The organism is Halalkalibacter hemicellulosilyticusJCM 9152 (assembly GCF_000513115.1).
In the GTDB taxonomy this organism is placed as follows: Bacteria; Bacillota; Bacilli; order Bacillales; family Bacillaceae_D; genus Halalkalibacter; species Halalkalibacter hemicellulosilyticus.
Genome location: NZ_BAUU01000001.1, coordinates 57,672 through 115,342, shown reverse-complemented (window position 1 = coordinate 115,342; position 57,671 = coordinate 57,672). Strand labels below are relative to the sequence as shown.

The window sequence follows — 57,671 nt, the reverse complement described above, 5'->3', positions numbered from 1 at the left end:
TCTTCATCTGCCTCACGTATCGTTTGGTCATAGCTTTTATTCCAGAAATATAAAATAACACCAATTACGCTCACATTCAGTAAATACCAAAGTAAGAGGACCTCATGAACCGTAGACAATATCATACTGACAGGAATAAGTAAAAGGGAATAAAATCGACCTTTCACAATTCCATCAAAAAGCGGCAGAGCGATTCCATAAATGCTCGCACTCCAAATAGGTAAAAAGAGAAGGCAACACACTAAATCAACAAAGGACAACCAAAAAGGTACTTTGAATCTCCAACGTATCCCAGCTAATATGGCAAGGATGAAGATGAGAATAAACCCATTATTCCATTGATCATTCACAACCCACAGTGTACTAAGAAAAAGCAAACACAATATACGTATCAAATAAACAAATGTAATAGGCTCTACCTTTACCTTCATACTTCACCTCATCCATACCAAACTCTAAAATGAATCAATGAATTCGACGCATACTTCCAAGCACTAAGAACAAGAACGTATATAAAACCATTATACCCCCAATAAAGAAGAAATGAGTAATGGATTCATCTCCAATCGCGATCCAACCTAACCCTTCAGCTAACCAATGCACTGGTAAGAGCATAGATAATCGTTGAAGAAAAGGAGGAAGCATTTCCACTGGAACGATTAAGCCACCTATTAATGACATAAGCATAATGACTGCCATATATACTAAAAATGCCGATTCCTTACTTCGATATAGAGAATTCCACGCTAATGCCATTGATAAGGAAACGAAGCTGAACAAAATGAATAATACAAATACATACAACGGTTGATACAGCTCATGACCATAAAGATAACCACCTGCCACGACGATGATACATTGAAGAACAAGTATAAGACTATAAGCCAATAAATTTTGCCAGAGATACTGGAAATGGCTCACAGGTGCTACAGCTAGACGTTTGACGACCCCTTTTTGTCGATCTTCAATCATTAACGATGTTAAGCGAATGCCGACAAATAAAATCAAGATCCCAAAGTATTGATAACCAATTGGAAACTCCATCCAACCATCAGGATTTGGCAAAAATATAGCTACAATCGGAAACAACGTTAAAAACATGAGGTTCGATAGATTTCGAACATTTCTCTTTAATACAAAGAAAAAAATCGTCATGGCATACGTCTCCTTCCTAAAGCGAGCATGATAGCAAATAAAACAACAATATATCCGATTAGAAGCAGCACATGAAAGATTACGTCATTTTCGAACACACCATTATATTCAAAAATCGCTGCATAACTAATTGTTAAAGGATTAACATATTGATTGAACCATTCGATAATGACAAGATCAGGCATCGGAAAGAACAGACCAGCCATGAGAAACGCACCGAGGCCATACACCTCACTTAGCCTTTCAGCTAATTTGTAATTATTCACAGAAAAAACAAGGATCAAACAAACAATACTTGATAATAATGACATCAACGATATAATAACGATACTCCACAGCGGATGACTCCAATTCACTCCTAAAGCGAATTGCGAAAAGACCATTAAAATGATTCCTAGTATAACGGAAAAGATGGTTCCAATCAGCATAATGGTAAATGCATACACGGTATGATTCATAGGCAATGTTTGGATACGATGACGGCGCTCAGTGAAGAAATCAAGATAGATATAAGCCATTGCGATGCATCCCCCAAATAATTGAAAGCCTACAATCATATACATAGCTGTTTCTTCCATAATAGGAAATCCTCTTTCACCAGGTACATCTGGTAAAATGAAAGAAAAGACCGTCAAAATAACCATAGGGAGTAAAAGAAGTAGCAAAATCGTCATAAAATCTCTCGATAATCGCTTAACTGTATAAGGTATCGTACTCCATACTCTCATTATTCATCCTCCCCATCACGCAATTGTTTCCCCGTAAGTGTTAAAAAGACATCCTCCAAATTCGGTTTCTCCGATTGAATACCAAGAACGCTCGTATGTGATTTCACAATCGACAGAACCCGGTCAAGGTTACCTGAACCTGTTGTCGATATAATATGAATATTGCTTCCTTCCTTCGATACTTGCTTAACCCCAGTTAGAGCTTGAAGCCGATCAAGAGGCACTAAGTGAGGATCTGTCACATCAATCACTAGCTTTTCTTCATGCTGAATCGTTCGAATCAATTCCTCTGTTGTTCCTTCCTTAATTAATTGACCTTGATCAACAATGACGACCCGAGAAGCAATGGCTTGAACCTCCTCCATATAATGGGTCGTATAAATAATCGTTGTTCCACGTCTTTGTAGTTCTTTGACTGTTTCTAAAATGTGATTTCTTGATTGTGGATCAATGCCTACGGTCGGCTCATCCATGATGACCAGTTTCGGATTATGCGTAAGAGCACAAGCAATATTCAGTCGTCTTTTCATTCCTCCAGAAAACTTCTTCGGCAACATCTTTGCTTTAGAGGAGAGTCCGACAAAACTTAGAGCTTCCTCTACTCTTTGTTTCTTCTCTTCTCCCTTTAGCCCGTACACACCAGCAAAAAACTCCAAATTCTCCTTAGCCGTTAAATCCTCAAATATCGTCAACTCCTGTGTCACCAAGCCCAATTGTCGCTTATTTTGGTTGTTGAAAGGCTTTTTATAATCACCGAACAACGTAATCGTTCCAGTATCCTTAGGAATAATACCTGTGAGTACTTGTATAAGCGTTGTTTTCCCTGCCCCGTTTGGACCTAATAATCCAATGACCTCTCCTTCTTTAATCGTTAAGTTCACATAATCTAAAGCGACAAACGAGCCATACCGTTTTACTACATCATTCATCGATGCAATAATCATTTCACATCACCCTCCCTCATTAATTTCAACATTAGTATGACATCACCTATCATTTACGATTAGTGACAAATGTCATTTATTATTTGCATTTAAATTATTTTTAAGAAAAGATGTGCCGCACCCTCCCGCATAAAGAGCGTGTTTCTCTCATTTAACGGAATGAGGTTCCTTTTTGCCATAAGAGCAACTTTATATTAATCTTTACTAAGTTGTGACGTATGTAGCGGACGTCTTCCTTAACTTTTAATATAGGATACACTTATAAAAGCTAATTCTGCCATAAAGAAAAGACCCATAGCGATAAACTATGAGTCCTTCAAACTAGGCCTTTAATTATTGTTCAGCTTCCACCTTCTCATTGTCGTAACAGCAACGCCCCCTACGATTAAAGCTAAGCCAAGTGTCAACCAATTATACAAACTTGTAGCTGTATCAGGCAATGTTTCACCTGATCCTTTTTGTTCATCTTGACTACCTTCTTCAGCTTGAGGCTCTCCAGTTCCGTTTCCAGTTCCGTTTCCAGTTCCGTTTCCAGTTCCGTTCTCTTCAAATATACTTGAAGAGAACACGGTGAAAATACTAAAATGGTTCGTTTCCGTTACGATAAAGCCATCCTCTTCGTAACCACCTATTTCTTCCCAAAGACCACTCTGTTCATTCCAATAGTAAACCTTCAAATCAGACGTATCTTGCTCTTTATTAACAGGGAAGTGTAGTTCAATCGCATCCTCAAATTGATGAACACTTTCCCCATTTTGGATAAACTTAAATTGATAGGTCGCACTTTGCGCTTGCTCAATTTTCGGAAGTTCACTATCTCGTTCTACACGTTCCATATGAATAACCGCATCCCCTTGCTTGAATGCGCCCGCAGGAATTTGTAGCTGAACATCGTCTTTAGCTAACACTAAATGTATACCTCGACTGATCAGTTCATTCACTTGATCAGCTGTTAATTGGAGACGGCTCAACTCAGTAGAAACAGAATGAAGCGCGATCCATAATGTGCCATGATCTAATACTGAAGCAATTACATCATCTGAAATAAACGCAACTCCATCTTTTTCTTCTGGCTGAATTAAAACCAACTCAGCTTGTTCTTCTTTAACTGGAGGAGGGATTGAATCTTCTTCCTCTTTTCCCCCACCTTGTCCATCTTCTGAATCCTTTTCTTCCCCTTTGCCTGGATTCTTATCGGTTTCATCGCCATTCTCTTCCTCTGGCGGGGCTACTTCACTCTCTGTATCCTCATCTTCTCGGCCACTTTCCGTTTCTTCTTCCTCTTTGCCTGTATCTTGATCTGTCTCATCGCCATCCTCTTCCTCTGGTGGCGTTGAACCTTCTTCTAATACAGTAATCGTAATGTATAACGGCACTGCTTCATTACCAGCTTCATCAACCGCTGTATATTCCACGACATACGTAGCTGGTATGGTCGTATCAATGTCACTTTGCTTAACCACTTGTTCTTCTTCATTATAAATGGTAACAGTTGCCTCAATATCTTCATCGACATTATCTGTTACAGTGACGGCTGGAACGATAAATTCCGCACCATATTCAACCTCAATCTCTAATTCACCATCATATTCAATAACCGGTGGTTCAATGTCTAGTGGAGCATATTGCACAAGTCCATAACCATACAGACTATCTCGCCCTTCTGGACCGAGATCATTAGCTTTTTTAATAAGTAACTCTCTAATTTCTTCATTTGAACGCTGAGGATATTTTTCCATTAAAATAGCTGCCAAAGCCGTAACATGAGGCGTCGCTTGAGAAGTACCACTCATCGCGACATAGCTACCTCCCGGCGCTAACCCGCCAATAAAACCTCCGGGAGCAGCTACTTCATTTTCTGGTCCAGCTGCTGAGAACGTTGAACGTGACAAATCCTGATCCACTGACGCAACGGCAATCACCTCGTCGTATTTTGCAGGATACTCAATCTGCTCACCTGTTCCATCTTCATTCCCTTCATTTCCACTTGCCGCAATGACTAATATTCCTTGCTCAACCGCCTCTTGAATCGCTTCAAGTACAGCAGGAACCTCACCCGTAAAACCTAAACTCATATTAATGATGTCCATCCCCTCTTGGATCGACCAGTCAATACCAGAGATGAGATCAGTAGTTGTCCCACCAGTACTTTCACTAAAAACTTTCACACCATATAATTCAACGTTTGGAGCAATTCCTTGATGCGTTGTTCCTTTTTGTGCACCAATAATTCCTGCCACATGTGTACCATGGCCATCGTAATCATATGTATACACATCATCCTCAAATACAGAATGACCGCCTGCATATGTAATATCTTGATGCTCATCAAAACCTGTATCTAATACTGCCACTCTAACACCATTACCTGTATAGCCATCATCCCAAGCATCAAAAGCCTTCACCATTTCATTATTCCAATCATATTCACTTAATTCTCTAGATGAATCTACTTCTTCTACCATTAAATGAAGCGGCTGATCAATTGAAACCGAAACAACATTAGAATATCCTTCTAACCGTTCAATCTCCTGTTCAGGTACCGTCATCGTTATAATCGGCAATGCTCCCATAACGACTACATTTTCATAGTTTGCACGATCGAAAGCATCTACTAACTTTGAAGAATCTTCTTCATACGTAACAAGCACATCTACTTTTTCGGCTTCTGCTGTAGCAAATGTCCCAAAAGGAAAGAGTAAATGAGTTAACAAAATAACCATTAAAAATAAGACCGATCCTTTAAAACCAAAGCCTCTTCTCTTCATTCTATTCCCTCCTCGTAATCTATTCATCTATCATTCTATCACTCTCTTATAATATCGGTGTAAAATGATTGAACTTTACTTGTAAAAAATTGCAACTTCCCAACCAAACTTTTCAGTAACCTTAGGAAAAAAGCAAGCTGACGTCCGCTGATGTCAGTTCGTGAGTTCAACGGACTTCGAAGGGTGTACCTCCATCCGAAGAGCGTACTTGAAGAGACTGACCATGGTCATGCCTACTAACTTAAGAAAAACCGCGGTAGCGATCTTTTTTTAGTTGCACAGAAAAGTGACAACGCTTTACTTTTTTATGAAAGTGAGGGCAGCGATTGACCTACACCTTCTTTTCTCTGTCCACTGGAGCGAAAGGAAGGTGCGTACAAAAAACAAAGGGAATCCTCTTGCCCCTAAATCAGAAAAAAACTGCTTCCTGAGAAGAAAAAGGATTCCTCATTCTGCTATTTGAGCTAAACAAGGACAAAAGAAGGAATACAACCCGGAATAGAGGAATGAGGAGACCGTAACGACAATAAAAAGTGAAATACAGAGTGGATAGAGGAACGAGGAGCACATGTCGCACAAGGTCTAATAATCAACAAGCTTCATCTCAACGACTGAAGATAGCCAGACGGACTTAATCTTTGCAACCTGCCTTCGTGCAACTTCAGAGCGTGCAGCCATTGGGGAATCACTCTGTACATAGCTATCTCCCTTCAATGGTGAAATATAGAGATACATTCCTTTTTCCTTAATCGCTTCTTCGTGTGTCGATAAACCGATTTGCCAAGTCGCCTCGTTACAAAAGTTATCATGAATCAACTCCCCGTCGATAAATGCATAACCGATATCTCCCTCATAATCGACATTCAGAAGCAATTCCTTCACACCTTCAAAGGCCACATTAGGGACACGCACCTTCACTTTTGCATCACTCACTTGATCCACTTCGCATTCAACTACCTGCTCACTCAGCGTACATCGATACGTATGAAAGATTCCACTCTGCCCTAAGTGTACAATCTGATGTTCCCGACTTGAAATCGTATCACGGAATGCTGGGAATGCTTTCAATTCAAATGGTGACTGGCCTTGACATTCTAAACGAAACCGATTTTGGTCAACTAAGACGCCTGCGTTGGTTACGATCGCTCTCTCCTGCCCATCGAGGCTAACTTTCCAGAAATCCAATGACTCCTCATGTGTGAGTGTGCATACGTGTACTCTCTTACCACCCTCACATTCCAACACAACTGGATGATTCATGAGCTCTTCTCCCTTAATGACATACGCAGCCTTACCATTCACTACCTTTGCATCCGTATACACCGCGACTATCCCCTTTTTATCAACAGAATACTCAGGTGACATCCCTTTTGGGGTAAAGAAGAAATGATACACTTCTTCTTCATACTCAACCTGTGTCATATATTGAGTAGTTGCATACAGGAGCGTGCAACCTGATAAAGATAAATGAAACGGCAGAATGCATGACTCTCCTTTTTCCAACGACATTGTCCCTTGTTGCGGTACACGAATTCGTTTTTCCTCAAGCTCTAATACTATTGCAAAATTCTCTTGATGTTTCAATTTCACATGATCCTGGTAATTATTAATAAACAGAAAACCACGATGACCATCTGCTCTCACCGCATATCGTAACGTATCGACATCTGTCGGAGTAATCTGCTCTGCATTTTCTGGCAACACGGTTTTCATTTTCGTTAAAGTTTGCTCACATTCCTGATATAAATAATGCTGACGCTTCAGTCGTTTATATGATTCTCGTACTTGACCAAACTCCCCTATTGGTGCTTGATAATCGTACGATATTTTCGGTGTGGCTGTTTCATTTAAGAAGGCTGTTTTCTTACCTTTTGGATGAGACCCACCGTGAAAGACATAATATCCAACGAAATTACAGCCACCTGCAACCTTCATATTCGCCATTGCATCGACACTTTCATAAGGCAATTGAAAACGATATTTATAGAAAACAGTCATTCCACCGCCCATTTCACAGCAAGCATACGGAAGACTGCTAGCAGGATACTTCGGTGTAAACGCCTCATACGTCATCCCGTCCTCATGGAAGCTTCGATAGACATATTCTGAGGTAGCCGGGTGCTCGGTCGCATCCCCATAGAAAATCCATGGCCAAAACGCATATCCCCCCACAACGGCAATACATCATGAGCTGGGGCAGCTGCCCTCCCCAGCCAGTAGCTGTATAGAGCGGCGTCTTAATACCGACCTTTATCGCTAAGTCCTTTAACACCTTAATATGAGTAGCGCCATCTTTCCCTGCTGAAACCCATTCTTGGGCCGTACCTGTCGTGATCTCCCAAGGCGCTCCTGCATGCTCATATTCATTTTCAATTTGCGTACCGATAATCGGACCACCTTGCTCAAATAGAAGTCCATCGATCTGCTCAGCAATTTCGGTATAAAACCGTTCAACAAACGCTACATACTCCTCATCATTTGAGCGTAATTCAAATGGCCTTCCAAATAACCAATCAGGCATTCCACCATTTCTTGCTTCACCATGAGCAAATGGACCAATTCTTAGGATCACATAGAGATCATGCTTCTGACACAATTCCACAAACCGCCTGACATCTTTCTGATCTGACCATTCATACACACCTTGCTCCTCTTCATGATGATTCCAAAACACATATGTCGGAACAATCGTAATCCCAGCCATTTTCATTTTAATTAACTCATCTTCCCACTTTTGGTCATCATAACGACTAAAGTGAAATTCCCCCGAGATACCGAAGAAAGGCTGGCCATTTTTTTCAAGGTAATAATTCGTTAACGACAACCGATCACCATTTGGTGCCGTCCCTTCCACGTCTAACTCTGCTTGATAAATATTTTTCTTCGCCGCTTTTACATCAACCGTATATTCACGCATGCCAGCCCTCCTCTTGACAAATGGTAAGATGCAAAGTCGCTCCTTGATGATTCGGATCTAATACCAATACTTGATGGAACTCTGTTATAGCTGCCTCTTTGTTACTCAAACCTAACAACCCTAGACCGCGTATAAAATGGCAGTGAATTTGATTCCTTTTCACTAAATCTTCATCAAACACAAGAAAATCAGGTAAGGATACAGCAAAGTAATCAATTTTCACATCATCGAAATAATGTCTTTCCGCATAGTCAATTAACGTGTGGAATCTCCTATTGGCCTCATGCTCGTTGTTCAGCTTCTTCCAAGCTAACCCTTGATAAAAAATCATCTCTGGTGGCTGATCATTATAATACATTGCACTTGCTGGCTCTTCTATTCCTTTTGAAGCAGCCTCAAAGCATTGCGTTGCGAGATCGCCTTGCCCATTTCCTTCATAAGCACAACCTAAATAATAAAATATATCATTTTCTTGTGCCCCATGAAGCTTCCCTTCTCCAAGATTTTCTGGATAATACAACGCCTTTTTCAACACGTCGATCGCTTGTGAGTGAGCCCCCTTCTTCAAATACATCTTCCCGATTTCGACATGAGCATAGACATATTGCCCTGTCACTTTCCCTTCACCGCCTTCCCACGGATGAAAGATTCGCGACAATAAACACTTAATCGCTAGCTCGTATTGCTCTGTCATATTTAGTAATGTCACATACTCAATATATAGATCATCTCGTCGTTTAACTAACTCAGCATGCTTGTTCATTAACGATAGTCGTTCTTTCGGATACATTCCGACCTTTTTCTTTAGCTGATCAAGCTCGTAGAACACACGCGCATCACTAGGCTCACACGCAAAAGCCTGCTGTAATGAGGCAAGGGAAAGATTTGGTTCATGACGCTTGTTGTAGTAAGCTAACGCTAAATTCCGATGAGGTGTGGCAAATGATGGTGCAAGATCTCTTGCCTTTTCCCAATGGTTAATCGCTTCATCATAACGCTTCTTATCATAAAGTAAGTTGCCGAAATAATAATGGGCTTTTTCATCTTCAGGATGATCCTTGAGAACATCAGCTAGCACAAGAGCATCTTGCAATGTGTTTGGAAAGCATGTCGATACGTCAAGCTCATAAGCCTTCTTATGCCAACGTTGCGACTCTTCCGTTTGACCTGTCCTCTTAGAAATATAAGCTAACGTATAAGGAATCATAGGCTCGTTTGAGAAGTTCACAATTCTAGCCAAAATCTTTTTTGCTTCTTCATACAGCCCGCATTCCATATAATCATTCGCCGTATAAAGGAATGAGCGCGGTTCTGCTCTCATCAGCTCCACTATTGTATTCCATAAGCTTCGTGCTTCCTCCTGCTCTCTTTGCTCCTCAAGAATGAAGACTTGCTCAAAATACGCGCCAAAATCCATTGCATCTAGCTGAAGCGATTGCCTACATTCATGTAATGCCTGATTCAATTGCCCCGTCTTACGTAACAGAGCTGCTTTTAACATGCGTGCTTTCATATGATACACATTTCTTGAAAGTGAACGATCAATAAGTTCTAATGCTTCCTCATAAGACTGACGTTCTGTCGCAATTTGGGCCAAAGTGAAGTAACTACTATCCTGCCATAACGCCGACCAAACAGCTTTATATAGATTGGCAAAGGCCTCATCAAGCCTCCCTTGTAGCTTTAAACTCAACCCTAACTGATAGTACGCTTCACTATCGTAAGGATTCGTATTTTTCCACGTTAATGATTGAACCGCTTGGCGGAAGTAACGCTCACTTTCTGCGAACAAGCCTCTACGTAGCAACAGCAGCCCATAGGCAATGTTTAGACGAATATCCTTCGCATCACGTTTCAAACCCTCTTTGTAATAAGCCTCAGGTTCAAATGTCGCATGGCGATATTGCTCAAGGTGCAAGCCGGCAAGATAGAGCTCCTCCGTTGTTTTCAATTGATCTGGCACAGGTAACGGTTTAGCAGCTTTAGGAATTTCCTCTAATGCTGGCTTTTGAGGCTGATAGGAAACGAGCTTCTTTCCTTTACCGTCCTTTACTTCAACGAGAATGTCATGAGGCTGCTCATTTCCATTCAATTGAACTTCCAAATGATAGACATCATTTGGAGACAACGCGCATTCCTCTTCACTATATGTCTGCTCCTTACCTATCACCTTCACCGTTGCCTTTTCAACTAGCGATGTCGCGTATACACCAATGATCGCTTTTCCTTTCTGCTCATCGAACTCCATATTTACTGCGGCATCCTTCGTCGCATTTTTCACTAGACCGATTTCTTTGTAAGGCATAAAATATTGCGTAAATGTTTTGGTTTCATACGGGTGAAGCCACGTAAAGTCCGGTTGATTGTCCGTAAAGACACCGGTCATTAATTCAATGTACGGTCCATCCTCGTCAGTTAGCTGTCGATCCCATGCTTGACCAAACTCTCCATTCCCCCACGTCCATTGCTTCTTACCAGGAGAAAGATAATGGTTAGCTACATGTAGCAGTCCTCCACGTACTTGATGATCATAGCCTCCGACAAAATCATACTCTGATTTATATGCCATATATGAGGTAGGAACAGGTATGTTCTTATACTTGGAAATATCAACACCTGCAGAATAATCCATTTTGTAGTATTCACCTGTTGCAATTGGAAACCTCGATACATCTCTCTTCCCATGATCAAAGACAGCATTTACATCTGGTGGAAATACGGATTGTGTATGATCATTAACTGCTACAGCTGGATTCGCCCACCAAAGAAACGTCTGTGGCATCGATGTTCGATTGTATAGCTGCACGTCAATTTGTAAATAGGCTTTATCACGATGTAGCGTAAATCCTGCTGTCATCTTCGTTCCGTACATCCGGTCAATTTCACTCATCCAGACCGTTGCGCTTCCATCCTCATTTTCACTCATTTGATAATCAACTGGACCAAATGTATTCGGTCGATGATGCTGTGGCCAATTAAATTCAATTCCTCCCGAAATCCATGGTCCCGCTAAGCCAACAAGTGCAGGTTTAATGACCCGATTGTAATAGACGAAATCATAGTCGTTTGTTTTATCGAGTGCTCGATAAATTCGCCCACCAATTTCAGGCATAAGCTCAATCCGAATGTACTCATTTTCCAAAATAACGAGTTGATACATTTTTAACTCTTTTTCATCCTCAATTTTATCGATAACTGGATACGGATATACCTTCCCTGAGCTTCCTTGGTACACTCGTTTTTCTAGAAACATTGGATTTTTCTCTGGCTTTCCTGTCTTATAAGTAGGAATCTCTCGGTTTTCGGTCCACACTTTTACATGTTCAACTTTGTCCATTCACTAGCAGCCCCTCTCCCTTGTCTTAACATAAGCGTACATATGTCCATAGGCAGAAGCCATTGAGCAAATGCGGAATGTAATGGAGAATATTCGGTTTTGATCTAGTCTAAGGTTTGCTATACTAGTAGAGATACTATCATTTATTTTTTCAAATATGGAGGATCATATGAAAAAGGCTGATGGATTCGCTGCAGAAAAGCTATACATTTTACCTGAATATATCGAGGACGACTTACATAAGCATGCACTTCTCAAAGAAGGCTATATGAGTGATATCGGTTACTTTCCAGATGCGACTCATCATTATCGGAAACGAGAAAGAGGATGCCCTTCCCATATTATGATCTACTGCTCTGCAGGAGAAGGGTGGATTCAATTAAAACATGACGATATCATTCACATAAAGCCTCACACATTTTTCTTTTTACCGGCTCATACAGCTCATACTTATTTTGCCGATGAACGGAATCCATGGAGCATTTATTGGTTTCATATAAAAGGAGACAGTATTTCTACATTAGCACTTGAATTGAACCTTTCTCGCAAGCCGATTGCCATTTCCTACAAAGAAGGCTCGCTGTTCATTCAATTGTTCAATCAATGCTATGATTTCATCTCACATAAGCCGTATTCAGTCGAGCATCACCTTCATCTCACTCAAACAATTCGTTACTTGCTCAGTACGATAGCTATGAATACGTATCAATCACATGATACCGAACGCAAAACTGCTTATATAGAAGAAGCGATTCTATTCATGGAAAATCATCTTCATACGTCGATATCACTTGAAGAGATAGCAAAAAAGGTGCAGCTCTCAAAGCAACACCTTAATCATATTTTTAAAGAAGCAACAGGCTTTCCGCCGATTGATTATTTCTTAAGATTAAAGATCCAACGCGCCTGTCAGCTACTCGATTTAACCGCGTTAAGCATCAAGGAGGTCGCCTCCGACATTGGCTTTAAGGACCCTTATTATTTTTCACGCATGTTCAAAAAAATCATCGGTCAATCGCCCAGTGACTATAGAATGACGCTAAAAGGCTAAGGCGCAAAACAATAGTTTCCGTCAAAGAAAAGTCCAAGCTTGAGCGAGCACGAAGGGAGCCTCTTTGCGGACTTTCAGAATGCGATGAAGGAACCACATGCAACTGACTCTCGTATTCACCCGTAACTCTGTGTCGTCGTGAAAGAGCGCACGCCCATATGGCATTCTCGTGCCCCTAATTAGAGAAAAAATCGCAGCACAAGACGGAAAGGGAATCCCCCTGCCCCTATTCAAGCAAAAATCGCGTGAAATGAGGCATAAATGCCTAAATAGAGGCATGAAGAAGCCGTAACGTCGTGAAAAACTGAAATACAGAAAGAATAGAGGAATGAGGAACCTCAAGCAGCGTTAGAGAACAGGCTCTCACCCCCGCCCTCAAGTGACCGTCTGTCCATTCACTTTACACATTCGAACGATTTCACCAACCGTCAGCTGCGCATTAGGTTGAAACGATTCGCTTAAGACATAATTTAATATCATTTGGAACAGATAACTATTTTCCGGACGTTTCAAGTCATTCGTTGCATACGTTCGAAAGCTAGAGACAAATAACTTCCCTTTACCGACTTTCGCTTCAAATGCATAGGCTAATCTTTTCATTCGGTGGAAATTATCAACGACCTCAACGATCGGCGCAACTTGCGGAACATTGTCTAGACATAGGGCTGCTGTCTGATCGACAAGATGATACCATTGCCAATTGGACATCCCATCATGTGGAAAATGATTGAATACAGGATGCTCATTCACAATCATCCCCATTGTCGTACTGGCTTGAGTCGGAAACCAAAGAAAGTTCCAAAAGACCGGCAAATATTTCGTATGCACTTCATCATATTGATTACCCGGCTTTGCCATTAACCATACCGAACCACCATCTAATAAAAACTGCAACACATCACGCGACAAATATTCTGTAATCGCCAATCGAGCGTCTTCCTTCTTATAACTACGCTCTTCAATCCCAATTAACTCACCGTACGTTGCCCCATATAATAAGGAATTCAGCTCTTTCATATTCGTCCAAATCTGTTCTGTACCTATAGGTAAAGGCTTTCGTGGGTAGGACCAGAAATCCCACTCATTTTCTAGTTTTATTCCAGCGTATTCAAACGTGACAGATAGTAAATACTGAACTGGTCGATCCTCTACTGCTGTCATACGAACTGTTTCAAATGCATGAATCATACCTGCTTCAAGAGAGGATACGGATTGCTCTCCTTGACTTAAAAGCGTTTCCCCATCATGGATTTCCCACTTAAGAACACCTTGATCAATTCTAGCACCAAAGTTGGAAAGCTCCAATGTAGCCTCTAACTCTTCTCCTCCATAAAACGTTCGGCGATCAGTTCGCATAAGCAGGACACGTGCATCATTAAACTGCTTAAACTCCTTTGGCTCAATTACACCTTTACGATCCCAAAACACATCTAATACTCCTGTTGTTGCATGCCCTTGACCAGGAAAGTCACGAATATCTAATAGCTGAATCCCAGCTAGCTTCGACGTACGTCGTGCCCTTTCCATAATTTCCTTATAGGAACGTACCATATGCACGCCCGTCACCTGCTTAAACTGCTCAACTCGTTGCTCCCACCCTTTTGCCTCGAGAGATTGCTTAAACGAATCAAGCCACGCTGACTTTAAATGTCCAGTGAACTTCTCTTCAATACTTGGATCAATGTACATCGTAAACTGACCGTGCTCATGTCCAATAACAGGCTTCTTAGTTAGCTTGGCAATTCACGATAATCCTCAGTCGTATTCGGTGTACCTGCGTATTCTAATTCATAAGGTGGATGCCAATTTAATGACTGAATATAAAAATCCCCTTGACGATCATGTGCCGGCAGCTGTCCAAACCCTGTATTATCAGTATAAATACGCGAGGAATCGATCGAACGAGCAAGCTCGACTAATTCATTTAGCTCCTCATGACCGCTAGCATCAATTAACTCATTCCCAAGCGATAGCATGACAAACGAAGGGTGCTCATTCAACAATTCCAACATCCGAACGAGCTCTCTTTTGAAAAATGACTGTACATCCTCTGGTGGTTTCACACTCCGATCAAGATAATGAAATGACCAATGAGGAAGCTCGGTTTGCACAAGCATCCCCTCTTCATCTGCTGCCTCCCAAAAAGGCTTTGGTGCTGACCAACCATGCAAGCGAACATGATTAAAGCCATGCTCCTTCGCGATTTTGAATTGCTCCACATAATGAGCTTTGTCCCAAACAGGATACCCCGTTAATGGAAACACACAACAATCGACATATCCACTCAAAAAAACTGGCTGATCGTTTAATAAAAAATGATGCCCCTCCGTCTGAAAGTGGCGTACTCCAATCCTCTTTTTAATGCAATCAATCACTGAGCCCTCTTGATAAAGCGAACATTCAACATCATACAAAGCTGGAGAACGATCTGACCAAAGTGTTAAATCCAATTCGTTCAAGCTCAAGTCGAACTCTACTTCAACCAACGAATGAGATGGTTGAAGTTCGATGTCTGTTTCAACCACTTTCATCACTTCTCCGCTATTCTCCCTAATGACGACCGATAACTGACAATCTCCCGTTTTGGCATTACGAATTTCAGCTCGCATACGCCAAGAACAAACTTCCTTTTCTGGGTAAAAGGAAACACGCTCCAAATGAGTGACAGGTAAGCTCTCAATGACTACTCCACCCGTAATTCCCCCCCAATTCGTTGCTGTGTGATACGAGTGAATATGACTCTCCATTAAAGGAATATGCAGACGATTATCTATTGAAATCACAAGCGTTTGAACTTTGCCATACTCAATAAACGACGTCAGATCAAACCGTTGATCCGTTACAAGACCTTCCCCTTTTCCTACAAACTCCCCATCCAACCATACATCCGTAAACCAATGAACACCAGATAGTACTAGATAGTGGTGCTGATCACTCACGAGCTTAGACGAATCGACCTCAATCCAATACCAAGTCTTGCCGATATATTCTCTTTCTTTTTTCCACGTTCCTAACGGCTCATGCTCACTTACTTCCCCATAGCCTTGCTCCTCCCATGAACCGGGTACTTGAATCGTGTGACCTTGTTCAAAAGGAATATCTTCAATGGATCGATCATCGTTAGGGTCTAAGCAAAACCCCCATGTGCCGTTTAACGAAAGTGACGTTCGAGCAGCTTGTTTCTCAAAGCCCATGAATATAACCCTCCCTATTGTTCTGCTTGTTTGTTGTTATTGTAACGCTTACAAAATAACTTGACCATTCACTATGACAGGAACATGATGGAGGATTTACGGATTTTTACCCTTTTAAAAAAATAAACACGAACCCTTATCTAAATGGTATAATTTACCTAACCTATTCTAACAAGGCGGTGTTTAAATTGAAGCATCTTCTTTTTCATGTGTCTAGAATTCTGTTAGGTGTTATCTTCTTAGGAGCTGGCATCAATGGTTATTTTGTTATTCTACAGTTCGATCCTTTCATCCCTACTAGTCCCGAGGCAATGGCCCTATTTGAATTTCAATATTTACTCGTTGCCGAAAAAACACTTGAGGTTATTTGTGGTGTCTTACTTTTATGTAATCGCTTTGTACCACTTGCTGTAGCCTTATTAGCTCCAATCATAGCAAATATTGTCTTACTTCATGTATTTCTTGATCATTCTCTACTTCCATTAGCCATTGCTCTTCTTTTACTTCATGTTTATTTACTTATTTACTATAAGAACACCTTTATGAAGCTCCTTGAAAAGCAACCTCCTGTTCCTTAATTGAGTCGTGCGTAATTGATTGAGTTGATCTGAATACAAACTTTATGCTCTCTTATTTATTAAAATAAGAACCGAGAAGACATAGTGATAAAGGACACCAAAAAAGGTAATAGCCAAACTTTTTTGGTGCCCCACGATTTTGTCTTTCTCGGTTAAATCGTCTATGCTGTTCACCATTGCACTCATTTCGCAACATTGGAATCCTCACAACCGATCAGGCAGATGATTTCGATACAATTCAATAAGGTTATCGTCATCCTCCAATGCCGCAATCACTCTTGCATGAGGACGTACATAAATAACCGGATCATCCTGTTCACCGTACTCTCGACGAACAGGGAAAGCTAATCTTTCTTCACCAAGAGAAAACTCCGCCTGAACACCTTTTTTATTTCCACGTGCATCAATCCGTACCCAACGATCCAACGATTGCAAATAAACAGCATTAAAGCCATGTAGACTATAGCCTTCCTCTGGTGTATCAAAAAGCATTAACCTTTGATAGCAAAAGCCTGTCGGAATTCCAGCTCCTCTTAATAGCGCAGCTAACAAGTTCGATTTAGCAAAGCACATTCCGTGCTTTTGCTCTAATACTTCTGATGCTCGACATGTCACATCCGTAGCTTGAATGTCCCATGAATGATCAATTTCATCCCTAACAAACTCAAAAGCGACCTTAGCCTTTTCTACATCCGATTTGATACTAGAAAACAGCTCAGCTATTTTCGCTTGAATATCCTCATGTAAATAATTACAGCAATCTAACTCTTGTACATATAGATCGAAATTCGACACTTCCGGATTTACGTTCATCGGGCACCTCACATAGAATAGTTTTATTATAAATATACATTTTAATTTATTTTTATTCAACAAAAAACCACGCTCGATTGAAACGTGGTCCTTCCTATAACTATAAATTCATAAAATGTCTTCCGCATCAGCAGGTAATTCTCGTACTCTTTGTAAATACATCATCATATGATGATCATTTTCTTCTGGATACACATACCCGAAGTGAACCCCAACATCTCGAGCTAACGATCGAAACAAGTCACAGCTTACAAAAACAGATTCCCACATCATTTCATCTTCCGCATTGGAAAATGTCTTTTTATATAATTGCCAATATGATTCTGGTAAGTATCGTTTTATATATTTCCCATACTTCCCTGTTGACAATTGATAACCATAATGAACGCCAATCCACCAATTTACCATACAATCCACTCGATACCTGATCGTTTCTTCAAACATCCCTTTCACATAAGGCAGTTCTTTCCGCCATAGTCCCTTCGCCACATTTTGCAGGCACCACCAAAAATCATTCGTGCAACTATTATATTGACCTTCTGACGGGCGTTGAATGTAATAATCTTCATCAGTCGGCGGTGGAATAGAAGGAAGAATATTATCCTTATCTAACAAAGGTATCGTTAAGCGATCTTGTCCATACACTTGCTTCATCGCCTTAATCGATTGCAAACTTAGATCAATCCGATTCCCATCAGTAAACAGCATTAAATAGGCATACCGACTAGAGAAATCAACGCTTCTCCCTAGCCCTTTATCTAACCAATCAGGCTCTTGCATGATTAAAATCTCCCCAAACACCTTTAACCACCGCTTATCTTCTATAAAAGGCTTCGTCTCCTCTACTACATACACAATATCAAAATCTTGAAATATATCTTTTGGTACATTAGGATTTGTCCGTGAGCCATTCATATACACCGCACGAATACGTGCATCGTTCTTCGCATAACCTGTGATCGTTTCAAGCATTGTTTTTTCTGTACGCATATGGCCTCCTTTTAACATTGATAACAGCGACTCTGTTATTACCAATATGTATTTTTATTTTAACTATTAGAGTGCGACTACACCCTTAGACAGTCCCCCCCTAAACACGCTAGGATTTCAATCCACACGCACTCATAAAGAGTGCGACTACAACACAATCAAAACTCAACATGCTTTAGATAAAATTTCAATCCACGCACTCATAAAGAGTGCGACACTTGCAGAGGGTTCATTAACAACCGTTTATTTTATTTCAATCCACGCACTCATAAAGAGTGCGACGTCGATGTGGTGTATGACCATTCCTTCTTTTAACATTTCAATCCACGCACTCATAAAGAGTGCGACGTCGGAACAGTGGCACCACTTGGTAATCGATCGACATTTCAATCCACGCACTCATAAAGAGTGCGACGCAGAAGGAGCGTTACGATTTAAGTAGGTTCTTATTTCAATCCACGCACTCATAAAGAGTGCGACCTATGATAAGCATATACGGGTCACTAAAGAACAAGATTTCAATCCACGCACTCATAAAGAGTGCGACATAATTCGATCAGCAGTGAGTGACAAATTGATAATGATTTCAATCCACGCACTCATAAAGAGTGCGACAGACGGAGCAAGAAAAACAACAAGAAGCATTGCAATTTCAATCCACGCACTCATAAAGAGTGCGACTAATTGGAGATGCTGACAGCTTTGACAATGCGAGAATTTCAATCCACGCACTCATAAAGAGTGCGACATTATACAAACGAACAAACACACGGACATTTGAAAATTTCAATCCACGCACTCATAAAGAGTGCGACTGAATTAAGTGATGTTGACGGTCTGAGTAATAATATTTCAATCCACGCACTCATAAAGAGTGCGACCTGCAATGTACGTTATTTTCGTCTACAACGTTAGCATTTCAATCCACGCACTCATAAAGAGTGCGACGAATGATGGCGACTGACATCGTACCTGATTTACTGATTTCAATCCACGCACTCATAAAGAGTGCGACCATCGTTCCAGTCTAATTCGCGCTCATCCTTTTTAATTTCAATCCACGCACTCATAAAGAGTGCGACACAGGAACAGCGGACACAGGAACAGCGGACACAGATTTCAATCCACGCACTCATAAAGAGTGCGACGGCGAGATGATAGCCAAGTTGTGTCACTAACGGTATTTCAATCCACGCACTCATAAAGAGTGCGACGTTATCGCCATGTTAGCACAATACAACGTAGAGCAAATTTCAATCCACGCACTCATAAAGAGTGCGACGATGCAAATATTATAAGCAACTTAACCGATGTGGAATTTCAATCCACGCACTCATAAAGAGTGCGACACATTGTGTTATTATGCGCTAATTGCCACGCTGAAATTTCAATCCACGCACTCATAAAGAGTGCGACTGATTCATGGGAAAGTACATCAGCTGTGGAAGATATTTCAATCCACGCACTCATAAAGAGTGCGACAGTGACGGTAAGTTTGACATAGATGTTTATACAATTTCAATCCACGCACTCATAAAGAGTGCGACTACTTCTCACCTACTAATTAACAAACCCTTCGATATTTCAATCCACGCACTCATAAAGAGTGCGACACTTTCCACTGATGCACAGTTGGCACAAACAGTTATTTCAATCCACGCACTCATAAAGAGTGCGACATCATATGGGTGATTACACAAAATTAAGGGGGAATATTTCAATCCACGCACTCATAAAGAGTGCGACTGATGATGTTAGGGCATTTTACGTCCAGAAAGAGATTTCAATCCACGCACTCATAAAGAGTGCGACAAACACAACAAAAAAGCCAAGATTAGTAAACAGAATATTTCAATCCACGCACTCATAAAGAGTGCGACGTGGCGTTATGTTGTGCCATCGAGTAACGGAATAATTTCAATCCACGCACTCATAAAGAGTGCGACGACATAGATGAGCTTGTATCAAAAGTACAAAACTTAATTTCAATCCACGCACTCATAAAGAGTGCGACGGGAGCTTAGTCTCCCTTTAAGGAGGATAAACGTATTTCAATCCACGCACTCATAAAGAGTGCGACCTTTAGCTCCTCTGTTTCTTCTGCTACAATAGCCATTTCAATCCACGCACTCATAAAGAGTGCGACAGGCTTCTTTTTGTATGTTCAATAGTTTGTTAATATTTCAATCCACGCACTCATAAAGAGTGCGACTGTTATTTGTTCCTGTTTCGGCTTGTTCTTTTGTTATTTCAATCCACGCACTCATAAAGAGTGCGACGTCTAACAGACATAAGACCAGTTACTGGGTAGCTAATTTCAATCCACGCACTCATAAAGAGTGCGACGATTCTCATAATGTAGATGGCACGCTTATTTCCATTTCAATCCACGCACTCATAAAGAGTGCGACTATATGTACTGGCCAACTCAAAGCAACAAGCCGGAATTTCAATCCACGCACTCATAAAGAGTGCGACAGTAATAAAAGCTAAATGGATGACTTTATACGGCACAATTTCAATCCACGCACTCATAAAGAGTGCGACACACAAGGCGAAAAGATGACCGACCAGACGGAAATTTCAATCCACGCACTCATAAAGAGTGCGACGTAAAAGGCGTAGCGTCGGGCGTACTGCCGTGGATATTTCAATCCACGCACTCATAAAGAGTGCGACGGTGACTAAGTTGAAATTAGGAAATAAAGAAATAATTTCAATCCACGCACTCATAAAGAGTGCGACACGACGTAAAAATCGCCCTGCCATCCGTCAATAAATTTCAATCCACGCACTCATAAAGAGTGCGACGATGCTCGTAATTGTATCGATTTACTTAATTATCGATTTCAATCCACGCACTCATAAAGAGTGCGACCGAGTTTCTAATACGCAAATCATCGGACGTAGGCATTTCAATCCACGCACTCATAAAGAGTGCGACGAAACGCCTTGACCGCTGATTCCGTTTGATCGCCATTTCAATCCACGCACTCATAAAGAGTGCGACGCGGAAGTGCTCCCATGAGTAACGACTTATTTTCATTTCAATCCACGCACTCATAAAGAGTGCGACCTGGCTCGCTACTGCAAATCGATAATAAGCGGTTATTTCAATCCACGCACTCATAAAGAGTGCGACGCCTTTTACTCCACGAATACTCGACCCTTTGGCACATTTCAATCCACGCACTCATAAAGAGTGCGACTGTATTTCGATAAGGCGTTCTAAGACGTTGGCACATTTCAATCCACGCACTCATAAAGAGTGCGACTCACCCAAACAAGTAGGATTACTCAAAGCCAAAGTATTTCAATCCACGCACTCATAAAGAGTGCGACGACCTGCTGATGTTCCAAATTGAGGTCTGCTATCAATTTCAATCCACGCACTCATAAAGAGTGCGACGAAAACGCACGAACGATTGCTCTTTACGCAAATAATTTCAATCCACGCACTCATAAAGAGTGCGACTCGACCGCACCACTTAGAAGTGGAGTTGATCTAATATTTCAATCCACGCACTCATAAAGAGTGCGACTGCGAATTTTCAGCATTTGAATACTTAAAACATCAAATTCATCTTAAAATTCGCTGTAAAAAGTTTCAATTCAAATTAATTTATACATTATTTATAAAATAAATCACACATTTCCACATAATCTTCTTCAATTTCAGTGCGGGTACACTACATTTTTTATGTTTACTTATAGCTCGCACCTCTAGAAAATAAGTGGATCTTCCAAATCAATTGATTGTTTAGCACCAATGTGTTCAACTTTTGTTTTATAGTTGTTTCCTAACCTATAATAACGCAGGCTATCTTTTTCTTTATCAATCAAACTTTCTAATTCAAGTTTTAATGTTTTCAACTGTGTAGAGTCGACAATACACTCAAAGACAGAATTTTGGACCCTCTGCCCATAATTTTGACAAACCTTAGAGACTTTTCGTAACCGCCTCGAACCTCCTTCGCTTGACGTTTGTACGTCATACGTGATTAATACCAACATATCACATCACCTACTTCCATAGAAATGGTGGATACTCATCAAGATCTCCACGAAGGTAACGAGCTAATAACAGAGATTGTACATAAGGGACTAACCCCCAAGAAATCTTCTCTCCTAAATATGGGTGAGTAATCTTATCTTGCTTTCGTGTTTGCCAAGCTTTCAAAAATGCCTTTCGAGCATCATCCGTCATTAAAACAGCTTCATTTTCTTTTGCATAAAAGCTATTTGCCTGAATTTCTTGACGGTTAATTAATGAGAGCACAAAACGATCAGCATAAACACCTCTTAACTCTTCCATAAGATCAAGAGCCAGTGAAGCTCTACCAGGGCGGTCTTGATGCATAAAGCCTACATAAGCATCGAGACCAACCGCTTCTAATGCAGCTGCTGTATCATTGGCTAATAATGTATAAGCAAAAGACATCATAGCATTAACCTTATCTTTCGGAGGTCTTCTAGAACGCCCTTTAAATATAAAGTCTTCCTTCTGTTGTAAAATCATTTGATTAAACACTTTATTGTAATAAAGAGCAGCTTGCCCCTCCCATCCACGAAGCATCTCTAAATGATCACATTTCCGAACTTCTTTCATAATCTTTGAAAGAAGTTCGGAGGTCGTTTTGAACTGTTCAACATCTACACGTAAAGGATGTTCTCTTGTCATACGTTCGATTATCCATTTACTATTGTAAACCTTCCCAAGTATAAAATTACGGGCGATCTTCGTCGAATCTTGATCGTTTTCAGACATGCGATATTGTGTCTTTCTTAGTACAACATTACCACGACTTTGTCCAACAACTCTAGCTAAAAAGCGCCCGCTTTTTGTTAAAAAGCAAAGTGAAATGTTTTTCTCAGCACAGTAACCCATAAGAGCAGGACTTGCTCCAGTGTAACCAAAACTAACTATACCTTCTAAATTATGAAGAGGGACTCTACCTAGTTTTTCTTGCTCTTTTAACAAAACAACATTATCACCATCCAGTGATAAATAAATATCAGGCTGAGTGACAAATAATGTATTTAAAAGCTTTTTCATTCACTCAACCTCCCCTCAATGTAACTTTTAACCGAACGTTTATTCATCAATTTCGGTAAACAAATGTGCTGTAAGGAACAACTTTTGCAAAATGGTCCTGTTTTCACTTTAGGTGTGTAACGCTTATCATAATAATGATGCATTTCCTTAGCCATTTGTTTTACTTTTTCTCTTAATTCGTCTGTTATAGGCACTTCCACACGATGTTTAATTTCATTATAAAATAAGTAGCCTTTCGTAATTTGACAAAGAAGCATTTCTTCGAGACAAATCGCTTGAGCCGCAAGTTGAATAATATCCTCGTCACCTTTCTTTGGCTTTCCTCTCTTATATTCAACAGGATAGGCCATATAAGTGCCTTTAACTCCATTAAGGTGAACACCATTTGCATCTTCAATAAATTCAACCACATCGCAAATCCCACTAATTCGTAATTCCTTTGATTGGATTGGCATAGCTCTGACTGTTAATTTACTTCCACGCTTTTCCTTAATAAAAGGTTGATCAGCTTTTTTGTGTAAGTGCTGTCCTTCAACTGTCTTTACATTCTCTTCCCACTGTTGTTCAATGTGAATCAGCGCCCACTGCCTTTTACAAAACTGGAAATGTTGAAGCCCTGACAACATTAAATAACGATCTTCCTCATTACTGGCCATCAATTTCCTCAACACTGAGTCCGTCTAATTCGAATAATTCAATTGAATAATCTTCAAAGCTAGTCGGCGTATCTGATTTTGATTGAATGTTTAATGAACGATGTACTTTAGCAGATGAATATTGGCCTAATTTGGAAGTATGTTCCCACCAATAGACTTTATGCACTTCCATACTGCCGTCAGGACGTGCCGACGAACTATCATTTTCAAAAAGAGTAATAAGAGCTTGCTTGATTTTTTCGGCATCCTCATTTGTAAATCCTGTTTTTTCAGCAAGCTGTGTATTGATGCTTCCTTTAAAGACGTATACACCGAAATCGACACGATGCTTCATTCCCATTGTATCTGAGCTTCGTTTTTCCCCTGTCACCGAGTTCACGCTTTTTGTAATTTGTGTACTAACAATATCAATTGGATCAATACTTGTCGCTGTATGAATGGAAACAGGTCCTCTTACTCCAACGGAAAGTTGAGATCCTTTAAAAGCAAAGACCTGTCCAAAACTACGTACATCAACCCATTGCTCACAGGCAATTTGTGCAAAGCTATCAGAAGATGCACTTTTATCCTTTAACATTTTTGCTAACTCAGGGTTTGAATCCGCACGATCTCGTAAACTTTTAAAAGAATCATTTCTTCGATCATCAGATTGAACAAACACCGGTTCTCCCATATCTAGTAACCGATTACGGATCTTCCGCTTAATCGCAACATCTGAGATCTCTCCTTTCCCGTCATAATTTTGCCTCGGCCGATTCCCATTAAGGGGATCTCCATTTGGGTTAGCTTTTGTAACAGACAACACTACAGCAAAATCAATTTTATGATCAAGTGTACTCATTCGGTTGTTTCCTCCTCTTTTTTCTTATACAATTCACGACGTTGACTATAAAATCCTAATAAATACTTCTCGGTTAACGGTGTATTGTTAAAATCCTCAATGTCAAACTGATCACTAATCTCATCAATGATTTTTGATAAGTAAGTAGCTTTTGTACCTAACTTCGCTTGATAGGGCTGCAAGCTTTCTTGAATTGTTTTCCACGTACGTCCTGGATTCTTTGAAAAAGAATTCATATAACGTATTGCATTTGTTGCTCTTATTTCTTCCTTACCTAAAGCCCCACGTTCTAACACATCGGCCACTGCAAGCAATCTTCCAAATAAATAGCTACGGTCTCTTGAAGCTGTATTCAATGGCACATTCCATTCCTCCTTCATCCCCATAAACATTTTACGAATTAATGCACATGTAATAGTCAATGTTTTTTCCCATTCCCAGCGTTCCATAGAAACTGGGTTCGAAGCCCGCAGAAACGCACTTCGTACAATATCTTTTGGTACAGAGCGTTGATCGACTATGCACGGAATCATGCGTTCCATTAATCCTTTAACTACTTTATCACTAGCTCTAGGACCATACGCGGCAAATGCTAGATCTCTTGTAGCAGGAGCGCCATAAAACACAACAAACCCTTCCTCATCCTTGCGATAGCGATGCTCCCATGCACAGGTAGTGTGCCAGTTTGCTAATCGGTCTAAATAAAGTCCCTTATTCATATTACGGTAATACAAAACAGCCATCCTACCTGTTGTCGCTGAATCAAGCACGAGAATATTCACATCAGGTTCATATGTGAGATCATGACGATAACCATCAATGGCTTTCTTCACTTCACCAGCAAAAATCTGACCTGTATCTGGCTCTCTCTCAATTTCTCGATTGCTATGCCGCATAATATCCATTGCGTCTTCTTCAGGTCCAGGAATGACTTCATTATCATGACTCCAGACAAGAAACACTCTATTATCAATCACTTTCCCTTGTCGATGAATAAGCCACTTTAATGCATTATGAGCTTTTTGCGACACTTCATAACTAATGCCTACTGCTTCATTGCTTGTTTTGAACCTTCCTCTAAAGGTAAAGCCAGTATTATCATTTGCTGAGATTAATTTCGCCTTATCAGCAGCATGTCGTATCTTGTTAGCATGACGTTCCGTACTCGGAAGCCGTTCACCTGTGACGAAGCATACATCCTCCTCACCAAGCTTTTCATTATAAAAGGCAATAAAGGAATCATACATTTCTTTATCCTTCCAAACGTCATCCTCTGATTCTGGATGATAAACCGTAAATCTTATAAATACACTAAATTGATCTGTTGCACCACTAGAAAAGATGGCTGGCTTTTCTCCTGTTTTGTCTTCATGCTTCTTATTCCACCTTTCAATTAACTTCTGATGTTCATCCACGACTAGTACATGCTTTTCAACTAAATCTTCAATCAGTGTCCCTTTCTTTAAATAGTTATACATACACGTCAACTTCTCATTCGTGTAAGGTGAATGTGCCCATTCTTCCAAGTTTTGAATATACGTATCAAATGGAACTTGGTCTTGATTTTTGATTTTCCCACCATACTTCACAAAGTCTCCTGCAACATAACTAAGTTTATCGTGCAAAGGATACGGGGCTATTTTAGAGCCCGATCGACTAGAAGCTTCTTCTGTACAAGGAATGAGCGTACTTTCTTTGTTTAGAACCTTCGCCTCAAGAAAATCACCATCCTCATCGATCACAACTTCAACATGGGCATTTTGCGTCGTATGAGAAATCGGTAATAGCGCATACTCTCGATCGCCTTGTTTCTTAGCCACTACACCAACTTGATCCAAATTCCTTTCATATGTTTGATATAATTGGTATAACCAACTCACTTACTCACCCCCTATTTCACGAATCATTTCCTCAACAGATAGAACTTGATCTTGATCAAAAGACTTCGACTTCATTTCTTTAATCGGTCGGACAATTGTGCACTCTTCCGGTCTCGGAAATTTCAAATACCCTTGTTCCATAACCGCTGACCATAATCTCACTTCAAATTGATCACGACCCGTTTCATCCGGATAATTAAAGCCATGAACCATCGTACCTAAATGGTGTGATCCTTGACCATCATAGAACCCTCTATCATGACCAAATTCACACGGTTCAACGTACGCCTGGCATTCCCTTGCCCCTAGAAATATGTCCCGACGCCCTCCTGCATTTAATGAACGTTGCATGATGTTAAAATGCTTTCCTTCATTTCGGTCATACTCCATTTCAGGACGGTTATAATTAAATTCAAAGTGAGCTTTTACTTGATAATGGACATCTTTTAAATACGTATAATTAGCAAGCGTATTTCCTCCTCCATATTCAATCGGCCTAATCCCTTTTGATTCCATCTGAATCGGCTTCATCACTCGAAGCTCGTCTACTACAAAGAGAATGGTTGGCTTCCAATAAATCGATTCAACTATTCCTTTCAAAGCCTGGTAAGTTGGCACGCTATAGGATAACTTCTCCCCACCAATTTTCGTTAATGGATCTGTAAACAGAGCATAATCACCAAATACTTCAAATTGAATTTCATTTTTCATAGTAAGCATTCACCTCCTTCATCTAATTAACCATTTGCCTCTTAGAGTACTTTTATCACTAAGAGGCAAGACAAGTCTATTTGCGCATTTCTTTCAAGATATCTACTATTCCTTTCAAAATATATAAATATTCTTGATCATGATGCTTTACCTGCTTACAACCTTCATTAGTTCTATCACTAAGTTTCATTTTCAAAATTCCCAGCCCCCCTTTCCACCCTTTTCTAAAGTATGCAGAAAGGAGCAAGTGGTTCTGGATTTCTACTTCATTTATTATTATTTTTGAACGGCAATCTTTTTATCTTCTAAAAATGAGATCAAACACATATTCATTTATTAATCGCATTAAGCGTGGATTGAAATAAAAAAAATAACAAATGGAGATTACTAGGATTTAAGGCGAGGTTAGTAAAACAAATGACTCATCTCGCCTTCACCATTCCTATCTACACCGTACTCTTCACTGTACCAACCTTCCTTTAACTCATACATCATGCCATCAAGGTGCATGACGATGGCATTTTCTTTTTTCAATTGCTCCAATTCATTCGGATACAAATTAACAGAATATTGCTGTGCCTTTTTTAACTCTTTAGATAAATCATCTATTAGCTCTGCACTGTTTAAATTTGCAATGATCCCACTTCCTTCTTTATACGGGACAAGTACAGACGTTGTATTTTGGTCGATGACTTGAAAATGCTTCGCTGCCGTTAAGTAACTTCCATTTAACAAAAGTGGGAACCTTGTCCCTATTTTCTTTTGATAATAAGATACATAACTATTTTCTTGAGCGAGCGACATTAATAACCTCGTCATATCTTTTTCTACCTCAGAGACAAAATAACTGAGACTCGTATCCATCTTCCGGTAAAACTGAGAGAAGTATTCATGCATAGCTTTTGGCAAAAGTAAATTCCCTTCATATTTATCCGGCTTCTTGTTAAAGCGAGCCAGAATGTTACTTGATATCCCCTTCCCAACCTCTATCTCCTTTAACTCCGACAAATTTTCCTCAGAATGATCAATCACATAAACATTCTTCACTTCATTCTCACCATGACGATTACACCTTCCTGCCGCTTGTGCAATCGAGTCGAGACCGGCAAGTGAGCGTACGACACATTTAAAGCTTACGTCCACACCAGCCTCAATCAATTGAGTGGTTACGCAAATAAATGGCGTATTATCGTTCAGCATCTTCCTGATCTCTTCTAGCTTTTCTTTCCTATGGGCTGCACACATCGATGTACTTAAATGAAAAACAGGTAATGATCCACCCTTTAACTTCTCGTATAACTCTTTTACAACACGTTTGGTGTTCAGAATGACTAGTGTACTTCCCCATAATCCGGCGTTCTCTTCCATCCATTCTACTAACATATCATTGGTCATCGGCTGTTCTGTACGATCAATGACCTCCACTCTCTTAAACGCTTTCGCTACTTCTGGAAGATTTTCAACGATCTCTCCATCACGATTTTTTAATAAACTGTGTTTCACATTTTCAAGAGTTGGTTGTGTCGCTGTACAAAGGAGAATACTGCAATTTGCATCTGCTTTAAGAAAATTCAAGGCTTCATTGAAAAGGGACACGCATTTTGTCGGAACCTTTTGCACTTCATCAAAGATCACAATAGAATGGCTTACGTTATGAAACCTTCTTGTATTGCGATTCCCTTTTGCATAAAAGACATTCAGAAATTGCACCATTGTCGTAAAAATAATCGGGCTGTCCCAATTATCACGCGCTAATTTGAGCTTTTGCTTTTTCGTTATCATGCCATCTTCTTGCTCGTCCCCGGAGTCACGTTCAGTTGGATCGTCTTCTACAACATTTGAATGGTGCTCTAAAATATGCTCATCTTCTTCTAAAATCGTTCGAATTTCTTTTGCATTTTGTTCAATAATTGTGGTGAATGGTACAACATAAATAATCCGTTGCTTATTAAATTGCTTAGCATGCTTCAATGCATACCTTAAACTTGCTAGTGTCTTCCCTCCGCCTGTTGGAATGGAAAGCGAGTATATCCCCGAAGGTTTATTCGCAAATAATTCGCATTGTTCTGACATTTCAGTGCGTAATTGATTAATAGGATAATTTGCTTCTGGCTTTGTGCGGAAATAATCAAGCTTTGTTATTAATTGATCATAATACTTGTCGAATAGAATAGAATGATCGCTCCGTCCCTCGGCCTTTCCATCTTCAAATTGTCTCGTATTCGTTCGGTCGGCATCTATTAAACAACTAAAAATGAATTTAGTCAAAAAGAAACTTTGCGTAGGACTATAGTCTGTTTTCTGTTCCAGTTCCATAACGGCAGTAGTAATATACTTATCAAAAGCTGATTGGTTAATTGTATCTTGGAAAAACCTCTCCACAGCTTGTTCATATTCTATGAGTTCTTTCTCTTCGACTCGTTTTAAAAATGGTGATTCAACATCAGGGGATACATAATCTTGAAGGTTTGAGTGATGAGATATAATTGCGTTAGCTACTATTTCAGATAGTAGCTTTTCATAAGGTGTATTCATCGTTTGATGTAGTTTTTGAAAGAGCAATCTTCCACCTGCACTAGAGTGATCCACTTGTCCTCTTTTTTTATTTTCTAAGTCAGGATGAAATACTGCTTTATGAATGTAATCTTGAAATTCATCGCTATATTTACCAAGGTCATGTAACAAACCAGCAAGTCCAGCTACATGTTTTAAACCTATTTTTTCACCATATTGCTCAGCCAAGTGTTGCACTTCACATAAATGGTCCTTTAATTCTTGGATCTTCCTATCTTTTTCGCGGATATGGGCTACATACATAGGCAAATCTCCTCAAAATATTAGTTAATACTAGTATAATTGACATGATTAAACATGTAAATAAAAGAAAGGATAAATGACCGAAACCTCTGTCACTTATCCTTTCTATTACTAATTCACACCTCCAACTCCCGATAAACAAAATCGGAAAAGTACACCTCACCCTCACCAACCGCGTCCAAGCCAATCCGTAAGCTTAAAAAGCCTCCAAACGTATTATGATGAAAGCCCGAGGAATCGATGACTTTGTCATACTTCCGCCAACTCTCTCCTTCCCCTCTAAAATAGAACGAAACGATATTGTCAACGTTACGAATACGCAAACGGACAGTCTCACCTTTATAGGACTCTTGACTGTACATTTTAAATGTCCGAAAATGTCGGACTCCCTCCTGTGTCGTAGCTAAGCCAAACAACGCATTCGGGTCATAATACAAAATAAAATGCGCGGCTGCCTTACCAACGACTCGCACTGAAACCTCTGCCTCATACTGACGATGTCCAGTCATATATAGAATCGGTGATGAGGCTGACCTCTCCTTATCCTTTCCTTTCACCATAAGCTTCCCTTTTTGACATGTGAAACGCTCTTTATCCGGTTCTCCAAACCATTGCCAATGAAGACCTAGTTCATTCTCATTAAATGAGTCCGATGTCGGAAACCCATGCTTACCCGCTTTCCCTGCTGGCTTTCGGAGGATTTGCTCAGCGTTTATGGAATCAGGAACTTTAAACCAGCCATCTTTTGTCCATTCAATCGGCAATAGTAACGTTTGCCGACCAATTGTATGAAGATGATGCTCATACGCATGAAACACCATCCACCAATCCCCGTTCGGTGTATCAATTAACGTACCATGACCTTGTGACCACCATTGCTCCTCTTTTGAGTTCGTCTTAAGAATAGGGTTATAAGGAGAATGCTCCCAAGGCCCCCAAGGAGTTTTCGAACGAGAGGCTGCGACCATATGACTGGTTGGCGGTCCTGCCGTCCCTCCAACTGCCACTGTACAGTAATAGTAACCATTATAATGTGTAAATTTCGGTCCTTCAGGACTAAATCCCTCAACCTCCCATTCATCGGGATAACGCCACGGCTCATACACATGTTGAATATCACCTACAACCGATAAACCGTCATCCGCAAGCTGAACCATTTTACCACCTGATAGATGAAGATAACGCTTATTGTCTGGTCCAACTACATGACCCGGATCGATGTAAGATGTTTCTAAGTTAATTGGCTTACTCCAAGGCCCTTGCGGATCTTTTGCTGTTGTTACCCAATTCGTTCGATCAGCCGGAAAGTAAATATAAAATAAACCTTCATAATATAACAACTCAGGAGCCCAAACATCTCCATTTAAATGCTCTAAAGCTGTTCCAATCGCCTCCCAATTGATTAAGTCCGTTGAATGCCAAATAATAAGCCCTGGTACATATTTATACGATGTATGTACCATGTAATAATCTCCCTCTACCCGTACAATAGAAGGATCAGCATAATTACCTCTTAATATCGGATTACGAAATGTCCCATTGCCGAGATCACCACTTACTGTCATTTTAATTCCCCCTCTGATTTAAATAATAAGCATACAACGTCAATTTGTAAGCGATTACATATCGACACCAAGCGTTCTATCCATAGATTATCGAAAAGAATGAATAACAGCTATAATCATTGTCTTATGTCTTCATAAACCCTTACGAAATCAGCTTCCATATTCAACATCCAAGCTAAAGATTATACGAAACAAGTATAATTAAACGTATAACATTAACGAAAGGAGCCTACACCTATGTCCCTAATCACAGTAGCAAAAGATGCTAGTGGCGATTTCCCAACGATTCAAGAAGCCATTGACTCCGTACGTGTTCATCCTTTAGATCCTGTAACGATCCTAATCAAAAGCGGTCATTATCACGAACGTATCTTCATCCCAGAAAACAAACCTACTCTCACGCTCATGGGAGAAGATAAAGAAAAAACGGTGATTACGTATGACAATCATGCCAACATGCTGGATGAAGACGGAAAACCAATTGGAACGTTTCAAACACCGACGATGAACATCCTTGCCGATCATACCCGATTGAAAGATTTGACGATTCAAAATATAGCTGGTCGTGGTGAGGACGTTGGGCAAGCGCTCGCCTTATCTGTCTCAGGCGACCAATGCTATTTCGAGAACCTTCATCTATTTGGCTATCAAGACACACTTTATGCGTGTAAAGGACGACACGCCTTTTGGCATTGTACAATTGCAGGAGACATTGATTTTATTTTTGGAGCTGCAGAAGCTATTTTTCATCAATGTACGATTCATAGCTTAAGAAGAGGTTATATAACCGCGGCCTCTACTCCAGCCAATCAACGATACGGCTTCATCTTCCTTAATTGTAAACTAACCGGTGAGGCTAAGCCTAACTCTGTCTATCTTGGACGACCTTGGCGACCTTATGCTCATACGCTTTTTATCAACTGCTGGATGGGCGAACATATTAACCAAACAGGTTGGGATAATTGGCGTAATAAAAGAAATGAACAGACCGCTCGCTATGGTGAGGCTCATTGTAAGGGACCAGGGGCTATTTCTAGCAAACGAGTTCAGTGGGCTACAGAGGAGGCCAATCTAGCAGAAATCGAACACCGACTTTCTTGTCTTGAAATAGAAGAAGTATGAACCAGATAGGCGTATGGTATAATAGGTGCTATTCAAACTAGCACAGAAAGAAGGGATCGCATTGTTTTTTGCAATTTTAACTGGAATTATTTTGTATATGGCTCTCGGTATGCTTTATTATTCTCCGCTATTATTTGGAAACCGTTGGGTGCAATTATTAAACATTGAGGTTGGAAAAATGAATATTGGGTTGCTGTTGCTTTCGACCATCTTATCGAACGTCATCCTTTATAGCATTCTCCAACTATCTCAAAGTGAAACATTAGTAGACGGTGCCTTAATCGGCGGTGCTATCGGGTTGATAGTCGCCTTTGCATATGCAAAGGATTTTCTATTTGGATTAGGCGAAAAGAGCCATAACGTATTCTTACTTTATTTGATTGCTGTTGGCTATCATGTCATCGCCCTAACGATTATAGGTGCTGTGATGATGTTTTTTTAAAAGCAAAAGGATTCCTCATTCCGCTATTTAAGCTAAATATGACCAAAAAAGCCATAAAAGCCGAAAAAGAGAAATGAGGAATCGCATACAGCACCCCGTCCTATCAGTAAAGCTCCTTCTCATCCTCAGATACTAAACCCTTCTCTAACCCTTTCTATTCACTGAATTTCGTATGTCAGCTCATATTAAAACAGATCATGATTCACCGCTATTCGAACTTGCATTCATATCGCTTCACTCGCTTTTGTTTGATATGATAAGATTAATGAAACAGAGAAGTGACGTACATATAGAAATGAAAGCAATAGTCCTTACGAAAGAGGTTTAATAGACGATTGATGATATTGACTTTTCTATTATTAAAGAATGGAAGAAAAACGGACGAATGACGATGAAGGAGCCTGACTCAAAGGTGCTTATGACTCCTTAAGCCGTTAATGTTTATGTTGAAAAGCAAGGAGATGCAAAAGTGATCGATATGTGTATTCTGCCAGTGTAGATCGTGAGAGAAATTAGGTCTGACCACTCATTTATAACCATTTATACGAAATCCATTCACCACGCACTAATGCTAACCTTCTTAAAGGAACACCAGTGCCTCCATCATCCAACAGCACAAAATTAGTGGAGGTGGCTGTTATTTAGTAGAATTACGATTCCCGTCTTACCAGGAATTGAATGTTTTTCTTAGGACATTAAAGCTATATGCAAATGACAAGCTATTAATAGTCATTTCTTAAACACCCGCTGTGATATTGTTTTCCCTGTCGACAAAATGTGGAAACCATTGACATGATTTATTCAAATACATAATCCTAAAATAGGGGGAAAGCCATTTTGATGTTTCTTGAAATCATTCATACGAATACCTTTGTACTAATTGGAGCATTACTGCTTATAAGCGGTGTGCTCGTAGCGAAATTCTCTACCCGTTTAGGGCTTCCTGCACTCGTTCTATTTATTCTTATTGGCATGCTCATCGGTAGTGATGGATTAGGGTTTATTTATTTTGATAATCCAGGGGTCGCTCAAACTATTGGGATCTTTGCCCTTATCATCATTTTATTTGAAGGTGGAATGCAAACGAAATTCGCGACAGTGCGCTCAGTTATTGTCCCTTCCATTTCGTTAGCAACACTCGGCGTCATTTTAACCTCAGCCATTGTTGGCTACGTAGCATTTTGGCTATTCGATATTACGTTGCTAGAAGCTCTACTATTCGGGGCTATTGTTGGCTCCACTGATGCTGCCGCTGTTTTTGCATCACTTAAAGAGCGGAACATCAAAGCTAAGATGGGGGCAACACTTGAGGCTGAATCAGGCACAAATGATCCAATGGCTGTCTTTCTCACGCTATCTTTTATCGAACTTATCTTATTTCCAGAAACAAACCTTTGGTCATTAATTCCCTCCTTCTTTTGGCAAATGGGAATGGGGATTGTCGTTGGAATCATTGTCGGTAAGCTGGCCTCCTATTCGATCAATCGAATTAACCTAGAATCGAGTGGCTTGTACCCGATCTTTGCTATCTCCTTTGCGTTATTGACCTATAGTGTAGCAACGACGATAGAGGCTAGTGGCTTTTTGGCTGTATATGTTGCCGCTCTTGTAATTGGAAACGCTGAATTAACTTATCGCTATTCGATCTTTCAATTTCACGAAGGATTTGCCTGGATGGCACAAATCCTCATGTTTATTATTCTAGGATTACTCGTCTTTCCAGCACAACTCATCAACATAACCGTAATTGTGAATGGTCTAATCTTATCGATTGTCTTAATGCTATTGGCTCGACCTATTGCTGTTTTTCTATCAACTATTGGCATGAACTATACGCTGAAGGAAAAGCTCTTTGTATCTTGGGCGGGACTAAGAGGTGCAGTCCCAATCGTTTTAGCGACTTTCCCTGTCGTAGCAGGGTTAGATAACGGACAGTTGTTCTTCAATGTCGTCTTTTTCATTGTGTTAACTTCAGCTCTTGTCCAAGGTTCATCGATTTCATTTTTTGCAAAGACATTAGGTTTAACTGGTCCGAAGAAGGATACTCCACACCATTCATTGGAGTTAATTTCAATGGGGAAGGCTAATGCTGAAATGGTTCAATATCAAGTCCACGAAACATCCGCTATTGTTGGTCAAACATTGCGTGATATTCAATTTCCGAACCGAGTCACAATTAGCGCGATCGTCCGCAATGAAAAGCTCATTTCCCCATATGGCGATACAGAAATTATGGAAGGTGACTTCTTATACATTCTAGTTTCCCGGAAATATAAAGCGGAGTTGAAGAAAGTATTGGAAAAGAAGAAGAAGGAAGGTTCTTCATAATGAGAGACTGCCTAGATAGGAGAAGCTTTGTCTCGATCCTATCTAGGCTTTTCTTTGCAATAATTTGTCCAGAGATTCATATAACAAGCTTATTTAGTGTATATCGATTGCGCAACGAAATCCTAAGTTCCCCGTTGAACTATCAGGTGTATTCTTGCTTCTCGCCGCCACTCTATAACGATTACAATATGATTGGTGACATAGATATGAACCGCCTCTCATGACACGTTCCACTCCTATCTTTGGTCCAATAGGATTGTCTTTCTTTTCGTTATGCTCGTTCGTAAACCAATCAGCACACCATTCCCATACATTACCGACAACATTATATAAACCATACCCATTTGGTTCATAAGCATCAACTGGAGCTGTGGCAAGGTACCCATCTTTTCCGGTATTATTTATTGGAAACTCCCCTTGCCAAATGTTACAAAGATGCTTTTTTCTATACATGAGCTTGTCACCCCAAGGATATCTCTTCTGTACTAAGCCTCCCCGAGCAGCATACTCCCACTCTGCCTCAGTCAAAAGTCGTTTTCCAGACCAAGTGCAATAAGCCATTGCATCATTCCAAGAAACATGTACAACCGGATGATACATTCGATCAGCAATTGATGTACCTATACCCTCAGGGTGTTCCCATGTCGCACCTTTCACCGCTAACCACCAAGGTGTTCCTTCAGGAGAACCTATGACATCTTTTTTTATTTGATTACTTACAAACAAGTGGAAGACAAACGACCAACCAAATTGTTCAGCGTCGGTTTTATATCCTGTTTCCTCAATAAATTCTTTAAACTGTTCATTCGTTACTGTATACCGATCAACTGCGAATGAGTCCACATTAACAGAACGAACAGGTCCCTCTCCATCTAGCTTATACCCTTCTTCATCATCTGTTCCCATTAAAAAAGTCCCTCTTGGAATTGTAATCAAATTATCTATATGCCTCTTTTTAGAAAATGTCTTACTTTGCGTTATTTCTTGCGGTTCTGGGAATTTTTCAATGCTTTCTCTTTGTACTCCACAGCACGATTTGGGTTCCATTTAATCACCTCTATATTAACAACTAGCTCAAAATATATATGCTATAAAAGGAGCCTCCCCTTCATACAAAAAACTTAAAATAATCGACTTCTCATTAAATTATCAAATTCCAACCGTTTATAATCTGCTTGCTCAGGAAACTCATTTGGATGCCTCTTTTTCAATTCATTAAATTGCTCTTCTCTTCCTGTTTGGACGAGTCTTTCACCATAATTCTTAAGGAACCCTTTAGCATGGAAAGGACCTCCTTCTTTTATAACAGTCCATAATGGATCAACATCATTTCTTGATCGAAACATCATTTCATCATGCCATTCATGCAAATAATAAACGGCTTCCATACATACATCTTTATTTTGAGCTGCGACATTGTGTTCTTCTCGTGGATCCTGCTTAATATTAAATAACATCTCCTTATCAAATAAATGATACCCATCATGATACGTTCTCATATACAACCAATCTCCAAACCTTACACTACGCTGTGCGACATGTGCACATTGAGAGATAACGACATAGTCCCTACTACACTCTTTCCCTTCTTTAAGAACGGAAGCAAAGCTTTCACCATCCCAATCAGGGCATGGGGGTAAATCAAGCATTTCCGCTAATGTCACAGGTAAATCCAAGTGATAGTGCAATCCATCATCAACAAATCCTTCTTTCATACCAGGCCAAGAGATAATCATCGGGATACGACATGTTCCGTCATCAGCTGTTCCGTGCTCACCATAAATGCCTAACTGCCCCATATTCTCACCGTGATCAGCAGAAATAATAATAATTGTATCATCCAAAATACCTTTTTGTTCTAATAAATCAAATATCTTCCCAACATGATCGTCTACATATCGAATGCCACAATCATACCCATCGATCATTGTACGTAGATCATCCAAAGTCTTAATTTCTCCAGGACTTCTCGGAAATTGATCACTTTCAACATTCGTGTATGTTTCATTTTGGTGATCAATCACAAGCTCATGCACAGTATGAGGACCTACTTCTTTCTTATGCTTTTCTAACGTTTCTTCATTTGCCCAGCTAGGCAACGGTTCATTAGCAAATGGATTACCAAAATCCTCAGGTGCACGATATGGGGTATGTGCATCCCAATAATTCACATATAGGAACCAATCGTCTTTCTCTCCGTTTCTTTCAACCCAATCATGGACGACTGGCGATACTTGTTCAGCTGATTCCATCCCAAACTTTCCTGTATTAATAATTTCGTTAAATCCGGCATAGAAGTTATACGTTGCATGTCGTTGAGGAAACGGACTAATCAATGTCGTATTTAATCCTGCACCTAACTGTAGGAAGGACGGAAGAGAACCACCAACTGATAACCTTCCAAAAATCGTACGGTCAACACCCTCATGTCTCATATCCCCAGCTGTACCTCCGTGACCGACTAAACCGTTACGAATGCCAAACTGCCCTGACATTAATGCGGTTCTCGATGGGGCACAAGGAGCATCCGATGTATAATAATTTGTAAATGTTACTCCTTTTTTAGCGACTTTATCAATATTAGGAGATGTGTTGCGTTCATATCCGTAACAACCTAAATGTCTTGGACTTACTGAATCTAAATCAAGAAATAATACTCTCACAAAAATCTCTCCTTTTAGAAATTCGTAGATATTTAAATGCTTAACCTTTTACTGCTCCTGAAATTCCTTCAATAAAATATCTCTGTAAAAATAAAAAGACGACAATGACTGGAATAATAGAAATCGTGGCTCCTGCGGCGATCCCTGTCCAATCAACTACATTCTCCCCACGAAACGCATATATCCCTACTGCTAAAGGGCGAATACTTGGATTACTAAGCGTCAACACTAGTGGAAGCAAAAAGGAGTTCCAGGTCCATACAGTTTGCATAATGGCCGCACTACCAATAATCGGTTTCGATAATGGAAGCATAATACTGACATACGTCCTTAAAAATCCACTTCCGTCTATCGTAGCTGATTCCTCTAATTCTTTTGGAATTTGACTAAAGAAACCTGCAAATAGCATGATTAGCATAACCGATCCTCCACCTGATTCAGCTAATATGACCCCGAACAGTGAATTAGAAAGACCTAAAGCATTAATTAATACAGCGATCGGAATAATAGAAAACTCAAGTGGAATAAACATACTGCAAATTAAAATGACAAAGATTAATTTTTTTCCTGGGAACGAATATCTACCGAGTGCATAGCCACAAGCCGAAGTCGTTACAATGACTATAAGGACAACACCGGCCGTAATCAAAAAGGAATTTAAGAAATATTGGCTAAAGTTCGCTGTATCCCACGCTCGTATAAAGTTTGACGTATTAAGTGTTTCAGGAATTAGACTTAGACGATTAGCAAAAAACTCTCGATCTGTTTTGAATGATGACGAAACCATCCATAAGAATGGATAGATCCATATAAAACATAATCCAATAAACAAAATATGTGTACAACCTCTTAGTAAAGAGCTCAGGCTTATACGTCGAGAGATCACGTTATTCATTTTATCCCCCCTTACTTTGCTCATTTATTTCGTAATACGAAATAATAAGATTCAATCTATTTTCGTTTTAATTTATACTTTATTAATTGAAGTGTCGCCATTATCGTAATAACAGTAAAGCCAAAGAATAATCCAGCCGCTGAAGCATATCCCATTCTCGGCTGTCCAACCTCTCCTGAAAAAGCATGTCTGTACACATACGTCGAAACTACATCAGTCGAGAAAAAAGGTCCGCCATCCGTAAGTGTTTTAATTAAATCAAAGACTCTCAGTGAAAAAGCAAAGTTAAAAAGTAATATGACGGCTCCAATCGGAATCAGTAGGGGAACCGTCACTTTGAAAAAGGTCTTAACATAGCCAGCCCCATCAATATACGCTGCTTCGTATAATTCCCTTGGGATCCCTTGAAGTCCTGCTAACCAAAATACCATGTTAATCCCTACACTCATCCAAACAGATACTATAATGACAGTAGGCATCGACCAAGTCATACTTCCTAAAAAATCAATTGGTACATTAATGATTCCCATGCTTATTAATAAGTAATTAACTCCTCCATTGGGGCTCCAAATAAACCCCATAATAATCCCAATAATAGAAGCACTTGTCACAACAGGAATGAAAATAAGTGTTCTATACACGTTTGCAAATTTCAACTTTGGATTATTTAATACCACTGCAAACAATAGACCTAATATGAGCTGAGATGGAACTGTACCTGCAGCAAACATAAATACATTTTTATAAGCATTCCAAAAATATTGATCACTTATCAGTTCACGGAAATTGGCCAAGCCAATAAAATCAGGTTGAGCACTTAACCCAGACCAATTTGACATTGAATAATACCAGTTAATTACTATAGGCCACCCTTGAAACAAGGCAAATAAAATTAAATTAGGTAATACAAATAACCAACACCATAAGACTACTTTTTTGTTATATTTCTTCTGTTTTATTGACGTTACTTTGTTTATCTTTGTCGTTGATACATTCTCCATTTGCCTCCCCCTTCATTAGTGACAGGTATAACACCTGCCACTAGCAAAGTCAGTAACTACTCAGATAATCTAAAATCATCAATACTCTCCTGTCGCGTACTCTTCATTAATCCCATCTACAATCGAAAGCTCCAAGTTATTTTGTACAACCTCTTGCTGAAAGTAATCTCCACCATAGTACTCCTCTAAATATCGTGCAGCCCATTCTGGGTGCTCTGATTGAGAATAAAGACCAAATCCCGGCATATTAACTAAATTGATCACACCTCTTTGTTCTCCATTTGATAGCGGAGGAGCCATTACGCCATAATCCAATTCAGGGTTACTTTCATTCCAAATACCAATATTCCAAACACCTTGAATAATAAATCCTGCTTCCCCATTGGCAAATAGTTGCCTAGCTTCAGGCGCAGAAATTCCCGAAGTTTGTGGATGATAGCTCCCGTCATCAGCAATTCCTGCAAATAAGTCAAAGACATCTAATACCGCCTCAGTATGGAACGGTGCTTCCCCAGTGTAAACACTTACTGGACTTGCTTCGCTTAACCCACTCCCATTTAGAGAAGACCAATCTTGAACAGTCGTAGTCCAACGCTGTGTTTGCCTTCCACCTTCAATAATGCCATAATAATTCCCATTTCCCGCTTCAGTTATTTTTTTTGCATAATCACGGAATTCTTCATACGTAGTAGGCGGCTGTTCTGGATCTAGCCCAGCTTCCCTAAATAAATCTTTATTATAAAACACAAATGTTGAAAAGGCAGGTAAATTTTGAGGTATCGTATAAATCTCATCGTCTACAGTTGTTATACCTTCAATAAAAGCTCCTTCTGAAAATCCATCAAAAAAAGCTTCATCAACCAAACCTTCTAGTGGCTGATACCATCCATCTTCAACTAAATTAGGTAATCTAAATCCAAATGGTACAGGAAAGATATCTGGTGCCTCTCCTGTTCGAACCGCTGAAAGAATAGTATCTCTAAATTGATCCAATGTAAGTGTCGTATATTCGATTGTTACATGTGGATATTTCTCCATAAACTTCTCATGAAATTCATCCCGTTGTTCAAGTGTAGAATCATACCAATCCATGACACGTAACGTAACTTGTTCTTCGCTACTAGTATCATTACTATTTGAATCATCACTTTTTCCATCTCCAGCAGTATCATCATTACTACCACAAGCTACTAATAGAATTACACATGCACATACCCCAAAGAAGAAGCTCCACTTTTTCATTTTAAAAATCTCCCTTTTGATATCGTATCTACCCCACCTATCCAATGTCTTTTTATACGTAAAATATTTAACTCGCTTATCTCATTCGATCTTCCTCTAGACGAGCAGAAAGCATCATACTGTTATTCCTCCTTTCTTACAACTAATTGTAAGCGCTTTAATAATTTAAAGTTAGACTCACTTTTTTACATTAAGGGGGGCTTTTTTTTACTTTCCATATATTTTTCGATATTCTCCAGGCGTCATCCCTAAGTCCTTTTTAAACGTTCTTCTAAAATGTTTTTCATCCAAAAAACCAACCTGTTGCGATATATGCTCAATTGTCAACTTACTAGCTATTAACAGATCGCACGCATGTTTCATTCGTATATCCCTTAAATATTGTACAAAGCCCTTTCCTGTTTCTACCTTAAATAATCGACTAAGGTAAGAAGCATTATATCCTGCTTGATCGGCCAATATCGATAGTGACAAATCTTCCATATAATTAGCCTCAATAAGTTGCAAAATCGATTGTATAAGGTCGGCACCGCTATTATTAAACTCTAAATTTTTTGGTTCGTTATTAATAAGGCCGTATTGTTTTTTATGCTCCAACTCCCAGTGCTCCAAAACATCTCTCAGTTCATCATTTTTTATCGGTTTTAACAAATAATCAACAGCACCGTAGCGCAAAGCCTTTCGAGCATATTCAAACTCATCAAAGCCTGTAATAATAATGACAGGCACATTGTACTTCAAGTTCTCCATTTCACCCATCATTTGTAGTCCGTCCATAATTGGCATATTAATATCTGCAAATAACAAATCAAACGTTTGTTCCTTCATTTTCTCAAGTGCTTCTTTTCCATTATGAGCTACGTCCGCAACTATAAAATTGATATCTAACTGGCGAACCATCTTTTTCAACCCTTCACACATCCAGAATTCATCTTCAACCACTAGTATTCGAAACATGACATCTCCTCCATCACTCATTATGAATCGGTATACGAACCGTTACAGTTGTTCCAGTCTGATATTCACTATCGATCTCTAAACCTCCGCTCCCATGATAGCTTAATGTCAGCCTTTGATGTACATTAGATAAGCCAATATGAGAAGAGTTCATTGTGATACCTTGATTTGAATCCGTTTTTTTATAAATTGTATCTTGAAGCTCTTTCAGCTTCGTATCAGACATTCCAATCCCGTCATCAACGATTTCGATCAATAATCCGTCAGATTCTTTTCTAGCGCTAATATTGATGATTCCTCGAGAAGCTTTTGGCGTAATCCCGTGCTCGACCGCATTCTCTACAATCGGCTGAAGAATTAACTTAAGAACAGGTAGATTAAACAGGCTTGAATCTATATCGAAATGACAATCTACTTGATTAGGAAAACGAATTTGAATAATTTTCAAAAAAGCTTTTACATGATTTATTTCTTCTTCAAATAGTTTAAATTTATCTTGATCGATGCTATAACGAAACATATCAGAAAGTGATTCGCTCATTTCAGACACTTCCTTCACGTTATAAACCTCCCCAACACATTTCATCGTATTTAATGTGTTATATAGAAAATGAGGGTTAATTTGCATTTGTAATGTTTTCAACTCTGATTCTCTATTCAATAATTGTAGTTTCATGTGCTTTATTTCAGAAACATATACTTTATCACGAAGCAGCTCTAACCGCTCAATCATCCGATTGAACGCTCTCGTTAACATACCAAATTCGTCTTCACGTTCTAACGGTACACGTAGCGATAAATTACCTTGTTCAGCACGTTTCATATAATTTTGTAACGTAAATAGCGGTCTTGTAATCACTCTAGCCAAGTATTTAGAAAATACGAAGATAATAACCAATGATGTAACAGCCATCAAATAAATCCCATTCTGAATTGAACTTATTTTCCCCGATACTTCATGAAACGGTACGACCCCAATGTATTTCCAACCAGTATTCTCTGAAGTATTAATGGCTATCAATGTTTGTTCACCACCTAAATCTACTAACTCATAGCCACTTTCTTCTTTCAATATATTGAACTCTGGTAAGTCATCTATTAAATTCTCTGTTACCTTGTCATGTTCAAAAAGCAAATCTCCCTCTTCTGAAAAAATCGCTACATATCCTGTATCACCTAAATGTATTGAATTACTCATACTCGCAAAATAATCTGGATCAAAATTAAACAATAAGGTTCCTCTCTCTTTATTCAACTGATATAACCTTCCTCCGAACGTTACAACATAATCACCGTTATAATAATCAGATTTATGAGGTTGGTATAAGAGAAACTCTTTTTCGCGAACAATTTTTTGGTAAATAGGGTCATGATGAAAATCATGATCCAGTTCAATTTGGTGCCACCAGCTTGCAAAGACAGGATTAACAAAATCTTCACTATAATAAATAACACCTCCATGATCATTAATTAGAAACACAGACCATAAATATTCACGATGTGAAACTATGTTTCTCAAAAAGTGACGTAAATCGAGTTGCCATGATAAAGATGTAGGCTCCGTTTGGTCCTTTAAATTTAAAAAACGCTGAACATCCGGATCAAAATGCACAATCCTAGAAAGCGCTCCCATTTCTCCGATGAATGAATTCATTCTTAAATCTACCTGCCGTGATGTCTCAACGATATGACTTCCCAATTCTTCCTTTAATGCTTGAGTCGAATTGACATACATAAACGACGAAACGATCGCTAATGGTAACAAACTAACAATATAAAAAGTGACTAGTAGTTTCGGATGAACTAGAATATTACTTGTCCATTGATCAATTTTATTAATTAATTTATTCATAAGTCCACACCCTTTTTAGACAATCTTTTCTTCTATTCTACATAGCAAACTGTATAAAAATCATTAGAAAATATTACTCTATTCAAAAAATAAGATCTTTAATTTCTTCCTATAATGGAAGCCCTATAAACAAAATAAGTACCGAACTTTCATTTAACAAACACTTATTCATCCTCCTATCTACTCACTTATATTTTTGTTGAAAATCATCTCTTAGACTTCATTCCTCTATAAAAATTCGACATATTTCATGATATGATAGTAATAATTGTTTATATTTGGGGGAATCTTTTATGAAATGGCTACACATCGCACTAATTGTAGCATTCTTGATAGTGTCTGCTTTTTATGCTAATAACCACGCCAAAGCAGAAACCACTGCTCAACAAGGAGTCATCGACTTACAAACTTGGGATTCCCTTAATGAAACCGTCGACTTAAGAGGAGAGTGGGAATTTTATTGGGAACAATTATTGGAGCCTAGCGACTTTGATGGAGTATCTCGTTCGCCTCAATACGCTCACGTCCCTGATTTATGGGCCACCTACTCGATAGCAGGTGCCCCCTTATCAAGTCAAGGCTATGCAACTTATCGATTGACATTTACATTATCTCATAAGCAAATCGAGTCAAACTCCACACTCGGACTTTATTTTAAACGTGTTGAAACGGCTTATCGGGTTTGGATTAATGGAGAAGAGAAAGGCGGAAATGGTACTGTCGGCACAACCTCTGCTGACACGATTCCGAGGAATTATCCGCAAGTGATTTATTTTGAAGCACAACCTGGAAAGAACGAATTAATCATTCAAGTTTCTAACTTTCATCATAGACATGGTGGGATGTGGGAAAGGCTTCATTTAGGAAATGCCGAGACTATCACATATATAAGAACCTTCAATGTCACGATGCAATCGTTTGTCATTGGCTTATTCATCATGATGGCCATTTACTTTATGTTCATCTATTTCTTTCGAAAAAGTGAAAAGACTTCATTAATTTTTAGCTTCCTATGCTTCTTTATAACTATTCGAATTAGCATCCTAGGTGAATCGACCGCGTTGTACTTATTTCCTTATTTATCTTGGGAATGGGTGTCCAAAATGGAATATTTGTCCGTTGCTTTTGCTGCCATTATGCTCGTTTTCTTTATTCATTATGAGTACCCAAAAGAGTCGGTTCGGTTCATACCTATTATCATTAGTATCATGCTACTTATTTTCTCTATCTTTGTTTTATCAACACCAGCTATTATTTTCACAAATTATATTTTTATGTTTACTTGGTTTATGCTCTTTCCAGCTATTTTATATACGCTATACATATATATCGCTTCCGCCATTCATAAAAGAAGAGGCTCTACTTCAAATGCAATTGGATTTGCCTTTTTCTTTCTATTTGCGCTTAACGATATTTTGTTTTATAACGATATTATCCATACAGGGGATTATTTATCATATGGCTTATTAATTTTCCTTTTCACTCAAGCAATCAATCTCTCATCACGATTTTCAAAAGCATTAAACGATGCCGAACAATTATCTAACAAGCTACAACAATCGAATGAATTACTTGAAATGAAGGTAGAAGAACGAACAGCTAAACTCAAGCAGGCTGAAATGTTCCGTACTCAATTGTTATCTACTATTTCTCATGAGCTAGGTACACCTATCACCTCCATCAAAGGTTATTCAAAAGCTTTGCGAGACGGTATTATTACTCAAAACGCATCTAAATATGCGGATCGGATATTCGAGAGAACGATTTTATTAGAAAGGTTAATTGACGACTTAGTAGAGCTAACTAAGTTAGAGACGAGACAAGTTGACTTTCAGTTTAAACGCACGGAGGCTCGTTCCTTTTTTAAACTATTATATGAAAAATATGAATGGGAGTTTCTAGAAAAAGATCTTCATTTTTCATTCGAGGAACGTAACCCATTACCAGCTACTCAACAAGCCGAAATGGTCATTGATCCTTTTCGAATAGAACAAGTATATTCGAATCTATTAACAAACGCCATTAAATTTTCACCTGCAAAAGAAGCGATTCGAGTGATTCTCGAATGGCAACTACCTTCTTCAACGAAGGTGGGACAAGTCATACTGCATATCGTGGATTCTGGCATAGGAATAGATCCATCTGAACATGAAATGATTTTCAAACGATTTTATCAAACAAAAAAGGAAAATGGCTCTGGTCTAGGTCTTGCGATCTCCAAAGAGATTATTGATTATCATAAGGGTGAATTACACGTAAATAGTCAATTAAATAAAGGAAGCGATTTTTATTTTTCCTTACCGGTACAGTTTATAAATGAAGAAGAGAAAAGAGAGTGATGAAGTGGGAGCTATTAATATTTTACTCATTGAAGATGATACAGACATTGCAGAACTTGTCACAATCTATTTAAAGCATGCAGGCTTTCAACCATCAGTCGCTTCTAATGGAGAAATAGCATTACAAATGCTAGCTCAATATGATTATCAGCTAATCATTTGCGATATTATACTTCCTGATCGTGAGGGAACGGAGATCATTAGAAGCTTTCGAGAATACTCAACAACTCCTGTTATCTTCTTAAGTAGCAAAAAAGAGAGCGAAGATATCCTTAACGGCTTTCAACTAGGTGGTGATGACTATATCACAAAACCCTTTGATCCAGACATATTAGTAGCAAGAGTAAATGCGCAGCTAAGACGCTCGACCCCTACACCTCATTCAAACATGTGGACAGATGGTCAGCTGGAGCTACATTTCCGTAGCTTAGAAGTCAAGCTAAATGGACATGAAGTCCCTTTATCTACGAAAGAGAGGCAACTACTTTTCCATTTAGCTCAATATCCAAACCAAGTTTTTACAACAGATCAGCTTTACGATCGAATTTGGGGCCTAGAAGGAATGAGTGATACTCGAACCGTTATGGTTCATATTCATCATTTAAGAAAAAAATTAGAAAGGGGACAGTCTCGTTATATCGTCACGGTTAGAGGCATCGGATATAAATTCAATTCATCTACTGATGAATTGAATTTTTAACCTAAGGCCACTGAAAAAGTCTGTTTATCTTTTCCAGCGGCCACGTTTAACTTCAGGAGGTTATCACTATTGAATAAGGGCCTTCACTTTTTCACAGGACACACCCTACAATAGCTTATTTTCCCCTCCTCCTTCTTTAAGCGATAGTACATACAGCACGTTTGACGAGTTGGGTTAGAATAAAGCTCTTCTCCTATTTTTAAATACGATTTAATCGGATTTTCCTTCAACTGAAAGAGCGCCCCACCTGCTCCTTTCAAAAATAAAAAATCGTCATAAATGCTTTGTTGTTTTATTTCATTTTCAACACAATCATCTAATGCATCTCGAAAAATCGAATTGATCCGTACTGCGACGTTTTCCCATAAGATAGTCTGTGGTATTCGGCTAACACGTTGTAAAGCTACTATGACTGGTGTAAGGTGGTTAGCAAATAGCTCCTGCAAAACGGTCGTACGCCACTTTTCACGATTAGCCTGTGCTTCTTGCCATGGACAGTCGCCTTCATTTATACATAGTCCCCGTTCCTCCGTTAAGCCACACGCTTTCAGCGGAAAGCAAGGTGCTCCATTCAGTTCAATCATACTATACAAAGTTGAACCTACGACTAAATAAGCATATCGCTTTGACAACATGGATGCAGCCACTGCCATATTGGGTGCATTCAGCTTCTCTTGTTGCTCTTGCAAATAAGCAAGTGCCTTCTCTTCTTGAAGTAAATCAATCGTTGAAATACCAATGTCACTTTCTTCTACTCGCTTTATATCAAAGTTATCTAATCGCTCTATTACACTTGTACTCATTTGGGCCACCTAGGAAGTCTTTCTCGTACTTGTTGTGACCTCTCGATACCTGCCTTTACCATGGGGAATGCATAAAGGCGTTCCAAAGAGTGGATCTTCTATAATCTCACAGTCCATTCGAAATACATCCTTAACCATTTTCGGCGTTAACACCTCTTCTGGTTTTCCTTGTGTATACACTTTCTTATCGTATACAGCAACTATTTGATGAGCATAGCGGCAAGCCAAATTGAGATCATGTAATACCATCACAACCGTCCGCTTCTCTCGTTCATTTAAATCAAATAAGAGATCGAGCACATCAATTTGGTGTGTCATGTCTAAGTAAGTCGTCGGTTCATCTAATAAAATGATATCAGACTGCTGAGCAAGAGTCATCGCGATCCACGCACGCTGTCGCTGTCCACCAGATAACGATTGAACAGGACGATCAGCAAACTCCTTTAAGTTCGTCACTTCAAGCGCTTCATCAACGATTCGTTCGTCTTCCTTCGACCACTGCTTCAACCACGTTTGATGAGGAAAACGACCTTGCTTAATCAATTGCTGTACAGTCAATGATTCGGGAGCAATCGGGCCTTGTGGTAAAATAGCTAAACGCTTTGCCACTTGCTTTGTTGATAAGCTACGAATGTTATCACCATCTAATAGAACGTCTCCCGATTGCGGCTTTAATAACCTTGCTAGTGAACGAAGTAGAGTCGATTTTCCACTTCCATTCGCTCCAACAAAGACTGTAATTTCTCCAATTGGTATTTGCAAATCTAATTCTTCGATAATCAGTCCCTCACCATAGCCTAATGACAATGATTTCGTCTCAAGAACACTCACGTCTCTCAGCTCCTTCTACATATTTCGATTACGATATAGCAAATAAATAAAGAATGGTGCACCAATGCCGGCGGTGAAAACACCTGCTGGAATATCCAATGGTAAAAAAGCCGTACGTGCCACCGTGTCAGCAATAATAACAATGATTCCACCAATAAAGGCCGAAATGAAAACAAGACTCGCAAAAGATCGACCTGCTAGCATTCTGGCTATATGCGGTGCCATTAAGCCAACAAAGCTAATTCCCCCTGCCGTAGCGACAGCAGCTCCTGCCAATGCGACACTAACAAATAACAACATAAACCGATGGAGCTGAACGTTTATCCCTAAACCGACTGCTACTTCATCCCCAAGCTCCTTCACATCGACGACTCGGGAGAAGAACAGAGCAAGTGGTATAAAAATCAACACCCACGGTAGGATAAGGGACACATCTTGCCAGTTCGCCCCGTATAAACTTCCCGTCATCCACAAGTACGCTCTCGTTACAGCCATAGTATCACTTAGAACGATCATCATCGTCGTCAACGCACTCATCGTCGCTGCTACTCCAATTCCAATTAGCACGAGGCGAATAGGTGTGACACCTTTCTTCCATGAGAGAAGATAAATCACAACCGATACGATCGCTGCTCCTAAAAAAGCTGCTAACGGAAGCCACTGCATACTAACAGCACCTGCGAAGAGCACAATAAATGTAAGTGCTCCAACCGTTGCCCCACCTGTTATACCAATGATGTCTGGTGAGGCAAGAGGATTACGTATAATCCCTTGTAGAATAAGTCCCGATACTCCAAGAGCTGCTCCAACGAAGAAGGAAAGAACAATTCGAGGCAGTCTTAACGTGTGCAAAACAAAATGATGTTCTTCAAGCCCCAATCCAAATAGATGCTTTATCGAATTGAACGGATGAATAAACGAGCTTCCAACGGACATCGATGTAATAAATAAAAAGATCGTAAGGGCAACGAGCGATAGTAAGACGATAAATGGCTTTTTGTATATTTGTATAGATACCGACTCTGACTTCGTTCGAAATGTGAAATACTTAGCCATTCTTCGACAACCCCCTACGAGCAATATAAATGAAAAATGGCGTTCCGATCAAAGCAGTCATCACACCGATTGGCATCTCCTGTGGCATGATCACAAACCTTGCCGCCACATCAGCTAGCAATAATAGGCTAGCTCCACATAGCATACTAAAGGGGATGACCCAGCGATAATCATAGCCTACAATACCACGCACCATATGCGGAACAATTAATCCGATAAAACCAATCGAGCCCGCAACTGCTACAGAACCACCGGCAAGGAATATAACAACCATACCGATCAATAGCTTCACTACTATCACGCGCTGCCCTAATCCTTTCGCTACATCCTCACCAGACTGCAACAAATTAATGGACTTTCCTAAAAATAAAGCAAGCAGCATCGCAGAAAACATAAAAGGTAAAATAGGCAAAAGCATATCCATACTTCTCCCAGAAACAGAACCAGCTAACCAAAATAAAACACTTTGAATGCTTTGCTCATTTAACACTAATAAACCTTGCGTAAATGAAATAAATAGTGCTGAAATCGCCGCTCCAGCTAGAACAATTTTGATAGGTGATAATCCATCTCTCCCAAGTGAACTTAAAAAATAGACAAGAGCACTAGCAACCGCCGCCCCTAAAAAAGCAATCCACATATAGTGCATTAACGATTGTACAGATAAAAAAGCAGCAGAAAATACAATAAAAAAGACCGCCCCTGCATTGATCCCAAAAATATCTGGTGCCGCTAAGGGGTTTCTCGTTAACGCTTGCATAAGCGCACCTGCGACAGAAAGGCTAGCACCGACAACAGTTGCAATCACTGCTCTAGAAAGCCTTGAAGTTGTCACAATGATATGCTCTGTATTGGACTCATCATAATGTAAGAAAGCATCTATTGTAACATTTAATGGAATGGATGTTTGCCCAAGAGCAACGCTCAAACAAAAGGAACTAACAAATAAAATAAATGCGAAGGTCAAGCTAATCCATTTAAAAGGTGTATTCATCGCCATGACATACTTACCTTCCTCCTCACAAACTCTTACAGCAAAAATAACAACAAAGCCACGGAAAAGGTTCATTACCTTTGTCCGTGGATTCTGCATAAACGCTAGGGAGCGCTCAAGCAAGCGTTTCCTAGCCTTTTATGCACTAGTCATTATTGTTCTAATTCAAACCGCTCATAAATATCATCAAGCATTAAATTCGCTGACAAAATACCACCAGCTAAATTCCAAGTAATTTCATCAACAACAAACACTTGGTCATGTTGAACAGCATCTAAATTATCCCATAATGGATGACTCGTCCATTCATCAAAGCTCTGCTCGACCGCACCTTCCGTATGATCATAGAAGATATAAAAGACGTCTGCATTCATTTCAGGAATACTTTCTTTATCTGTTAGCATTAAAATATCCTCATCATCTTGACGACCTTCAGGAGAACCAAAGCCTAGCTCTGTTAAAATGGAACCAGCAAAACCCGTTACATATATACGCGCATGATCCGCTCTAAAGTTCAATACGGAAACAGAAAATGGCCACTCATCATCTAATTTCTCTTCCATTTTAACTTGGAAATCAGCTACTCGATTATCCCAATCTGTCAAAATTTCATTCGCTTTCTCTTCCTCACCTGCAGCTTCAGCTAATAATTCAACTGACCCTTTAAAATCAAACACCGTTTCATGCACGACAGTCGGAGCAATCTCTGAAAGCTGCTCATACACTTCCTCGTGACGAATTTGCGAAGCGATAATCAGATCAGGATTCAGCTGGGCAATCTCTTCTAAATTAGGCTGAGTTTCTAAACCGACAACTTCAACATCGTTTAGCGCATCACCGAAGTAATCGTAGAACGGCTGCTGATCCCATGACTCAACCGCCCCAACCGGCGTAATCCCTAACGCAACGGCTGCATCTGTTGCTCCTTGATACAGCGTAACAATGCGTTCTGGCTTTCCATCAATATCGGCTGTACCTAATGCATGCTCAACCTCACGTATACCTTGACTCTCTTCCTCATCTCGGCTATCCTCCACTTGCTCATCACTTCCATCCTCATCTGGCGATTGCGCAGCATCCTCTCCACCACACGCCGCCAAAATGAACAACAGTGATAGAATAAGAACAAATAAACGACTACTATGTACCCCTTTTTGTGAAAATGCCACTTTGGACATGTCCCCCACTCCTCTTTATGTATATTGATAATAATTATCACTGTCAATTATTTTAAGCGACAGCTTTCATTGTGTCAATGAGAATTTTTATCATTATTGTTTTCTTATTAAGAAAAGAACTAAGAGGGAGAAAAGCCAAATCAGTGGAATACAGCGCGACACCGCCTCCTCTATCCATTCGAGAGAGGCCGCTGAAAAAGTGCGATTTTCACTTTTTTAGTGGACTTTAAGTAATGTGCGTAGCCGTTGCCCGATATTGAAAGCCTTGCTATGAGTGGCTTTCTCATAGAAAGGCGCGCAACGAACGGAGCCATTACTCTTCTTTGAGTTACTAGAAAGGACTTTTTCAGTGCTCTCCATTCGAGAGGCACGGGGGATCTCATAAAGAACAAAGGGAATCCTCTTTCCGCTAATTCGAGGTACCTCCTCTTCATGAGAAGAAAAAGGAATCCTCTTTCCACTATTTGAGCTAAATAACGCCAAAAGGAGCTATAAAACCCGAAATAGAGGAATGAGGAACCGTAATATCATGAAAAAGTGAAATATAGAAAAAATAGAGGAATGAGGAACCGCACTCATCACTTAACCTATTCAGTTTGTTCTTACTTAATCTCCTATTAAACTTTCTTTTGCCTCTATATATTAAAATAATCCATCCCTATTGATTCAGATTATCCATTGAATTACAAGATAAAATTTTTTATAATATCAAACGATACTGATAATCATTTTCAAATAAAAAAACGAAGGTTAGGTGTTTACATTGAAGACTCGATTTAACATTATTCTACTATTATCTGCTGCACTAACTCTATTACTAATCGCATGCAGTTCTCAATCTTCTACTACAGAAGATGAATTAGAAGATACACATTCTAATACAGGTCATAGAATCGTCGTAGATCATAAAGGAGAGCAGACTTTACCCGAACACCCTGAAAGAATTGCAGTCACTTACTTTACATTAACAGAGCTTCTGCTTTCATTCAATCATCCTCCTGTCGGGGCAAATTACTTTGACGACTTTGTAGCCAATTTCCAAGCACTTCAGCCCTACTACCAAGGAACAGAGATTGTTGATATTGGTAGCTACAATGAAATCAACCTAGAGAAATTACTTGATCTGAATCCCGATCTTATATTAGCAGCAGGTTCTGATGGAGATGCTTCGGGAAATGACCAGATTTATAGTCAACTAACTCAAATCGCACCCGTATTTTTCATTGATTCTTCAAAGGCAAATGACGATTGGCAATGGGCATTGCTTGAAATTGGTAAGGCCCTTAACCTTGAGAAAGACGCAGAAGAGATTATTGCTCAATATCAAAACCATCTAAATGACGCCAAAGATCAATTAGCCGATTCAAATGAACAGACAGTATTATTTATCGATTTGCAAGACAATGGCTTTTTCTTATGGGGAACAGAACGATTACATTATTACAATGATCTCGAATTAGCAACTCCTGAATCTTTTGATGGTACATCTCAGGAAATTTCGCTAGAAGGGCTAAGTACATTAAATCCAGATCATATCTTTATACACAACCGTTCCGATGTCGAACTAGAGCCTAGATTAAAAGAATTAGAAAACAGCACCGTTTGGAATCACCTGCAAGCCGTGCAAAACAATCACGTTCATTTGCTCGAAAGCTCCGCATTCTCTCCTGGGCCAATTGGGGTTAATTACGGAATTGAAACCATTATCAATGCTTTAAATCATTAACATTACTACTAATTCGCAGTGCAAGCTGTTTTATTAAAGCTTTCCTTGATTAGCATTCTTTTGCAAGGAAAGCTTATATTTTTAAGTTCATTTGCTACCCACCTCTTTACGATCATGTCCCTCCTTAGTTGAAATTTCTCCTAAGCAATTATGTATGATAATATTTGATCATAATGATCGTATAAGGGGTAAAGCAATGGTGAAACTAGATTCATTAACTTCATACTATTCAAAAGGCTTATTTTCTGTTTCAGATGTATTTTGGTGCTCTCTTGAAGGAGGCTATTCTAATTTGAACTTCAAAACTCCTGCTGCTGGCTTTTTGTATGTGCTTAAAGGAGAAGGAAAATTTACTTTTGATGGGACAGAATACAGTGCTACGCCAGGAACCATTTTACACGGTGGTTGTCAAATGAACTTAGATTATGAAACAAGCCCAAAGACAGACTTCGAATATTGTTTAATCCATTATACTTGTGAAGCTAATACAGTTGAAAAGCACACCAACTCACACTATAAATTACAAGTACACCTTAACCATACATTACTCGAACTATTAAAATCTCTTCATACAAATTCTGTTGCATCTGGACCCCTATCAGCATTTCGTTCTAGAATTCTATTTTATCAGTTACTGTATGAATCAATTGTTTCTTGTCAGAACGAATCCCATTCGAATGAGCAAACAAATATGGTTCATGATGCAATCCGTTATTTCCAATTGAATTACAACAAATCAATAACATTAACTGATATGGCTAATCGATACGGGGTCAGTCAAGGCTTTTTTTCATCTCAATTTCGATATTATAACGGATTAAGTCCTATTGACTATTTGATTAAGTTCCGAATCAAAAAAGCCAAAGAATTACTTTCGTTCACACATCACTCTGTTCTCGATATAGCTAAAACGATTGGATATGCAGATGTATATTATTTCAGCCGATTATTCAAAAAGCATACCGGGATGTCTCCAAGTGTTTACCGCAAATACCATAATCAGCGTTAACTTAACGTATTCCTATTTGGCCGTTTGCTTTTTTAACAAAAAATAATTCACTCATCAATGTCACAAACTCCCCTTCTTATTTGTCATATAGGTTGAAACAAATTATTTTTAGGGAGAGTGATGACGTTGACCATTCGAATCAATCATCAAAAGGTCCATCCACAAATTTTTGAAACGATGATGAAGCTTGAAACCTTAATTACTGAAAGTGGATTAGATCCAACACTGTACAACCTTATTAAGATACGTGCTTCGCAGATTAACGGTTGTTCCTTTTGTATCGATATGCATGCAAAAGAGCTTCAAAGAAAGGGCGAAAGCCTAGATCGTATCTTATTACTGACCGTTTGGCGTGAAGTTCCTATCTATACGAATGCAGAAAAGGCTGTACTAGAATTAACGGAATACGTAACAAGGGTAGCTGAAGATGGCGTCCCAGACCATGTTTATCAGAACGTCCTTCAATACTACTCAGAAAAGGAATTTCTCACATTCATAATGGCTATTAATACGATAAATAGCTGGAATCGCTTAGGTATCGCTACTGGAATGTTTCCTGGCTGCTTTTTATAGAAGGAAAACGCAATAGCGTCTTTTCTTCTCACATTTCTTCCTCGAATTTTATAGTTTCTTAATCTTCTAAAAAAAAAGACCTCCAATGACGAGGTAGCTGAAAAGTGAAAATCGCACTTTTTCAGCTACCTTTAAGTAATGTGCGTAGCCGTTGCCCGATTTTGAAAGCCTTTCTATGAGTGGGCTTCTCATAGAAAGGCGCGCAACGAGCGGAGCCATTACTCTTCTTTGAGTTACTAAAAAGGAATTTTTCAGTGACCTCCCAATGACTCGGAGATCCACCCTTTACATATTTTTCACCCAACAAATTCCTTTCTCCGCTCATAAGCAAACCCAACCATCAATAGCCCTAATATCGCACATATGATGTACATCAGCGGGTATGAGAACAGATCAGCTACTGGACCCATCACCACACCACCTAATGACACACCTAAATCTGCCATGGCAATAAATAGTCCAAGTAACATATTTCGACTTGAGCGCGGCAAAACAAAAGATAAATAGGTGGTTAATGTAGGATATAGTAACGCCTGAGCAATTCCCATTAAGATAGCGCCGATATAGAATACAATAGCCCCACCAATTACCGATAATCCTACACATAATGACGCTACGGTTAAAATGAACATCGTCCCCATCATAAAAGTAGAGTGCCATTTTCCATCTGACGGAATTCTGCTTTTTAAAGTAAACCGTGCAATCACTACAGTTGCCGCTTGAAGCATAAGATAAATCCCTGCATTTCCACCCTCTAGTTGCATGGCATACAGTGGAATGAAGGTCGTAATCGCCCCAAATACAATCGATGCCACAAGCATTAGTACGCTGCATTTAAATAAAAATGGATTCTTTACTAGCTGACTATATGAACGAAAGGTAGCTACCTTCCGTTCATTACTCTCAGGCGTCACGCTTGCTTCTTCGTTTTTTTCTATTTTTGCAGTGTAACCGACAAATCCGGTAATCACCGCAATCGCAACCATGATAACCGTAAAATAATTCATTCCCTCCTGCCAAATACCTATCGCCAATAAAGGGCCAATAATACCAGGAATATATGAAAATAGAGAGTATAATGAGATTCCTTGCGAACGTTCCTTATCTGGCAAAGCATCAATGATCCCTACTTGTAGCGCCATCGAAAAAAAAGCAGTAGACACACCTTGTAGCATTCGCGCAATCAAGTAGCCACCTAAACCTGTAACCGTATATAATAACAGGGCAATTCCATTAATGATCAATATAATCCTCAACACTCGTATCGGTCCATGCCGCTCAATCATTTGACCTGCCCATGGACGGAAGAACATCGTTGTAAATAAATAAGCCCCCATGACTACACCGATTGTCGTATTGCTAGCTCCTAAGCTTTCCCCTTGCAATGGAATAATGACATTCAGTATAGCATTTGCACTGAAATAGAGGAGAACTAACACATACAAGCGTAGAAAAGGCCAAGACATTGCTCCACTAAACATGACTTTCTCCTTCATTTATTAAAATGTAATAAGTGCCCTTAACAACCTTCTCGCATATTCGGATTGAACATTGTTCAATTCCTCAACCTTCACAACTTCTTCAACTTGACCATCCTTAAAAATCATCACTCGATCACATATGTAAGCCGCCGCTTGAAGATCATGAGTGATAAAAATGTAGCTCATATTGTAGACTTCCTTTAACTCCTTCAATAAATCAAGCACTTGTGTTTGCACAGAAACATCCAACGAGCTAATCGCCTCATCTAATAAAAGACACTTCGGCTCGGTTGAGACTGCCCTTGCAATACAAACTCTTTGCGCTTCTCCCCCTGATAGCTCATGAGGGTATTTACTTTTATAGGATGGATCTAGCCCGACTTGGAATAACAGGTGGTCCACCTTCAAATCAAGGTCTCTTTTGTTTTTAAAATGTGGAATAAGAGATTCTTTTATAGCATCATAGACAGTAAAGAAC

The 57,671-nt window shown here is 39.5% G+C and carries 44 protein-coding genes and 1 CRISPR repeat array (2 of these 45 cut by a window edge); of the genes, 10 read left to right on the top strand and 34 right to left on the bottom strand.

Annotation, left to right across the window (positions count from 1 at the left end; all coding sequences use genetic code 11):
- The 8 genes from JCM9152_RS00540 to JCM9152_RS00510 all read right to left on the bottom strand — a co-directional run.
- Positions 1–431: the start of a sensor histidine kinase gene (locus tag JCM9152_RS00540; protein WP_035339739.1), read on the bottom strand. The gene continues 685 nt to the left of window position 1, outside the view; 431 of the gene's 1,116 nt are visible here — the first part of the coding sequence; the start codon lies at positions 429–431; its stop codon lies beyond the left edge, outside the window.
- 34 nt (positions 432–465) lie between these two features.
- Positions 466–1,155 (bottom strand): ABC transporter permease, encoded by a 690-nt coding sequence (locus JCM9152_RS00535; RefSeq protein ID WP_035339737.1) that lies wholly within the window; start codon positions 1,153–1,155, stop codon positions 466–468.
- Complete coding sequence (locus tag JCM9152_RS00530; RefSeq protein ID WP_035339732.1) at positions 1,152–1,883, bottom strand: ABC transporter permease; 732 nt, start codon at positions 1,881–1,883, stop codon at positions 1,152–1,154. The genes JCM9152_RS00535 and JCM9152_RS00530 overlap by 4 nt, the downstream gene beginning before the upstream one ends.
- Positions 1,883–2,827, bottom strand: coding sequence for an ABC transporter ATP-binding protein (locus JCM9152_RS00525; protein ID WP_035339730.1), 945 nt, complete (start codon positions 2,825–2,827; stop codon positions 1,883–1,885). The genes JCM9152_RS00530 and JCM9152_RS00525 overlap by 1 nt, the downstream gene beginning before the upstream one ends.
- Before the next feature lie 329 nt (positions 2,828–3,156).
- Positions 3,157–5,595, bottom strand: a complete 2,439-nt coding sequence (locus tag JCM9152_RS21165) for a S8 family serine peptidase (protein WP_052015425.1) — start codon at positions 5,593–5,595, stop codon at positions 3,157–3,159.
- Between the two features lie 582 nt (positions 5,596–6,177).
- A complete protein-coding gene (locus JCM9152_RS23025) occupies positions 6,178–7,767 on the bottom strand; it encodes a beta-galactosidase (protein WP_268870702.1) in 1,590 nt (529 codons plus the stop codon).
- Positions 7,676–8,512, bottom strand: coding sequence for a beta-galactosidase (locus JCM9152_RS23020; RefSeq protein ID WP_052015421.1), 837 nt, complete (start codon positions 8,510–8,512; stop codon positions 7,676–7,678). Before JCM9152_RS23020 ends, JCM9152_RS23025 begins: the two co-directional genes overlap by 92 nt.
- On the bottom strand, positions 8,505–11,849 hold the full coding sequence (locus tag JCM9152_RS00510; protein ID WP_035339728.1) for a tetratricopeptide repeat protein: 3,345 nt from the start codon (positions 11,847–11,849) through the stop codon (positions 8,505–8,507). The genes JCM9152_RS23020 and JCM9152_RS00510 overlap by 8 nt, the downstream gene beginning before the upstream one ends.
- Before the next feature lie 169 nt (positions 11,850–12,018).
- Between JCM9152_RS00510 and JCM9152_RS00505 the strand changes: the two genes are divergently transcribed.
- A complete protein-coding gene (locus JCM9152_RS00505) occupies positions 12,019–12,900 on the top strand; it encodes an AraC family transcriptional regulator (protein ID WP_035339727.1) in 882 nt (293 codons plus the stop codon).
- Between the two features lie 375 nt (positions 12,901–13,275).
- Here JCM9152_RS00505 and JCM9152_RS00500 read toward each other — a convergent pair whose 3' ends face one another.
- Entirely contained in the window at positions 13,276–14,589 is a 1,314-nt protein-coding gene (locus JCM9152_RS00500) for a DUF8487 domain-containing protein (protein ID WP_035339725.1), read from the bottom strand.
- 41 nt (positions 14,590–14,630) lie between these two features.
- A complete protein-coding gene (locus JCM9152_RS00495) occupies positions 14,631–16,094 on the bottom strand; it encodes a glycoside hydrolase family 2 protein (RefSeq protein WP_052015419.1) in 1,464 nt (487 codons plus the stop codon).
- A gap of 188 nt (positions 16,095–16,282) precedes the next feature.
- Between JCM9152_RS00495 and JCM9152_RS00490 the strand changes: the two genes are divergently transcribed.
- Positions 16,283–16,672 (top strand): DoxX family membrane protein, encoded by a 390-nt coding sequence (locus JCM9152_RS00490; RefSeq protein ID WP_035339723.1) that lies wholly within the window; start codon positions 16,283–16,285, stop codon positions 16,670–16,672.
- A 204-nt stretch (positions 16,673–16,876) separates the two neighbouring features.
- Here the strand turns inward: JCM9152_RS00490 and JCM9152_RS00485 are convergent, their stop codons facing one another.
- The 10 genes from JCM9152_RS00485 to JCM9152_RS00440 all read right to left on the bottom strand — a co-directional run bounded on the left by JCM9152_RS00485 (position 16,877) and on the right by JCM9152_RS00440 (position 32,001).
- A complete protein-coding gene (locus JCM9152_RS00485) occupies positions 16,877–17,485 on the bottom strand; it encodes a transglutaminase-like domain-containing protein (RefSeq protein ID WP_035339721.1) in 609 nt (202 codons plus the stop codon).
- A 108-nt stretch (positions 17,486–17,593) separates the two neighbouring features.
- Positions 17,594–18,475 (bottom strand): aminoglycoside 6-adenylyltransferase, encoded by an 882-nt coding sequence (locus JCM9152_RS00480; RefSeq protein WP_035339720.1) that lies wholly within the window; start codon positions 18,473–18,475, stop codon positions 17,594–17,596.
- Between the two features lie 184 nt (positions 18,476–18,659).
- Positions 18,660–22,017: a CRISPR direct-repeat array (repeat unit 32 nt; unit sequence ATTTCAATCCACGCACTCATAAAGAGTGCGAC).
- Positions 22,018–22,198: 181 nt separating this feature from the next.
- Positions 22,199–22,489, bottom strand: coding sequence for a CRISPR-associated endonuclease Cas2 (gene cas2, locus JCM9152_RS00475; RefSeq protein ID WP_035339718.1), 291 nt, complete (start codon positions 22,487–22,489; stop codon positions 22,199–22,201).
- A gap of 10 nt (positions 22,490–22,499) precedes the next feature.
- A complete protein-coding gene (cas1c, locus tag JCM9152_RS00470; RefSeq protein ID WP_035339716.1) occupies positions 22,500–23,531 on the bottom strand; it encodes a type I-C CRISPR-associated endonuclease Cas1c in 1,032 nt (343 codons plus the stop codon).
- Positions 23,528–24,187: a CRISPR-associated protein Cas4 gene (cas4, locus tag JCM9152_RS00465; RefSeq protein WP_035339714.1), complete on the bottom strand. Its 660-nt coding sequence runs from the start codon at positions 24,185–24,187 to the stop codon at positions 23,528–23,530. Before cas4 ends, cas1c begins: the two co-directional genes overlap by 4 nt.
- Positions 24,177–25,028: a type I-C CRISPR-associated protein Cas7/Csd2 gene (cas7c, locus tag JCM9152_RS00460; RefSeq protein WP_035339712.1), complete on the bottom strand. Its 852-nt coding sequence runs from the start codon at positions 25,026–25,028 to the stop codon at positions 24,177–24,179. Before cas7c ends, cas4 begins: the two co-directional genes overlap by 11 nt.
- Positions 25,025–26,908, bottom strand: coding sequence for a type I-C CRISPR-associated protein Cas8c/Csd1 (gene cas8c / locus JCM9152_RS00455; RefSeq protein WP_035339710.1), 1,884 nt, complete (start codon positions 26,906–26,908; stop codon positions 25,025–25,027). Before cas8c ends, cas7c begins: the two co-directional genes overlap by 4 nt.
- Entirely contained in the window at positions 26,909–27,619 is a 711-nt protein-coding gene (cas5c, locus tag JCM9152_RS00450; RefSeq protein ID WP_035339708.1) for a type I-C CRISPR-associated protein Cas5c, read from the bottom strand.
- A 405-nt stretch (positions 27,620–28,024) separates the two neighbouring features.
- Complete coding sequence (locus JCM9152_RS00445; protein ID WP_035339706.1) at positions 28,025–30,436, bottom strand: CRISPR-associated helicase/endonuclease Cas3; 2,412 nt, start codon at positions 30,434–30,436, stop codon at positions 28,025–28,027.
- A 116-nt stretch (positions 30,437–30,552) separates the two neighbouring features.
- Positions 30,553–32,001, bottom strand: a complete 1,449-nt coding sequence (locus JCM9152_RS00440; protein WP_035339704.1) for a family 43 glycosylhydrolase — start codon at positions 31,999–32,001, stop codon at positions 30,553–30,555.
- A gap of 237 nt (positions 32,002–32,238) precedes the next feature.
- Between JCM9152_RS00440 and JCM9152_RS00435 the strand changes: the two genes are divergently transcribed.
- The 3 genes from JCM9152_RS00435 to JCM9152_RS00425 all read left to right on the top strand — a co-directional run bounded on the left by JCM9152_RS00435 (position 32,239) and on the right by JCM9152_RS00425 (position 35,893).
- Positions 32,239–33,123: a pectinesterase family protein gene (locus JCM9152_RS00435; protein ID WP_035339703.1), complete on the top strand. Its 885-nt coding sequence runs from the start codon at positions 32,239–32,241 to the stop codon at positions 33,121–33,123.
- Positions 33,124–33,184: 61 nt separating this feature from the next.
- Positions 33,185–33,565 carry a DUF1761 domain-containing protein gene (locus JCM9152_RS00430; protein ID WP_035339702.1) on the top strand — a complete coding sequence of 127 codons (381 nt, stop codon included), beginning with the start codon at positions 33,185–33,187 and terminating at the stop codon, positions 33,563–33,565.
- A gap of 840 nt (positions 33,566–34,405) precedes the next feature.
- Positions 34,406–35,893, top strand: a complete 1,488-nt coding sequence (locus JCM9152_RS00425; protein ID WP_035339701.1) for a potassium/proton antiporter — start codon at positions 34,406–34,408, stop codon at positions 35,891–35,893.
- Between the two features lie 93 nt (positions 35,894–35,986).
- Here JCM9152_RS00425 and JCM9152_RS00420 read toward each other — a convergent pair whose 3' ends face one another.
- The 7 genes from JCM9152_RS00420 to JCM9152_RS00390 all read right to left on the bottom strand — a co-directional run bounded on the left by JCM9152_RS00420 (position 35,987) and on the right by JCM9152_RS00390 (position 44,503).
- The gene (locus JCM9152_RS00420) at positions 35,987–36,940 is read right to left on the bottom strand and encodes a formylglycine-generating enzyme family protein (RefSeq protein ID WP_035339700.1); all 954 of its coding nucleotides are present in this window, start codon (positions 36,938–36,940) and stop codon (positions 35,987–35,989) included.
- 74 nt (positions 36,941–37,014) lie between these two features.
- A complete protein-coding gene (locus JCM9152_RS00415) occupies positions 37,015–38,556 on the bottom strand; it encodes a sulfatase family protein (protein WP_035339699.1) in 1,542 nt (513 codons plus the stop codon).
- Between the two features lie 40 nt (positions 38,557–38,596).
- The gene (locus tag JCM9152_RS00410; protein WP_173402054.1) at positions 38,597–39,451 is read right to left on the bottom strand and encodes a carbohydrate ABC transporter permease; all 855 of its coding nucleotides are present in this window, start codon (positions 39,449–39,451) and stop codon (positions 38,597–38,599) included.
- Between the two features lie 56 nt (positions 39,452–39,507).
- On the bottom strand, positions 39,508–40,452 hold the full coding sequence (locus JCM9152_RS00405; RefSeq protein ID WP_035339698.1) for a carbohydrate ABC transporter permease: 945 nt from the start codon (positions 40,450–40,452) through the stop codon (positions 39,508–39,510).
- 78 nt (positions 40,453–40,530) lie between these two features.
- The gene (locus JCM9152_RS00400) at positions 40,531–41,694 is read right to left on the bottom strand and encodes an ABC transporter substrate-binding protein (RefSeq protein WP_052015417.1); all 1,164 of its coding nucleotides are present in this window, start codon (positions 41,692–41,694) and stop codon (positions 40,531–40,533) included.
- Between the two features lie 207 nt (positions 41,695–41,901).
- Positions 41,902–42,651: a response regulator transcription factor gene (locus tag JCM9152_RS00395; protein ID WP_035339697.1), complete on the bottom strand. Its 750-nt coding sequence runs from the start codon at positions 42,649–42,651 to the stop codon at positions 41,902–41,904.
- A 13-nt stretch (positions 42,652–42,664) separates the two neighbouring features.
- Entirely contained in the window at positions 42,665–44,503 is a 1,839-nt protein-coding gene (locus JCM9152_RS00390; RefSeq protein WP_035339696.1) for a sensor histidine kinase, read from the bottom strand.
- Positions 44,504–44,796: 293 nt separating this feature from the next.
- Here JCM9152_RS00390 and JCM9152_RS00385 point away from each other — a divergent pair, with 293 nt between their 5' ends.
- On the top strand, positions 44,797–46,842 hold the full coding sequence (locus tag JCM9152_RS00385) for a sensor histidine kinase (RefSeq protein WP_035339695.1): 2,046 nt from the start codon (positions 44,797–44,799) through the stop codon (positions 46,840–46,842).
- Positions 46,843–46,846: 4 nt separating this feature from the next.
- The gene (locus JCM9152_RS00380) at positions 46,847–47,542 is read left to right on the top strand and encodes a response regulator transcription factor (RefSeq protein ID WP_035339694.1); all 696 of its coding nucleotides are present in this window, start codon (positions 46,847–46,849) and stop codon (positions 47,540–47,542) included.
- 83 nt (positions 47,543–47,625) lie between these two features.
- Here the strand turns inward: JCM9152_RS00380 and JCM9152_RS00375 are convergent, their stop codons facing one another.
- The 5 genes from JCM9152_RS00375 to JCM9152_RS00355 all read right to left on the bottom strand — a co-directional run bounded on the left by JCM9152_RS00375 (position 47,626) and on the right by JCM9152_RS00355 (position 52,404).
- Entirely contained in the window at positions 47,626–48,345 is a 720-nt protein-coding gene (locus JCM9152_RS00375; RefSeq protein ID WP_052015413.1) for an IucA/IucC family C-terminal-domain containing protein, read from the bottom strand.
- A gap of 9 nt (positions 48,346–48,354) precedes the next feature.
- Complete coding sequence (locus JCM9152_RS00370) at positions 48,355–49,176, bottom strand: ABC transporter ATP-binding protein (RefSeq protein WP_035339693.1); 822 nt, start codon at positions 49,174–49,176, stop codon at positions 48,355–48,357.
- A gap of 15 nt (positions 49,177–49,191) precedes the next feature.
- On the bottom strand, positions 49,192–50,232 hold the full coding sequence (locus tag JCM9152_RS00365; RefSeq protein WP_035339692.1) for a FecCD family ABC transporter permease: 1,041 nt from the start codon (positions 50,230–50,232) through the stop codon (positions 49,192–49,194).
- The gene (locus JCM9152_RS00360) at positions 50,225–51,232 is read right to left on the bottom strand and encodes a FecCD family ABC transporter permease (protein WP_148296406.1); all 1,008 of its coding nucleotides are present in this window, start codon (positions 51,230–51,232) and stop codon (positions 50,225–50,227) included. Before JCM9152_RS00360 ends, JCM9152_RS00365 begins: the two co-directional genes overlap by 8 nt.
- 146 nt (positions 51,233–51,378) lie before the next feature.
- A complete protein-coding gene (locus JCM9152_RS00355; protein ID WP_035339691.1) occupies positions 51,379–52,404 on the bottom strand; it encodes an ABC transporter substrate-binding protein in 1,026 nt (341 codons plus the stop codon).
- Between the two features lie 763 nt (positions 52,405–53,167).
- Between JCM9152_RS00355 and JCM9152_RS00345 the strand changes: the two genes are divergently transcribed.
- The 3 genes from JCM9152_RS00345 to JCM9152_RS00335 all read left to right on the top strand — a co-directional run bounded on the left by JCM9152_RS00345 (position 53,168) and on the right by JCM9152_RS00335 (position 55,712).
- Entirely contained in the window at positions 53,168–54,130 is a 963-nt protein-coding gene (locus JCM9152_RS00345) for an iron-siderophore ABC transporter substrate-binding protein (RefSeq protein ID WP_035339689.1), read from the top strand.
- A gap of 196 nt (positions 54,131–54,326) precedes the next feature.
- A complete protein-coding gene (locus JCM9152_RS00340) occupies positions 54,327–55,139 on the top strand; it encodes an AraC family transcriptional regulator (protein ID WP_035339688.1) in 813 nt (270 codons plus the stop codon).
- Between the two features lie 126 nt (positions 55,140–55,265).
- Positions 55,266–55,712, top strand: coding sequence for a carboxymuconolactone decarboxylase family protein (locus JCM9152_RS00335; RefSeq protein ID WP_035339930.1), 447 nt, complete (start codon positions 55,266–55,268; stop codon positions 55,710–55,712).
- Between the two features lie 296 nt (positions 55,713–56,008).
- On the opposite strand, the gene cntE is transcribed toward JCM9152_RS00335, so the two are convergent.
- Positions 56,009–57,193 carry a staphylopine family metallophore export MFS transporter CntE gene (gene cntE / locus JCM9152_RS00325; RefSeq protein ID WP_035339686.1) on the bottom strand — a complete coding sequence of 395 codons (1,185 nt, stop codon included), beginning with the start codon at positions 57,191–57,193 and terminating at the stop codon, positions 56,009–56,011.
- An 18-nt stretch (positions 57,194–57,211) separates the two neighbouring features.
- Positions 57,212–57,671, bottom strand: partial view of an ABC transporter ATP-binding protein gene (locus JCM9152_RS00320; RefSeq protein WP_035339680.1) — the 3' portion only. It continues 287 nt past the right edge of the window; only the last 460 of its 747 coding nucleotides appear in the window; the start codon falls outside the window, past its right edge; it ends in the stop codon at positions 57,212–57,214.

Excerpts from the sequence above, each read along its gene's own strand:
- JCM9152_RS00535 (WP_035339737.1), bottom strand. The coding sequence starts at position 1,155 with ATGACGATTTTTTTCTTTGTATTAAAGAGAAATGTTCGAAATCTATCG.
- JCM9152_RS00530 (WP_035339732.1), bottom strand. The coding sequence starts at position 1,883 with ATGAGAGTATGGAGTACGATACCTTATACAGTTAAGCGATTATCGAGA.
- JCM9152_RS00525 (WP_035339730.1), bottom strand. The coding sequence starts at position 2,827 with ATGATTATTGCATCGATGAATGATGTAGTAAAACGGTATGGCTCGTTT.
- JCM9152_RS21165 (WP_052015425.1), bottom strand. The coding sequence starts at position 5,595 with ATGAAGAGAAGAGGCTTTGGTTTTAAAGGATCGGTCTTATTTTTAATG.
- JCM9152_RS23020 (WP_052015421.1), bottom strand. The coding sequence starts at position 8,512 with ATGCGTGAATATACGGTTGATGTAAAAGCGGCGAAGAAAAATATTTAT.
- JCM9152_RS00510 (WP_035339728.1), bottom strand. The coding sequence starts at position 11,849 with ATGGACAAAGTTGAACATGTAAAAGTGTGGACCGAAAACCGAGAGATT.
- JCM9152_RS00505 (WP_035339727.1), top strand. The coding sequence starts at position 12,019 with ATGAAAAAGGCTGATGGATTCGCTGCAGAAAAGCTATACATTTTACCT.
- JCM9152_RS00500 (WP_035339725.1), bottom strand. The coding sequence starts at position 14,589 with ATGTACATTGATCCAAGTATTGAAGAGAAGTTCACTGGACATTTAAAG.
- JCM9152_RS00495 (WP_052015419.1), bottom strand. The coding sequence starts at position 16,094 with ATGGGCTTTGAGAAACAAGCTGCTCGAACGTCACTTTCGTTAAACGGC.
- JCM9152_RS00485 (WP_035339721.1), bottom strand. The coding sequence starts at position 17,485 with ATGAACGTAAATCCGGAAGTGTCGAATTTCGATCTATATGTACAAGAG.
- JCM9152_RS00480 (WP_035339720.1), bottom strand. The coding sequence starts at position 18,475 with ATGCGTACAGAAAAAACAATGCTTGAAACGATCACAGGTTATGCGAAG.
- cas2 (WP_035339718.1), bottom strand. The coding sequence starts at position 22,489 with ATGTTGGTATTAATCACGTATGACGTACAAACGTCAAGCGAAGGAGGT.
- cas1c (WP_035339716.1), bottom strand. The coding sequence starts at position 23,531 with ATGAAAAAGCTTTTAAATACATTATTTGTCACTCAGCCTGATATTTAT.
- cas4 (WP_035339714.1), bottom strand. The coding sequence starts at position 24,187 with ATGGCCAGTAATGAGGAAGATCGTTATTTAATGTTGTCAGGGCTTCAA.
- cas7c (WP_035339712.1), bottom strand. The coding sequence starts at position 25,028 with ATGAGTACACTTGATCATAAAATTGATTTTGCTGTAGTGTTGTCTGTT.
- cas5c (WP_035339708.1), bottom strand. The coding sequence starts at position 27,619 with ATGAAAAATGAAATTCAATTTGAAGTATTTGGTGATTATGCTCTGTTT.
- JCM9152_RS00445 (WP_035339706.1), bottom strand. The coding sequence starts at position 30,436 with ATGTATGTAGCCCATATCCGCGAAAAAGATAGGAAGATCCAAGAATTA.
- JCM9152_RS00440 (WP_035339704.1), bottom strand. The coding sequence starts at position 32,001 with ATGACAGTAAGTGGTGATCTCGGCAATGGGACATTTCGTAATCCGATA.
- JCM9152_RS00435 (WP_035339703.1), top strand. The coding sequence starts at position 32,239 with ATGTCCCTAATCACAGTAGCAAAAGATGCTAGTGGCGATTTCCCAACG.
- JCM9152_RS00425 (WP_035339701.1), top strand. The coding sequence starts at position 34,406 with ATGTTTCTTGAAATCATTCATACGAATACCTTTGTACTAATTGGAGCA.
- JCM9152_RS00420 (WP_035339700.1), bottom strand. The coding sequence starts at position 36,940 with ATGGAACCCAAATCGTGCTGTGGAGTACAAAGAGAAAGCATTGAAAAA.
- JCM9152_RS00410 (WP_173402054.1), bottom strand. The coding sequence starts at position 39,451 with ATGAATAACGTGATCTCTCGACGTATAAGCCTGAGCTCTTTACTAAGA.
- JCM9152_RS00405 (WP_035339698.1), bottom strand. The coding sequence starts at position 40,452 with ATGGAGAATGTATCAACGACAAAGATAAACAAAGTAACGTCAATAAAA.
- JCM9152_RS00400 (WP_052015417.1), bottom strand. The coding sequence starts at position 41,694 with ATGAAAAAGTGGAGCTTCTTCTTTGGGGTATGTGCATGTGTAATTCTA.
- JCM9152_RS00395 (WP_035339697.1), bottom strand. The coding sequence starts at position 42,651 with ATGTTTCGAATACTAGTGGTTGAAGATGAATTCTGGATGTGTGAAGGG.
- JCM9152_RS00390 (WP_035339696.1), bottom strand. The coding sequence starts at position 44,503 with ATGAATAAATTAATTAATAAAATTGATCAATGGACAAGTAATATTCTA.
- JCM9152_RS00385 (WP_035339695.1), top strand. The coding sequence starts at position 44,797 with ATGAAATGGCTACACATCGCACTAATTGTAGCATTCTTGATAGTGTCT.
- JCM9152_RS00375 (WP_052015413.1), bottom strand. The coding sequence starts at position 48,345 with ATGAGTACAAGTGTAATAGAGCGATTAGATAACTTTGATATAAAGCGA.
- JCM9152_RS00365 (WP_035339692.1), bottom strand. The coding sequence starts at position 50,232 with ATGGCTAAGTATTTCACATTTCGAACGAAGTCAGAGTCGGTATCTATA.
- JCM9152_RS00360 (WP_148296406.1), bottom strand. The coding sequence starts at position 51,232 with ATGGCGATGAATACACCTTTTAAATGGATTAGCTTGACCTTCGCATTT.
- JCM9152_RS00355 (WP_035339691.1), bottom strand. The coding sequence starts at position 52,404 with ATGTCCAAAGTGGCATTTTCACAAAAAGGGGTACATAGTAGTCGTTTA.
- JCM9152_RS00340 (WP_035339688.1), top strand. The coding sequence starts at position 54,327 with ATGGTGAAACTAGATTCATTAACTTCATACTATTCAAAAGGCTTATTT.
- cntE (WP_035339686.1), bottom strand. The coding sequence starts at position 57,193 with ATGTTTAGTGGAGCAATGTCTTGGCCTTTTCTACGCTTGTATGTGTTA.